General features: G+C 67.8%; 49 protein-coding genes and 2 tRNA genes (1 of these 51 running past the window's edge). 25 read left to right on the top strand and 26 right to left on the bottom strand.

Annotated elements, in window-relative coordinates:
• The 3 genes from Q0044_RS06680 to Q0044_RS06670 all read right to left on the bottom strand — a co-directional run.
• Window positions 1-1,200, bottom strand: partial view of an amidase gene (locus tag Q0044_RS06680; protein WP_298161012.1) — the 5' portion only. 153 nt of this gene lie to the left of the window's left edge; 1,200 of the gene's 1,353 nt are visible here — the first part of the coding sequence; its start codon is at window positions 1,198-1,200; its stop codon lies off the left edge, out of view.
• Window positions 1,201-1,457: 257 nt separating this feature from the next.
• On the bottom strand, window positions 1,458-2,933 hold the full coding sequence (locus Q0044_RS06675) for an amidase (RefSeq protein ID WP_298160948.1): 1,476 nt from the start codon (window positions 2,931-2,933) through the stop codon (window positions 1,458-1,460).
• A 47-nt stretch (window positions 2,934-2,980) separates the two neighbouring features.
• The gene (locus Q0044_RS06670; RefSeq protein WP_298160947.1) at window positions 2,981-5,221 is read right to left on the bottom strand and encodes a S9 family peptidase; all 2,241 of its coding nucleotides are present in this window, start codon (window positions 5,219-5,221) and stop codon (window positions 2,981-2,983) included.
• Window positions 5,222-5,472: 251 nt separating this feature from the next.
• Between Q0044_RS06670 and Q0044_RS06665 the strand changes: the two genes are divergently transcribed.
• From Q0044_RS06665 to Q0044_RS06655, 3 genes are read left to right on the top strand one after another with little or no spacing between them, the layout of a single operon-like run.
• The gene (locus tag Q0044_RS06665; RefSeq protein ID WP_298160945.1) at window positions 5,473-6,288 is read left to right on the top strand and encodes a ferredoxin--NADP reductase; all 816 of its coding nucleotides are present in this window, start codon (window positions 5,473-5,475) and stop codon (window positions 6,286-6,288) included.
• Entirely contained in the window at window positions 6,260-6,619 is a 360-nt protein-coding gene (locus Q0044_RS06660) for a chorismate mutase (RefSeq protein ID WP_298160944.1), read from the top strand. Before Q0044_RS06665 ends, Q0044_RS06660 begins: the two co-directional genes overlap by 29 nt.
• A 14-nt stretch (window positions 6,620-6,633) precedes the next feature.
• The gene (locus Q0044_RS06655; protein WP_298160943.1) at window positions 6,634-6,933 is read left to right on the top strand and encodes a DUF1330 domain-containing protein; all 300 of its coding nucleotides are present in this window, start codon (window positions 6,634-6,636) and stop codon (window positions 6,931-6,933) included.
• Here Q0044_RS06655 and Q0044_RS06650 read toward each other — a convergent pair.
• Both Q0044_RS06650 and Q0044_RS06645 read right to left on the bottom strand, forming a co-directional pair.
• Window positions 6,930-7,283: an Hpt domain-containing protein gene (locus Q0044_RS06650; RefSeq protein ID WP_298160941.1), complete on the bottom strand. Its 354-nt coding sequence runs from the start codon at window positions 7,281-7,283 to the stop codon at window positions 6,930-6,932. The two genes, Q0044_RS06655 and Q0044_RS06650, sit on opposite strands and share 4 nt — an antisense overlap.
• Window positions 7,283-8,734: an amino acid permease gene (locus Q0044_RS06645; protein WP_298160939.1), complete on the bottom strand. Its 1,452-nt coding sequence runs from the start codon at window positions 8,732-8,734 to the stop codon at window positions 7,283-7,285. The genes Q0044_RS06650 and Q0044_RS06645 overlap by 1 nt, the downstream gene beginning before the upstream one ends.
• 166 nt (window positions 8,735-8,900) lie before the next feature.
• Between Q0044_RS06645 and Q0044_RS06640 the strand changes: the two genes are divergently transcribed.
• Window positions 8,901-8,976, top strand: a tRNA-Lys gene (locus Q0044_RS06640).
• Between the two features lie 62 nt (window positions 8,977-9,038).
• Complete coding sequence (locus tag Q0044_RS06635; protein WP_298160938.1) at window positions 9,039-9,173, top strand: hypothetical protein; 135 nt, start codon at window positions 9,039-9,041, stop codon at window positions 9,171-9,173.
• A gap of 83 nt (window positions 9,174-9,256) precedes the next feature.
• Here Q0044_RS06635 and Q0044_RS06630 read toward each other — a convergent pair whose 3' ends face one another.
• A complete protein-coding gene (locus Q0044_RS06630; RefSeq protein ID WP_298160936.1) occupies window positions 9,257-12,556 on the bottom strand; it encodes an amidohydrolase family protein in 3,300 nt (1,099 codons plus the stop codon).
• A gap of 194 nt (window positions 12,557-12,750) precedes the next feature.
• Between Q0044_RS06630 and Q0044_RS06625 the strand changes: the two genes are divergently transcribed.
• Entirely contained in the window at window positions 12,751-14,481 is a 1,731-nt protein-coding gene (locus Q0044_RS06625) for a DUF1800 domain-containing protein (protein WP_298160934.1), read from the top strand.
• Window positions 14,478-16,031 (top strand): DUF1501 domain-containing protein, encoded by a 1,554-nt coding sequence (locus tag Q0044_RS06620; RefSeq protein WP_298160932.1) that lies wholly within the window; start codon window positions 14,478-14,480, stop codon window positions 16,029-16,031. The genes Q0044_RS06625 and Q0044_RS06620 overlap by 4 nt, the downstream gene beginning before the upstream one ends.
• On the opposite strand, the gene Q0044_RS06615 is transcribed toward Q0044_RS06620, so the two are convergent.
• The 6 genes from Q0044_RS06615 to Q0044_RS06590 form a co-directional block, all read right to left on the bottom strand.
• Entirely contained in the window at window positions 16,006-16,560 is a 555-nt protein-coding gene (locus Q0044_RS06615) for a hypothetical protein (protein WP_298160930.1), read from the bottom strand. The genes Q0044_RS06620 and Q0044_RS06615 overlap by 26 nt on opposite strands.
• Before the next feature lie 10 nt (window positions 16,561-16,570).
• A complete protein-coding gene (locus tag Q0044_RS06610) occupies window positions 16,571-17,974 on the bottom strand; it encodes an MBOAT family O-acyltransferase (RefSeq protein WP_298160929.1) in 1,404 nt (467 codons plus the stop codon).
• A complete protein-coding gene (locus Q0044_RS06605) occupies window positions 17,975-18,781 on the bottom strand; it encodes a GDSL-type esterase/lipase family protein (RefSeq protein WP_298160928.1) in 807 nt (268 codons plus the stop codon).
• Window positions 18,778-19,659 carry an SGNH/GDSL hydrolase family protein gene (locus Q0044_RS06600; protein WP_298160926.1) on the bottom strand — a complete coding sequence of 294 codons (882 nt, stop codon included), beginning with the start codon at window positions 19,657-19,659 and terminating at the stop codon, window positions 18,778-18,780. The genes Q0044_RS06605 and Q0044_RS06600 overlap by 4 nt, the downstream gene beginning before the upstream one ends.
• Before the next feature lie 94 nt (window positions 19,660-19,753).
• Window positions 19,754-20,686 (bottom strand): peptidase, encoded by a 933-nt coding sequence (locus Q0044_RS06595; RefSeq protein WP_298160924.1) that lies wholly within the window; start codon window positions 20,684-20,686, stop codon window positions 19,754-19,756.
• Window positions 20,687-20,862: 176 nt separating this feature from the next.
• Window positions 20,863-21,408, bottom strand: a complete 546-nt coding sequence (locus tag Q0044_RS06590; RefSeq protein WP_298160923.1) for a peptidase S1 — start codon at window positions 21,406-21,408, stop codon at window positions 20,863-20,865.
• A 226-nt stretch (window positions 21,409-21,634) separates the two neighbouring features.
• Here Q0044_RS06590 and Q0044_RS06585 point away from each other — a divergent pair, with 226 nt between their 5' ends.
• The 4 genes from Q0044_RS06585 to Q0044_RS06570 are packed head-to-tail and all read left to right on the top strand — an operon-like array spanning window position 21,635 to window position 24,677.
• Window positions 21,635-22,339, top strand: a complete 705-nt coding sequence (locus tag Q0044_RS06585; protein ID WP_298160922.1) for a CoA transferase subunit A — start codon at window positions 21,635-21,637, stop codon at window positions 22,337-22,339.
• Window positions 22,332-22,739 (top strand): carboxymuconolactone decarboxylase family protein, encoded by a 408-nt coding sequence (locus Q0044_RS06580; protein WP_298160921.1) that lies wholly within the window; start codon window positions 22,332-22,334, stop codon window positions 22,737-22,739. Before Q0044_RS06585 ends, Q0044_RS06580 begins: the two co-directional genes overlap by 8 nt.
• Window positions 22,739-23,398: a 3-oxoacid CoA-transferase subunit B gene (locus Q0044_RS06575; protein WP_298160919.1), complete on the top strand. Its 660-nt coding sequence runs from the start codon at window positions 22,739-22,741 to the stop codon at window positions 23,396-23,398. The genes Q0044_RS06580 and Q0044_RS06575 overlap by 1 nt, the downstream gene beginning before the upstream one ends.
• Before the next feature lie 43 nt (window positions 23,399-23,441).
• Window positions 23,442-24,677: a toxic anion resistance protein gene (locus Q0044_RS06570; RefSeq protein WP_298160918.1), complete on the top strand. Its 1,236-nt coding sequence runs from the start codon at window positions 23,442-23,444 to the stop codon at window positions 24,675-24,677.
• A gap of 90 nt (window positions 24,678-24,767) precedes the next feature.
• Here Q0044_RS06570 and Q0044_RS06565 read toward each other — a convergent pair whose 3' ends face one another.
• From Q0044_RS06565 to flgK, 8 genes are all read right to left on the bottom strand, one after another.
• Window positions 24,768-25,373, bottom strand: coding sequence for an ABC-type transport auxiliary lipoprotein family protein (locus Q0044_RS06565; protein WP_298160916.1), 606 nt, complete (start codon window positions 25,371-25,373; stop codon window positions 24,768-24,770).
• Window positions 25,370-26,308 (bottom strand): MlaD family protein, encoded by a 939-nt coding sequence (locus Q0044_RS06560; protein ID WP_298160914.1) that lies wholly within the window; start codon window positions 26,306-26,308, stop codon window positions 25,370-25,372. Before Q0044_RS06560 ends, Q0044_RS06565 begins: the two co-directional genes overlap by 4 nt.
• 9 nt (window positions 26,309-26,317) lie before the next feature.
• Entirely contained in the window at window positions 26,318-27,136 is an 819-nt protein-coding gene (locus Q0044_RS06555) for an ABC transporter ATP-binding protein (RefSeq protein WP_524536153.1), read from the bottom strand.
• Complete coding sequence (locus tag Q0044_RS06550; RefSeq protein ID WP_298160912.1) at window positions 27,133-28,251, bottom strand: MlaE family ABC transporter permease; 1,119 nt, start codon at window positions 28,249-28,251, stop codon at window positions 27,133-27,135. The genes Q0044_RS06555 and Q0044_RS06550 overlap by 4 nt, the downstream gene beginning before the upstream one ends.
• Window positions 28,252-28,357: 106 nt before the next feature.
• Window positions 28,358-29,911, bottom strand: a complete 1,554-nt coding sequence (locus tag Q0044_RS06545) for a UdgX family uracil-DNA binding protein (RefSeq protein WP_298160911.1) — start codon at window positions 29,909-29,911, stop codon at window positions 28,358-28,360.
• A complete protein-coding gene (locus tag Q0044_RS06540; RefSeq protein WP_298160909.1) occupies window positions 29,911-31,152 on the bottom strand; it encodes a putative DNA modification/repair radical SAM protein in 1,242 nt (413 codons plus the stop codon). Before Q0044_RS06540 ends, Q0044_RS06545 begins: the two co-directional genes overlap by 1 nt.
• Before the next feature lie 66 nt (window positions 31,153-31,218).
• Window positions 31,219-32,175 (bottom strand): flagellin, encoded by a 957-nt coding sequence (locus tag Q0044_RS06535; protein WP_298160907.1) that lies wholly within the window; start codon window positions 32,173-32,175, stop codon window positions 31,219-31,221.
• Complete coding sequence (gene flgK / locus Q0044_RS06530; protein WP_298160905.1) at window positions 32,175-34,295, bottom strand: flagellar hook-associated protein FlgK; 2,121 nt, start codon at window positions 34,293-34,295, stop codon at window positions 32,175-32,177. Before flgK ends, Q0044_RS06535 begins: the two co-directional genes overlap by 1 nt.
• A 395-nt stretch (window positions 34,296-34,690) precedes the next feature.
• Between flgK and Q0044_RS06525 the strand changes: the two genes are divergently transcribed.
• The 6 genes from Q0044_RS06525 to Q0044_RS06500 all read left to right on the top strand — a co-directional run bounded on the left by Q0044_RS06525 (window position 34,691) and on the right by Q0044_RS06500 (window position 40,939).
• Complete coding sequence (locus tag Q0044_RS06525; protein ID WP_298160904.1) at window positions 34,691-36,376, top strand: flagellar hook-length control protein FliK; 1,686 nt, start codon at window positions 34,691-34,693, stop codon at window positions 36,374-36,376.
• 4 nt (window positions 36,377-36,380) lie between these two features.
• Window positions 36,381-37,058, top strand: a complete 678-nt coding sequence (locus tag Q0044_RS06520) for a flagellar hook assembly protein FlgD (RefSeq protein WP_298160902.1) — start codon at window positions 36,381-36,383, stop codon at window positions 37,056-37,058.
• 86 nt (window positions 37,059-37,144) lie between these two features.
• Window positions 37,145-38,584: a flagellar hook protein FlgE gene (locus tag Q0044_RS06515; protein WP_298160900.1), complete on the top strand. Its 1,440-nt coding sequence runs from the start codon at window positions 37,145-37,147 to the stop codon at window positions 38,582-38,584.
• 173 nt (window positions 38,585-38,757) lie between these two features.
• Window positions 38,758-39,042 (top strand): CtrA inhibitor SciP, encoded by a 285-nt coding sequence (sciP, locus tag Q0044_RS06510; RefSeq protein WP_271085516.1) that lies wholly within the window; start codon window positions 38,758-38,760, stop codon window positions 39,040-39,042.
• Between the two features lie 99 nt (window positions 39,043-39,141).
• Window positions 39,142-40,380: a tRNA 2-thiouridine(34) synthase MnmA gene (mnmA, locus tag Q0044_RS06505; protein WP_298160895.1), complete on the top strand. Its 1,239-nt coding sequence runs from the start codon at window positions 39,142-39,144 to the stop codon at window positions 40,378-40,380.
• On the top strand, window positions 40,373-40,939 hold the full coding sequence (locus Q0044_RS06500; protein WP_298160893.1) for a hemerythrin domain-containing protein: 567 nt from the start codon (window positions 40,373-40,375) through the stop codon (window positions 40,937-40,939). The genes mnmA and Q0044_RS06500 overlap by 8 nt, the downstream gene beginning before the upstream one ends.
• Here the strand turns inward: Q0044_RS06500 and Q0044_RS06495 are convergent.
• A complete protein-coding gene (locus Q0044_RS06495; RefSeq protein ID WP_298160892.1) occupies window positions 40,936-41,694 on the bottom strand; it encodes a glutathione S-transferase family protein in 759 nt (252 codons plus the stop codon). The genes Q0044_RS06500 and Q0044_RS06495 overlap by 4 nt on opposite strands.
• The gene (locus tag Q0044_RS06490) at window positions 41,691-42,194 is read right to left on the bottom strand and encodes a winged helix-turn-helix transcriptional regulator (RefSeq protein WP_298160891.1); all 504 of its coding nucleotides are present in this window, start codon (window positions 42,192-42,194) and stop codon (window positions 41,691-41,693) included. The genes Q0044_RS06495 and Q0044_RS06490 overlap by 4 nt, the downstream gene beginning before the upstream one ends.
• 230 nt (window positions 42,195-42,424) lie before the next feature.
• Here Q0044_RS06490 and Q0044_RS06485 point away from each other — a divergent pair, with 230 nt between their 5' ends.
• The 3 genes from Q0044_RS06485 to Q0044_RS06475 all read left to right on the top strand — a co-directional run bounded on the left by Q0044_RS06485 (window position 42,425) and on the right by Q0044_RS06475 (window position 45,173).
• Window positions 42,425-43,288 carry an acyl-CoA thioesterase gene (locus Q0044_RS06485; protein ID WP_298160889.1) on the top strand — a complete coding sequence of 288 codons (864 nt, stop codon included), beginning with the start codon at window positions 42,425-42,427 and terminating at the stop codon, window positions 43,286-43,288.
• Between the two features lie 479 nt (window positions 43,289-43,767).
• Window positions 43,768-44,877, top strand: a complete 1,110-nt coding sequence (gene tgt / locus Q0044_RS06480; RefSeq protein WP_298160887.1) for a tRNA guanosine(34) transglycosylase Tgt — start codon at window positions 43,768-43,770, stop codon at window positions 44,875-44,877.
• Between the two features lie 2 nt (window positions 44,878-44,879).
• On the top strand, window positions 44,880-45,173 hold the full coding sequence (locus tag Q0044_RS06475; RefSeq protein WP_298160885.1) for a hypothetical protein: 294 nt from the start codon (window positions 44,880-44,882) through the stop codon (window positions 45,171-45,173).
• On the opposite strand, the gene Q0044_RS06470 is transcribed toward Q0044_RS06475, so the two are convergent.
• Together Q0044_RS06470 and Q0044_RS06465 are read right to left on the bottom strand one after the other, a co-directional pair.
• Window positions 45,174-45,707 (bottom strand): hypothetical protein, encoded by a 534-nt coding sequence (locus tag Q0044_RS06470; protein WP_298160883.1) that lies wholly within the window; start codon window positions 45,705-45,707, stop codon window positions 45,174-45,176.
• Between the two features lie 12 nt (window positions 45,708-45,719).
• Window positions 45,720-46,382 (bottom strand): hypothetical protein, encoded by a 663-nt coding sequence (locus Q0044_RS06465; protein ID WP_298160881.1) that lies wholly within the window; start codon window positions 46,380-46,382, stop codon window positions 45,720-45,722.
• A 169-nt stretch (window positions 46,383-46,551) separates the two neighbouring features.
• Here Q0044_RS06465 and Q0044_RS06460 point away from each other — a divergent pair.
• A tRNA-Lys gene (locus tag Q0044_RS06460) sits at window positions 46,552-46,628 on the top strand.
• A gap of 91 nt (window positions 46,629-46,719) precedes the next feature.
• Entirely contained in the window at window positions 46,720-47,787 is a 1,068-nt protein-coding gene (locus Q0044_RS06455; protein WP_298160880.1) for a CaiB/BaiF CoA transferase family protein, read from the top strand.
• On the opposite strand, the gene Q0044_RS06450 is transcribed toward Q0044_RS06455, so the two are convergent.
• Entirely contained in the window at window positions 47,784-49,523 is a 1,740-nt protein-coding gene (locus Q0044_RS06450) for an ATP-binding protein (RefSeq protein ID WP_298160878.1), read from the bottom strand. The genes Q0044_RS06455 and Q0044_RS06450 overlap by 4 nt on opposite strands.
• A gap of 157 nt (window positions 49,524-49,680) precedes the next feature.
• On the opposite strand from Q0044_RS06450, the gene Q0044_RS06445 reads away from it, so the two are divergent.
• The 3 genes from Q0044_RS06445 (at window position 49,681) to Q0044_RS06435 (ending at window position 56,142) form a co-directional block, all read left to right on the top strand.
• Window positions 49,681-49,938, top strand: coding sequence for a hypothetical protein (locus Q0044_RS06445; RefSeq protein ID WP_298160877.1), 258 nt, complete (start codon window positions 49,681-49,683; stop codon window positions 49,936-49,938).
• Window positions 49,939-50,092: 154 nt separating this feature from the next.
• Window positions 50,093-51,847, top strand: coding sequence for an autotransporter assembly complex protein TamA (locus Q0044_RS06440; protein ID WP_298160876.1), 1,755 nt, complete (start codon window positions 50,093-50,095; stop codon window positions 51,845-51,847).
• Entirely contained in the window at window positions 51,844-56,142 is a 4,299-nt protein-coding gene (locus Q0044_RS06435; RefSeq protein ID WP_298160874.1) for a translocation/assembly module TamB domain-containing protein, read from the top strand. Before Q0044_RS06440 ends, Q0044_RS06435 begins: the two co-directional genes overlap by 4 nt.
• Here Q0044_RS06435 and Q0044_RS06430 read toward each other — a convergent pair.
• Complete coding sequence (locus Q0044_RS06430; RefSeq protein ID WP_298160872.1) at window positions 56,139-56,657, bottom strand: hypothetical protein; 519 nt, start codon at window positions 56,655-56,657, stop codon at window positions 56,139-56,141. The genes Q0044_RS06435 and Q0044_RS06430 overlap by 4 nt on opposite strands.
• Window positions 56,658-56,972: the final 315 nt, after the last annotated feature.

Genomic DNA, 56,972 nt, shown 5'->3' with positions numbered 1-56,972 from the left:
GAAGCTCAGCCCCACCGGCAGCCCCTGCACGAAGCCCATCGGCACGGTCAGATGCGGATAGCCCGCCACGGCCGGGAGCGTCGACGCCGCCCCCAGATAGTGGTCGCCGTTGACGATATCGATCGACCAGGCCGGCCCCACCGTCGGCGCGATCAGGGCGACGACGTCGTTCCGGCTGAGCATCCGGTCGATCCCCTCGACCCCGGCCAGCCTCAGCGAGGTCGCGCGTGCCGCGATGTATTCCGAATCGTCCAGCCCCCGCGTCGCCTCGGCCTTGATGAAGGTTTCCTGCCCGAACAGGGCCATTTCGCGCGGCGTCGCGATGTTGAAGGCGATGACGTCGGCCAGGGTCCGGGTGCGCACCTGCCTCGGGTCGGTCGAGGCCAGATAGGCGTTCAGATCCGCCTTCAGTTCATGGTGCAGCACCGTGGTCTCGGCCTCGCCGATGGCCTCCATATCGGGCCCCTCGGTGATCTCGACCAGGACGGCTCCGGCGTCACGCAGGGCCTGAAGCGTCTGTTCGAACACGGCGTCCGTGTCGGCCGAATAGCCGGTCAGGAACCGCGCCACCCCGATCCGGGTCCCGCGCAGGGAGCCGACGTCGAGGGCGGCCCGGAAGTCCGTCTTCCGCGCATCCGCCTCGGCCGTCGCCGGGTCGGCGGGATCGGTCCCGGCGATGACCGACAACAGGATGGCCGCATCTTCAACGGTGCGGGTCATCGGTCCCGCCGTATCCTGCGAATGGCTGATTGGCACGATATGGGTGCGCGACACCATGCCGACGGTCGGCTTGAAACCGACGATGCCGTTGATCGCGGCCGGGCAGACGATCGACCCGTCCGTCTCCGTCCCGATCGCCGCCGGGGCCAGTCCCGCAGCCACCGCCGCGCCCGATCCCGAAGAAGAGCCGCAGGCGTTGCGATCCAGCGCATGCGCGTTGCGGGTCAGTCCGCCCACCGCGCTCCACCCCGACACAGAGGCCGATGAGCGGATGTTGGCCCACTCCGACAGGTTGGTCTTGCCGAGAATGACCGCGCCCGCCGCTCTCAGCCGCGCCACCAGCGGCGCGTCCCGCCCCGGCGCATTGTCCAGCAGCGCCATCGACCCGGCGGTCGTCGGCATGTCGGCCGTCTCGATATTGTCCTTGAGCAGGATCGGCACGCCGGACAGGGGGCCCGGCGCGAACACGCCCGGCTCCATCCCTTCAAGATCGCTGACCGCGATCACCGCATTCAGGGGCTGGTCCGACCCGACCCCGGTGGAGGCGATCAGCGCCATCGATGCGCTCAGGGCCCCCGGGGCCAGCGTCGGGTCCGCAATCAGGGCGGCGACGGTCGGCGGCTGGTATCGGGGAGCGTCTTCGCCCAGGTCCCAGCTGCCGTCGCCGTTGGGCGTGGCGCACCCCGCCAGCGTCAGGGCGGTCAGGGTCAGACCGAGAAGCGTTCCGCGCCGGATCATCACTGCATTCCCTCAACGGAACCGGCCCGCTCGCCCGGCGCCACCCGCGCCTGCGTCTTCTGTTCGAACGCATAGCCCAGCGACAGCACGGTGGCGTCCTGCCACTGGCCGGCCATGAAGCTGATCCCGACGGGCATGCCGCGATCCATCCCCATCGGAACGGTCAGGTGCGGATAGCCCGCGACGGCTGCGAGCGTGCTGGCCGACCCCTGCCCGTTGTCCTCGTCATCCCGGTCGTTGGTCCAGGCGCGCGACGTGGTCGGCGACACAAGGGCGACGACGCGGTTCTCCGCCATCATCCGGTCGATCCCCTCGACGCCCGACAGCCTCAGCGAGGTCTCGCGCGCCGTGACATAGGCCGGATCCTCCAGCCCCCCGGTCGCCTCGGCCCGTTCGAACAGTTCCTGGCCGAACAGCACCGTCTCGCGCGGCTCGGCGGCGTTGAAGGCGATCACGTCCGCCAAGGTCCGGGTCGGGACCTGTTCCGGGTCGGTCGAGGCCAGATAGGCGGTCAGGTCGACCTTCAGCTCGGTCAGCAGCACCGTCAGCTGCGCCCCGCCGATGGCCCGCATGTCCGGCCCCTCGGTGATCTCGACCAGTTCGGCGCCCGCGTCGCGCATGGCCTGCAGCGACCGTTCGAACGCCGCCTTCGTATCGTCGGAGAAGTTATTCGTCATGAACCGCAGCACCCCGATCCGCGCGCCGCGCAGGGAGTCCGCGTCGAGCTCGGCGACATAGTCGACCTTCTTCGCATCGGCCTCGGCCGTCGCCGCGTCCAGCGGGTCCGAACCGGCGATGGCGTTCATGACGAGGGCCGCGTCGTGCACCGTCGTGGCGATCGGTCCGGCAGTGTCCTGCGAATGGCTGATCGGCACGATATGGGTCCGGCTGACCAGACCCACCGTCGGCTTGAACCCGACCACGCCGTTGACCGAGGCCGGGCAGACGATGGAGCCGTTCGTCTCCGTCCCGATGGCCACGGGCGCCAGTCCAACCGCCACGGCGACCGCGCTGCCCGACGACGACCCGCAGGCCGTCCGCGTCAAATCATAGGGGTTCGGCGTCAGCCCGCCGACGGCGCTCCAGCCGCTGATCGACCGGGTCGAGCGGATGTTGGCCCACTCTGACAGATTGGCCTTGCCCATGATGAAAAAGCCCGCATCCCGCAGCCGCGTGACCAGCGGCGCGTCCCGACCCGGTGCGTTGTTCGCGAGCGCCAGCGACCCCGCTGTCGTCGGCATGTCGGCCGTCTCGATATTGTCCTTCAGCAGGATGGACAGGCCGTCGCCTCCGCGCGCCTCGAACGCCGCGACGTCCGGCAGCGAAGTCCAACGGATGACCGCGTGGAAGTTGGCCGCGTCGGAGTAGCATTTGGCGAGTTGGACCACCGCGGCGGATTGGACAGGACCCGCGCCCCGCGTCGCCGCGAGCGCGCCGCACTCCACGTCCGACGCCGCCGCTTGCGCCGCCAGCATCGGCCCAAGATCCTGACTGAACGCCGGCGCCGCCAGCGCCGAAAGGATCAGTCCGCCGACGGCGCCCGCGATCCGATCGTGCGATCGAGGAAGTCGAGATACATGCGCCATTGTTGCAGCTGCCTGTCGTTGCCCCGCACGCCGTGCCGCTGCCCGGGATAGAGCATCAGTTCGAACGGGATGGATCTGGACTGAAGCGCGTCGATGACCCGCGTCGAGTTTTCGAGAATGACGTTGTCGTCGGCCATGCCGTGCATCAGCAGAAGCCGGCCCGTCAGGTTCTCGAGGCGCGGAATGGCGTCCGAGGCGGCATAGCCTTCCGCGTTGGCTTCCGGCGTCGACATGAACCGCTCGGTGTAGTGGGTGTCGTACAGGCTCCACTCCGTCGGCGGCGCCCCGACGGCTGCGGCCGCCAGCCCCATCTTCGGCTCGGTCAGCGCCATCAGGCTCATGAACCCGCCATAGGACCAGCCCATCATGGCGATCCGGGCGTCGTCGACATAGGGCAGCGACCTCAGATAGTCGGCGCCGAGAACCTGATCCTCGATCTCCGGCTGGCCCATCTTCAGATACAGGGCCTCCTTGAAGGCCGCCGACCGGTCGCCCTCGCCGCGGTTGTCCAGCCGGAAGACGATATAGCCGGCCTCGGTCAGCAACTGGGTGGTCGCCGGCAGCCAGCCGCGCCTGACCCCGCCGCCGCTGGGCCCGCCATAGACCTGCATCACCACCGGATACGTCCGCGACGGATCGAAATCGACCGGCTTCGACATCTGCCAGACCAGGGTCTCGCCGTGGCTCTCCAGCGTACCGAACTCGGTCACCGGACGGCGCGATACATAGGGGGCGAACGGGTGATCCGCGTCCAGCGCGTTCTCCTCGATCCAGCGCACGAAGGTGCCGTCCGCCTGGTACAGGCCCGACCGCATGGGCGTGGTAAGGTCGGTGTAGTTGCCGACATAGGCCGTGCCGGTCCGGTTCATGCTGGCCGACCACCACCCGCCCCGGGGCGTCACCGCCACCGGTTCGACGGTGGAGTTCAGGCTGGCGCGGAACAGCTGCTGCTCGATCGGATATTCCTCGCCGTCGCGCATCGAGGCGGTGAAATAGACGTCGCCCGTCTCGGCGTTGACCCCGCTCAGCCCCTTGATCGCATAGCCGCCGCGCGTGATCGGGCGGATCTGGCGACCGTCGGCCCCGTACAGATACAGATGCCGCCAGCCGCTCTCCTGCGACGACCAGATGAAGGTGCCGTCCTTCAGGGCCTTGAAGTCGTTGTTCAGCGAAACCCAGGCGTCCGACCTCTGGGTCGAGATGACGCGCGACGCCCCGGTCGCCGGATCGACGGCCAGCAGGTCGAGCGTCTTCTGGTCCCGCGACTGGCGCTGGACATACAGGGTCCCGCCGTCGGCCGACCAGTTCACGCGCGCCAGATAGATGTCGGTGTTCGCACCTAGGTCGACCTTGACCCGGCGGTTCGCCGCCACGTCCTGCACATACAGTTCGACCACGGCGTTCGGCCGTCCGGCGCGCGGATAGCGCTGCTCGACCACGCTGGCGCCGCCGCCGGTGATGTCCAGCCGGGGGACGACGTCGACGGTCGACTCGTCGGTCCGCTGCAGGGCGATGAATTTCTCGTCCGGGCTCCACCAGTAGCCGGTGTCGCGGTCCATCTCCTCCTGGGCGATGAACTCGGCCGTGGCCCAGGTGATCAGCCCCTCGCCGTCCGTCGTCACCTCGGTCTCGGCCCCGGACGCGAGGTTCAGCACCACCAGGTCCTGGTCGCGCACGAAGGAGACAAAATTGCCCTCGGGCGACACCTTGGCGTCGATCTCGTCGGCCTCGGTCTCGGTCAGACGACGGATGTCTCCGCCCTCCCGGCTGGCCAGGAAGATGTCCCCTTCCAGCGGCGCCAGGATGTAGCGACCCTGCTCGTCCCAGGAGTATTCGACGACGCCGCGCTGCGAGATCCGCATCCGCTCGCGCCGCGCCTTCTCGGCCTCGGACAATTCGCCGGCGTCGGGGACCAGGGCCCGGGCGTCGATCAGCTTGAACGGTTCGCCCGCTCCGGTCGGCGCTGCCCACAGGTCGAGCACCGAGACGTCGTCCTCGCGCGCCCGCAGGAAGGCGACCAGTTCGCCGTCGGGCGACAGGCTGACCCCCTGGGCGACCGGGCCGTTCAGGCTGGGGTTGGCGAACACCCGCTCCGGCGTCAGCACGGCGGGGTTAGCCTGGGCGAAGGCCGAACCGGCCGTCAGGGCGAAGACGGAAGCAAGAAGAACTGTGCGCATGGGGACGGACGCTAGTCGCAGAAATCGACCGCGTCATCCCCCCCGTCTTCCCTCTCCCGGGGGGAGAGGGCTTGAGCCTCCGGGAGCGAAGCGATCGGCAAGGCGAAAGGGTGAGGGCCGTGCCTCACCGGCGATATCCGACCCTCATCCGTCTCGCTACGCGAGCCACCTTCTCCCACCGGGAGAAGGAAGATGAAGCGCGACACCCGCGACCTTTCGCGCATCCCTCCAACCGCCTAATACACCCCGCAATGACCGACGCCGCCCTCTCCCCGCCGCCGCCCAAGCCCTCGGCCTTCCACGAACTTGAGGTCGTCTGGGTCCATCACTGGACGGACCAGCTGTTCAGCTTCCGCGTCGCCCGGCCCGAGGATTTCCGCTTCCGCTCCGGCGAGTTCGTGATGATCGGCCTGCCGGGCGAGGATGGAGCCAAGCCGACCCTGCGCGCCTACTCCATCGCCAGCCCTTCCTGGGACGAGGAGCTGGAGTTCCTGTCCATCGCGGTGCCCGACGGCCCCCTGACCTCGCGACTGGTCAAGATCCAGCCCGGCGACACCGTCCTGATGGGCAAGAAGCCGACCGGGACCCTGGTGCTGGACGCCCTGACCGGTGGCCAGACTCTGTGGCTGATCGGGACGGGCACGGGCCTGGCCCCCTGGCTCAGCGTCGCCCGCGATCCCGACACCTACAGCCGCTTCGGCCGCGTCATCGTCTGCCACACGGTCCGCAACGTCGCCGACCTCTCCTACCGCGACTTCCTGACCACGGGCATCCACGAGGATCCCCTGATCGGCGACGAGGCAAAGGCCCAGCTGACCTACTACCCGACCGTGACCCGGGAAACGTTCGACACCCCCGGCCGGATCACCGACCGCATCTCATCGGGCGCGATCTTCCGCGACCTCGGCCTGCCGGAGGGTTTCTCGCCCGACCGCGACCGGGTGATGCTGTGCGGCTCCATGGCCATGATCAAGGAGACCGCCGCTCTCCTCGACGGGTTCGGCATGAAGGAGGGCTCCAACGCAGAGCCCGGCGACTATGTTCTGGAGCGCGCCTTTGTCGGCTGAACACCACCCGCAGATCGTGGCCGTGGATGCGCGAGTGGATCCCGCAGCCTGCCAGACAATGACCGAGGTCCGTCAGGGCGTCGACGCGCTCGACCGCGCCCTTGTCGCCCTGCTCGCCGAGCGCCAACGCTACATGGACGCCGCCGCCCGCATCAAGCCGGACCGCGATGCCGTCCACGACGACGCCCGCATCGAGGACGTCGTCGCCAAGGTCCTGGTCAGCGCCGAGGCCCACCACCTGTCGCGAGACATCGCCGAGCCGGTCTGGCGGCTGTTGATCGACCGCTGCATCGCCCACGAGTTCTCGACCTACGACCGCACACGCAGCTGATCCCGGAGCCCGCCATGACGTCCAAGGCCTATGAAATCCACGAAATCGTGGTCTCGGACGCGGAGGCCTACGCCGAATACGCCAGGCTCGCCGCCCCCACCGTCGCGGCCCACGGCGGCCGCTATATCGTGCGTGGCGGCACGGGCGCGGCCATCACCGGCGAGGCCCCGGCGGCCCGGGTCGTCATTCTGGAATTCCCTGACCGCGACACCGCCATCGCCTGGCGCGCCTCGCCCGAATACCAGGCTGCGCTGAAGATCCGCGAGGCCGCCTCGACCTCGCGCGTCTACATCGTCGACGGCGTCGCGCCCTAGGCCTTCAACGACCGCAGCATCAACTCATGCCGCCACGCGGCGACGTCGGCCAGGGCCTGCCCCAGGGCGTCCCTGACGTGGTCCAGCTTCGCCGGCGCGACCTCCTTGCCCGAGGCTTCCGCATCGGCGCAGACCTCCGCCAGGGCGCCAGCCCCGATGCCCGCCGCCGCGCCCCGGATCGTGTGCACGGCGTCGCGCCAGCCTTCGCTGCGCGCGTCCAGCATCGGCGACCACATCCCGGCCTGCTGCACGAACAGGCCCAGGATCTCCTCCGCGACCCCGTCGTCGCCGCCCGTCGTCCGGTCCAGGACCGAGAAGTCGACGGCGCCCGACAGGTCGCGGCGCGACATCAGGCGGCCTGGTCGGGGTTCTTGGCCAGACGCGCGTTGCGCATCGACCAGCCCAGATAGACCACCAGCCCGCCGAGGTTCCAGTACAGGAAGTACAGCTGGGTCCTCGCCTGGAGGCTGAAGAAGAACAGGACGCAGCCCACGATCGTGATCGTCCCGACCAGCCACCAGAGCGGCGCCTTGAACATCCGCACCCGGTTCGGATCGCGCAGGCGCAGCACGATCAGGCTGACGCCCACCGCCGCGAACGCCGCCAGCGTGCCCGCATTGGCCAGTGACGCCAGTTCGTCCAGCCGCATCACGCCCGCCAGAGCGGCCACCACGATGGCGGTGAACACCGTCACCACCGCCGGCACGCCGCGTGACGAAATCTTCGCCAGCGAGGTCGGCAGCAGCCCGTCGCGCGCCATGCCCAGGAAGATGCGGCTCTGGCCAAACAGGAAGGCCAGCAGCACGGTCGGCAGGGCGATGACGGCGCTCGCCGCGATCCACTGCGCCGCCGTCCCCTGTCCCATCTCGCGCAGGATCAGGGCCAGAGGCTCGGGGCTGGCCGCGAAGCTCGCCACCGGCCGCGCGCCGATCGCCGCGGCGGCCACCACCAGATACAGGGCCGTGCAGATCAGCATCGATCCGACGATGCCGATGGCCAGATCGCGCTCGGGCTTTTTGGTCTCTTCCGCCGCCGTCGAGATGGCGTCGAAGCCGTAGAAGGCGAAGAAGATGATCGCCGCCGCCGCCATGACGCCCGTCTGCACCACCGGCTGTCCGGTGATCAGCTCCGCGAACGGAAGGGCCGGCGCCCCAAAGCCGTTAGGCATGAAGGGGGTGAAGTTGGCTGCGTCAAAGGCCGGCAGGGCGATGGCCACGAAGGCGATCAGGGCGGCGACCTTGATGACCACCAGGATGGCGTTGAGCGTCGCGCTCTCCCGTGTGCCCAACAGCAGCAGCCCGGTCACGACGGCGATGATCGCCACGGCCGGCAGGTTGATCAGCCCGCCCTCGACGTGCGGCCCGACGGTCAGGGCGGTCGGCAGATCGATCCCCAGCCCGGTCAGGAAGCCGACGGCATACCCCGACCAGCCCACGGCCACGGCCGAGACGACCAGCGAATACTCGAGAATGAGGCTCCACCCCACGATCCAGGCGATCAGCTCGCCCAGCACCGCATAGGAATAGGCGTAGGCGCTGCCCGCCTGCGGCATCATGGTCGACAGCTCGGCATAGGCCAGGGCCGCACAGGCGCAGACCAGTCCCGCCAGGCCGAAGCTGATCATCACCGCCGGTCCCGCCAGTCCGGCGCCGACGCCGATCAGTGTCAGGATCCCCGTCCCCACGATGGCGCCGACGCCCAGCGCCAGCAGGTGCGGCCAGCTCAGGGTCGCCTTCAGCCTGGGTCCATCCGACGCCTGGTGCATCGCATCGATCGACTTGCGCCGGTTCCAGAAGGCCATTCGCTCAAACTCCCCCGATGGTCCTTTCCGGACCGATTCCGCCGGGATGCTAGACTGCCCTGCGACGAACCGAAACACCGTGTGGAAAACCCTTGCATCCCACAACCGATGTCTCTATTTCCGCCCCCTTCGCCGGACGTCCGTGACGACCGCGCGACGATGGAACGGGTGATTAGCTCAGTTGGTAGAGCAGCTGACTCTTAATCAGCGGGTCGTAGGTTCGAACCCTACATCACCCACCATCGTCCTCTTCCCGACTAAACGACAGACCGGCGGCCTTCAGCGCCGAACGCGCGAGATGTGGTTGCTGACGGGCACCCTGATGGGCCGGGACGACCTTCTGAAATCCTTCGTGGCCGTGACGGTCGTTGCGGCCGCCGTCTATACGGCGCTGGGCGTTTTCGGGACTGTCGCCTTCATGTGGGGCCCCTACCTCTAGACGACGGCAGCCGTCCGGGGCCTCGGCACGCCGTCCACACGCGCGCCGACCTCAACGGTCCCCCGGCATGAGCCGGTTACGGCTCAGTCTCCGCCGTGACCGTGGCCTTCGGCGTCGGTCGCCCCGACCGCGAAGCCCTGGTCGCTCTCGTTCTCGAACCAGAAGGGCGCCCGCGCCCGCGTCCGCAGCCCGACCTCGTTCATATGGTCATCGTAGAGCCGGCCGTTGGCCAGGGTGTAGCGGATCGAGGTGGTGTTGCGGATGTTGTCCAGCGGATTGGCGTCCAGCACCACCAGATCGGCCAGCTTGCCCGCCTCCAGAGAGCCGATGTCGCGATCCAGACCCAGGGCCAGTGCGCCGTTGAGGGTGCCCGCCCGCAACGCCTCCATGGGCGTGAAACCGCCCTGGGCCAGCATCCACATCTCCCAGTGGGCGCCCAGACCCTCGCGCTGGCCGTGGGCGCCGATCTCGACGACGACGCCGAGGTCGTTCAGCGCCTTGGCCTGTTCGGCGATCTGGATGTGGTTCCACTCGTTGGCGGGCTGGGTCACCGGACGACGGGCGCGGGCGTCCAGCAGACGGCGCGGCACGTACTGGGTCAGGATCGGGTGGTTCCAGACCTCGCTCTCCTGGTACCAGTAGTTCTCGCCGGAGGAGCCGCCGTAGGCGACGACCAGGGTCGGATTGTAGGCCGTGTCCGACTGCCGCCACAGGTCGTGGACGTCGTCGTACATCCGGGCGACCGGGATCGAGTGCTCGATCGTGGTGTGGCCGTCCACGATCATCGTCATGTTGTGCTGATAGAGGGACCCGCCTTCAGGCACGACGTTCATGCCCAGCTGGCGCGCGGCCTCGATGATCTGCTGGCGCTGGTCGCGGCGCGGCTGGTTGTAGCTCTTGACGCTCCAGGCCCCGACGGCCTGCATCCGCCGCAGGGTCGACAGGGCGTCGTCCAGATTGTTGATCACCGCTGTGAAGTTGGTGTTCGCGCCATACAGGATCGTCCCTGTCGAGAAGATCCGCGGCCCGACCACCCGACCGGCGCGGGCCAACTCGGAGTGGGCGAAGATCTCCGAAGTGTCGTTCGACGGGTCGTGGATCGTGGTCACCCCGAAGGCGAGCGCCGCATAGTTCACCCAGCTCTGCTGCGGAATGATCTCGTCGGACCCCATGGAGCCGTGCCAGTGGGCGTCGACGATGCCGGGGATGATGGTCTTGCCGGTCACGTCCACGACGACGGCTCCGGCCGGAACCGTGACCTCGCCGCGCGGACCTATGGCCTCGATCCTGTTGCCGTTGGTGACGATGACCCCGTCTTCGATGACGCGGTCGCCGTTCATGGTGACAATCCGGGCCCCGGTCAGGGCCAGACGGCCCTCCGGGCGGTCGGCGGCCTGGCTGAAGCCGAGGTTGATGCCGGTCTCCGGCGGTTTGGGCAGTTCGGCCGGCGCGCCCTCGACGAAGGCGAAGCCCTGGTTCAGATCGCGGCTGAACAGCTGCGGTCCGAGCGACCAGCTCAGACGGCTCGAGTCGCCGGACCAGGTCAGCCAGTCGCCGGCGTCGCGCGTGAACCGCGTCTGCGGCAGGGCCTTGCCGTCGGCCGACAGGGTCACCGGCCGGCCCGTCCGGGCGAACGGGGCGACGAAGGCGTTGAACCGCTCGGTCCAGGCGATCCACCGCTCGTCCGGCGACAGCACATAGTCCGCCGCCCATTCCGAGGTCAGGTGAACCCGCTCGTCATGGCCGTTCAGGTCGACCGACTTCAGCGCGGAGTTCCGCTCGACCTGCCCCGTGAAATAGATGCGGTCGTTCGAGGCTCCGAACTGGGGCGCCGAGCCGTCGTCCGTGACGAAGGTGGCCTCGCCGCCCGCCGTCGGAACGCGGTAGATGCCCGGCTCGCGGCTCCAGAGACCCGAGGTCAGGGTCCCGTCCGCCACCTTGCGATAGACGATGGTGCGCCCATCCGGGGAGAAGGTCGGCTCGATATAGTGGCCCGGGCTGGAGGTCACGACCCGTCCCTCGCCGCCGGCCGCCGGGATCACCCGGACGGTCCCCAGGTCCTCGTCGTCCCAGGTCGCGTAGACGATCGACCGGCCGTCCCGCGACCAGTTGGGATAGAGCTCGAAATGGTCGGACTGACGCGTCAGGCGACGCGGCGCGCCGTTGGGCAGGTCCCTGATCCACAGATTGCCGAGCGCCTCGTAGACCACCCGCGAACCGTCCGGCGACGTCCGCGCCCAGCGGATCATCTTCACATCGAACGCATCCGGCGCGACGTCGACCGGGAAGCGCACGGCCTCCTCGACGCGGCGGGTGTCGGCGACATGGAACGGGATGTCCGCGACCTCGCGCGAGGCGACGTCGATGCGACGAATCTGGCCGCCGGCCCAGAAGACGATGGCCGAATTGTCCGGGGTCCAGCTAATGGCCGGATAGACGCCGTGGACCGCCCAGGTCTCCTGCATGTCGCGGTCGAGACCGGAGTAGATCGCCGTCTCGCGGCCGCTCTCGATATCCATGACGAACAGGGTCGACTGGTATCGAACGCGCCGGATGAAGGCCAGGGACTTGCCGTCCGGCGACGGCGTCGGCCGGATCGACCCGCCGGGTCCGCCGAGGAACTCCTCGACCTCCCCCGTCTCGCGATCCAGCCGCTGGATGACGTAGATCTCGGTGTTGACGTCCTTGGAGTACTGGAAGGTCTCTCCGGGCGTGTTGTCATCCGAGAAATACAGATAACGGCCGTCCGGAGAGAAAGCCGGCTCGCCCGAATCCTTCTGCTGCGTCCGGCGCGTGGTCAGTTGAACCCCGCCCCCGCCCGAGCGGTGATAAAGCCACATCTCGCCGGCCCCGAGCGACCGGGACGAGGTGAAATGCTTGCGCGCCACGATGAACTCGCCGTCCGGCGACCAGTCGGGCGAGTTCAGAAGGCGGAAGCTCTCGTCCGACACCTGGGTCGGGTTCGAGCCGTCGCGGTTCATGACCCAGATGTTGTCGCCCCCGTCGCGGTCGGAGGTGAAGGCGATCTTCGTCCCGTCCGGCGAGTATTTCGGCTGCATGTCCCAGGCGACGCCCGAGGCGATGGCCCGGGCCTCGCCGCCGCCGATCGGCATCACATAGATGTCGCCCAGCAGGTCGAAGACGATCTCCCGGCCGTCGGGGCTGACGTCCAGCGCCATCCAGGTGCCTTCGGTGACGTCGATGGCGGCGTCATGCGCCGGTCCGGGCGGGTTCTGCACGTCCCACTTCGGAGTCTCGGCCTCGGCTTCTGCCACCGGCGGCCCGGCCGGTGCGATCACGGGCGACGGCTGCGCCGTCTGGGCCCATCCCGTATTGGCCACAGACAAAGCCACAACGGCGCTCAGCACGACACGCATCAGCATATGAAGGTTCCCCAAACGCTTGTTCCGGCATCTGTAGGACAGGCTGTCGCCCTTTGGCGATAGGCCCCGTCACCGGGAAAGCTGTGCACGAAGACGTGAAGGGGTTATACGGAAACAATTCACCGTGCTGGTGTAATGCCAGCAGGCGTCGTTCATCTGCTTGAAGTATTGCAAAGCTGGTCGGGGGACCGTTCTTGCCACATCAGATACTGAAGAGCCTGCGCGCCTGCGCATTGTCAGCCCTGCTGGTTGTTGGACTGGCCTCCTGTGGCGACGGCCGCACGTTCGCCATATTCGCCGATGGCCGCCAGGGCACGACTCCCGTCGAGAGCAACCCGCAGGATGCCGCAGCAGCGGCGCGTTTCCTGACCCAGGCGACGTTCGGACCAACCGACAACGACATCAAGACGGTCATGGCCAAGGGCTACGACGCCTGGCTGGAGGGCGAGTTCAACGCGGTGTCGTCGTCGCATCTGGCCTATGTCGACAACCGCCTGGCCCAGATGCTGCTGACCAACCCCTCGGCGAGCCTGAGCGCGAACCAGTTCTACGAAAGCTACTGGCTCTACGCCTCCACCAGCCGGGCCCAGCTGCGCGAGCGGATGAAACTGGCCCTGTCGGAGATCTTCGTCATCTCCCTGGTGGATGCCGCGGTCGATACACGCGGCGCGGCATCCTACTACGATATGCTGGGGGCCAACGCCTTCGGCAACTATCGCACCCTGCTGCAGCAGGTCGCCCTTCATCCGATGATGGGGCGCTACCTGACCCATCTGGCGAACCAGAGGGAAGACACGGCCTCCGGGCGCAAACCCGACGAGAATTTCGCCCGCGAAGTCCTGCAGCTGATGTCGATCGGCACCTACGAGCTGGAGCCCGACGGGACCCTCAGCCGCGACGGGACCGGGGCGACGATCCCGACCTACACGGCCGAAGATGTGTCCAACCTGGCCAAGGTCTTCACCGGCTACAGCTGGTACCATCCGTCCCCGACCAACAGCACCTTTTTCGGTGGTTCGCGCAACGTCGACGCTTCGGTCCGGCCGATGATCTACTATGCGAATTACCACTCGATCACGGCCAAGACCTTTCTGGACGTGACCCTGCCCGGCGGCGCGGCGAACGGGCCTAACGAACTCGGCCTCGCACTCGACGCCATCTTCAATCATCCGAACGTGCCGCCGTTCATGTGCCAGCGCCTGATCCAGAGGCTGGTCACCTCCAATCCGACGCCGTCCTACGTCGGGCGCTGCTCGGCCGTGTTCAGGAACAACGGCGCGGGCGTGCGCGGCGACCTGCGGGCCGTGGTCAAGTCGATCCTGATGGACCCCGAGGCGCGGAACGCCTCGCTCGCCTCGACACCGGGCTACGGCAAGGTGCGCGAGCCGATCATCCGCCTGACAAACTGGATCCGGGCCTTCGGAGCGACCTCGATCAGCGGCGGCTACCTGATCACCTCCACCAGCGCCAACACCTCCCTCGGACAATCGCCGCTCACCTCGCCCTCGGTCTTCAACTTCTACCGGCCGGGCTATGTCCCGCCCAACACCCGTCTGGGTGCCCAGGGCCTGACCGCGCCCGAGTTCCAGATCGTCGACGAGGTCACGGTGGCCGGCTACGCTAACACCATGCAGACGGCCATCGGCACGGGGATCGGCTCCGGATCTGATGTTCGGTCGGCCTATGTGAACGAGATCGCCATCGCAGCCGACGCCAACACCCTGGTCGACCGCATGGATCGGATGCTGCTCTACGGCCAGATGAGCCCTACCCTGCGCGCGCGACTGATCGAGAGCGTGAACAGCGTCGCGATCCCGGCGCCCACAGCGAACAATGCTGCGACCATCGCCACCGCCAAGCTCAACCGGGCCAAGCTCGCGATCTATATGACGATGGTTTCGCCCGAATATCTGGTGCAGCGATGAGCCACGGAATCCACACCCGCCGTCAGCTGCTGCGCGTCGGCGGCGGCCTGTCCATTCTGGGCGCTGCGGCGCCCTTCGCGGCCCAGCTCGCCGCGGCAGGGGCCGCCGTCAGCCAGAGCGCGCCCGACTACAAGGCCCTGGTCTGTGTCTTCCTGTTCGGCGGAAACGACGCGAACAACATGGTCCTGGCGACCGACCAGGACTCCTGGGGTCGCTATTTCGCAACCCGCAACACCGGGGCCGATCCGATCGCCCTGATGCCGGCGGGCATGGCCCCGACCCCGATCGGCGCGACCAACACCCTGACCGGCCGGGTCTCCGCCGCTGCGAGGCCCGAGGCCTGGGGCGGCGTCCTGCCCATCGTTCCGCGCACGATCCAGGCGATCCCGGCCGGGACCAACGCCTCGACCCGGACCTTCGGCCTGCATCCGTTCATGGGCCCGGTGAAGACCCTGTTCGACGCCGGTCGCCTGGCGGTCGTCGCCAACATCGGCACCCTGGTCCGCCCGGTCACCCGGGCCCAGTACGAGGCGCGCAGCGTCACCCTGCCGACCAACCTCTTCTCGCACAACGATCAGCAGTCCACCTGGCAGGCCGGCCGCACCGAAGGCGCCCAGCTGGGCTGGGGCGGCGCCTTCAGTGACCTGCTCACGGGCACGAACGGAACGAACGCCGTCTTCACCGCCGTTTCCACGGCCGGCAACGCCGTCTTCCTGTCGGGCAACGACGTCGTCCAGTACCAGATGAGCACGGGGGCCCAGCCGGCCATCGTGATCAACGGCCAGTCCGGAACAAGCCTGTTCGGATCCAGTGTCGCGCCCGGTCGCGTGCGCGAGATGATCCGGGACACCTCGGCGGCCAGCCTGTTCGCCGCCGACTACGCCACCACCACCGACCGCTCCATCGGCGCGGCGACGTCCCTGAACTCCACCTTCACCACCCCTGCCGTCACCGGGGTTCTGGCGGCGCCCGCCTATCGCAACCCGATCAGCGGAGCGACCGAGACCAACTCCCTGGCGGTCCAGCTCCAGACCGTCGCGCGTATGATCGCGGCCGCCCCCACCCTGGGGGTCAAGCGTCAGGTCTTCTTCGTCAGCCTCGGCGGCTGGGACAGCCACGACGTCCAGAACACAGCCCAGCCGAACAACCTGTCGAAGGTCGCCTCCGCCCTCTCCTATTTCGATGAGGCCCTCGGCAACATCGGCGGCGTCAACATGCGCGAGTCGGTCACGACCTTCACGGCATCGGACTTCTCGCGGACCTTCACCACCAACGGCGACGGCACTGACCACGCCTGGGGCGGCCACCATCTGGTGATGGGCGGCGCGGTCAGGGGGGGCGACATCTATGGCCAGTTCCCGACCGTCGGCATGGACCAGGGAACGGCCTTCCGTAACCCGGACATGACCTCATCCTACCTGATCCCGACCACCTCGGTGGATCAGTATGCCGCCACCTTCGGCCGCTGGATGGGTGTGTCGGAAACCAACCTCGACCTGATCTTCCCGAACCTCAGGAACATGGTCACCCGGGGCCTGGGCTTCCTCTAGCGTCGGGGTTTCCCGCCCACTCCGCGTCCCGCGCCGCCTCGTAGCTGTCACGGACGGCCTGTCTCGGCTGATCGGTGCCCAGCTGGGCGATCTGTTCGGCCCAGACATCGGCCAGCCGCCGCACGGTCGTCGTGACCCAGCCCGGCGCCTGCTGGCGCGACCAGTTCTGGATCGACACGGAGTTGAAGATCAGCAGAAAGACGGTCGCCAGTAGAAGGATCCGGCTGGTCCAGCGACGGTCGCGCGCGGCGACGCCTTCCTCGTCCGGCGGCTCTCCCGGCGGAAAGGCGAAACGCCCCAGGGCCAGCAGCCGGTTCACGGGCTCCGGCGCGGTCGGCCGGTCAGACGCGTCCGCGGCTTCGATCCGGTCGCCCCTTGCATCCGGGACGGGCGAATCCTGCCCGACGTCCTCGACCGGGTCATCGAGCCAGGGCTCGACTTCCCCCTCCAGCGGCGGAAAGGGATTGGCCGGGATGGCCGTCGGGAAGGGCGCCAGCGGGATTTCCGGATCGTCGGGATGGTCGCTCATATCGCCTCCCTCAGAACTGGAAATAGATGAAGGGCGCCACGCCGTCCGGTCGCACGGCCTCGACCAGCAGGATGGCCGCGCCGACCAGCAGACCTATCGTCACGGACGGGGCCGGTTTCATCCAGGTCGCGAGGCCCTCGGCAGCACGTGGCGGCAGCCAGTGCATGGCCAGGCCGCCGACGATCAACGTCAGCAAAAAGGGCGTCACCAGGGTCGCCGCCTGGAACCGGCCCAGACCCGTCAGCACCTCCATCGCCATCGGGAAGGTCTCGGCCCGGAACAGGATCCACCCGAGGCAAACGATGTGGAAGGTGACCAGCACGCCGAGCCAGGCCGGCGGCCCCCTGCCCTCGCCAAGCACCGATCGACCCAGCCGCTCCACCACCTGCACCCCGCCGTGCAGCGCGCCCCAGGCCACGAAGGTCCAGGCCGCCCCGTGCCAGAGCCCGCCCAGCAGCATGGTGATGAAGACGTTCAGGCACGACCGGACCAGCCCCTTCCTGCCGCCCCCCAGCGGCACATAGAGGTAGTCGCGCAGCCAGCTCGACAGGCTGATATGCCACCGCCGCCAGAAGTCCTGCATCGAGCTGGCGCGATACGGCTGGTCGAAATTGCGCGGGAAGGAATAGCCGAGCAGGGCCGCGATCCCGATCGCCATGTCTGAGTAAGCCGAAAAGTCGCAATAGATCTGGACCGCATAGCCATAGACCGCCGCCAGCAGGTCCAGCGTCCCGTAGGCGGTCGGGTCGAAGAAGACCGGATCGACCAGCCGGACCGACAGCTCGGACGCGATCACCGTCTTCTTGAACAGGCCCCAGCAGATCAGCAACAGGCCGTGCGTCGCCATCTCCCGCGTCAGCCGCGGGGCGCGGTCGAACTGCGGCAGCAGGTCCGATGCCCGCACGATCGGCCCGGCCACCAGATGCGGGAAGAAACTCATCAGCAGCATGACGTCCAGCAGGGACTTCGCCACCGGCGTCTTCCCGCGATGCACGTCGACGACGTAGCTGATGCCCTGGAAGGTGAAGAAGCTGATCCCGACGGGCAGGACGATCTGCAGCAGCGGCAGGTCCCGCTCCCAACCGAACCGGTTGAGCAGGTCGCCCGCCTGCTCGACGAAGAAGCCGTAGTATTTGAAAAAGCCGAGGATCAGCAGGTTGCAGGCGACACCGAGGCCGACCAGCCATTTGCGCCGCTCCTGCTCCTCGGACCGCGCGATCAGCACCGCGACGCCCCAGTTCAGGACAGCGGAGGCGATCAGCAGGGCGACGAACCGCCAGTCCCACTGGGCGTAGAAGAACCAGCTGGCCAGCAGCAGGAACAGCTTGCGCCGCCCATTGTCGCGATCCAGCGACCAGGCGGTGAAATAGACGAACAGGAAGAACACGCCGAACGCCAGCGTCGGAAAGAGCACCTACCGCCCCCCTGCGCGCCGGTCGTATGCCGCCAGGATATCAGCGGCCAGCAGGGATCCGATCCAGTCGCCGCCCGGGCCGGTGAAATGAACATGGTCGCCGCGCATGAGCGGGGCCTCTCCCCGGGTCAGGGCGAAGGCTGAACAGTCTCCTCCCATGCGGCCCCTCCAGTCCCAGAACGCGACGCCCGTCGACGCCGCAACCCGATGCTGCAGGTCCCGCACCACGGAGAGCATCTCCGGCGCCTTCCAGCGATGATCCGTATCGCCGGGACAGCGCCCGCCTCCGTCCCCGCGCATCGCCTCGGGCGCGCCCAGGATCAGGATGGCCGTTCCCGGCGATGTCTCCCGCACCCTTTCGATCTGGCTCCGCAACAGCCGCTCATAGGTGCCCGGATCGAGCAGATCGTCGAACCCCTCGTTGGTGCCGTAGGCGATAATGACCAGGTCCGGTCGCGCCTCGCCGTCGTCGAACAGCTCTTCCCGCCCGGCCATCCCGTTCAGCGTCGCCCCGACCACGCCATGGGCCTGAAGCCGGATCGGCACGCCCTGGAACCGGCTTTGCAACCGCCAGAGCAGCGACCGGGTGATATCCCCCCCTGCCGTGTGGCTGTCGCCGAACTGGACGATGGTCACAGGTCGACGTTGCCCGATGGCGCCGAAGAACGCGAGCAGACCCTCCGGCTGACACAGCCCGCCGGGGCAGGTCGCACTGACCGGCGAAGGCAGGGCGGTATAGGGACGTTCCTGCGCGACCGCAGAGTCCGCCAGCGCCAGGCCGAAAACGAGAGCGGTTGCCCGGATCACGTCGCCGGGTCTGCGACCGGGCTGGCCAGTCCCGCATCCCGCTTCAGCCGCGCGGCGACCGGCTCGGTGATCCGCTGATAGCCGGCCGTCGACATGTGGATCCCGTCATTGGCCCGCATCAGCCGCCGGCGTCCTGTGCCAGTCTCTGGCAGGTAGGCGTCGTATTCGCCCTCGGCGTTCTGGGTGAGGCTCTCGGTCTCGAGCCAGGGGACGCCGAGGGCCTGCATCCGCGCAGACACGACCTCGTTGATCAGCATCATCTTCGCGTCGAAGCCGGCGCGTTTCATCGCCGGCAAGCCGACCCAGTAGACGGCGATGTTGCGGCCCCGCAGCAGCGCCACCAGGTCGTCGACCCGCCTGGCATAGGCGGCCTTCCAGCCGTCGGTGCCGAAGTCGTGGATCTCGCCGTCGATGCTGATGCCCTGGGCGTCGTTGGTGCCGAACAGGATCACCGCCGCATCGACCGGCTGTTCGGCGATCTGGCGCGCTGTCTTGGCCTGGATGTCGACGTAGTCGTAGCGGCTGAGCCCTGTGGAAACCTCGCTGAACCGGGTCACCGTCACACCCGGCTGGTCGCGCATCTCGCGATAGAGGCTCGTCCACAGGCCGTCGGCCATGGAATCTCCGAACACCCCGATCCTCAGATGTCCGCTGGCGGCCATCGCGGCGAGGGGTGTCAGGATCGGCGCCGCAGCCGCCGTTACCGGCAGGGCCGCGGGTGAAACCGACGTCGTAGGGGGGCCGGCGGAGGCATTGGCCGCTCCACCCAGCATCAGGGTCGGGCGGCGCAGCCAGCTGCGACCGTCCGGCGTAAGCGCCAGACCGATCAGGACCCCGATGACGAGGGCCGCCGTCACTGCATTGATGCCCGCGCGCAAACGTTCCACCCTGACCGGGAAAACTCAGGCCTTCCTATAGCCCGGCTGCCGTCGACGCCGCCATGCCGCACCCGTCACACACGAGGAATAAGGGCTAGTTGGAATAGAGCTCACTGATATCCAGCCGCGCCGGCTGGCTCATGCCCGAGCTGTAGGTGCCGACCCAGATGTCGTAGGTGCCGCTCGCCGGATTTTCGATGCGCAGCGACGGATTGGATCCGCTGTTGCCGCTGTCATCGTCGCAGTACCAGAGACCATCGGGCGAGTTGACGACCAGGGTCGTGTCGCTGGTGCTCTCCACGCTGAGGATCAGAGGCAGACTGCCGGCGCTGTAGCTCAGCTCGACGTCCGGCGCGCGCGTGACGAAGCCCCGGCAGTGCGAAGCGATGTTCTGGGCGTCGATGCTGCCGCCGGCGCGCATGGAGATTCTTTGCGGGTCGGGCGTGAAGCCGGCGCTCAGCGTCACCGTGCCATAGTTGGCCGCCTCGAAAGGGTCGACCGCGCCGGCATAATTGCTCCGATCACCGCCGCCACCGCCGGCGTTGCCGCTCAGCTCGGTGATGTACAGCTGCGCCGACCCGCCGTTGCCGCCAAAGGCGCCGACGAACACGTCGTACACGCCCGATTGCGGATCGGGGATCGACATCAGCGGGTTGGTGCCGTCGCCGCTGTCGTCGTCGCAATACCACCGCCCGTTCGGGCCGTTGATGACCAGGGTCGTGTCATTGTCGCTGGTGACGCCGAAGATCAGCGGCAGGCTGCCCGCGCTATAGGACAGTTCGAAGTCCGGAGCGGCGGCGACCATGCCGACGCAGCCGTTGGCCACCGTCGTGGCGTCGACGGGACCACCGGAATAGATGTCGACGCGGTAAGGATCGGGCGTGAAACCGGAACTCAGCCTGGCCGAGCCGAAGGTGGGGTTCTGGCTGATGTCGACCGACGGAGTCTGGCCCTTCTGACCCTTTTGTCCGCTCTGCGGCGCCGCGACAGATGCGCCCGCCGACAGCGCCAGAGCGGCGCCGATCATCAAGGCAAACCGAAAGCCCGTCTTCATAACCTGTCTCCCCTGGGCGACGCCCGTCGCCCGTACTCGCCATAATGTCATCCCGCCCGTGCGGGACGTCTTCGTCAAAATGAATGAGGCGCGCGATCCGCCACGGTGGCGGATCAGATATCATCCCCTGGTCAAAGACAACTGCCGGATCACTGAAGCTCGGTGATGAACAGTTCCGCGTCTCCGCCGTCGCCGTCGAACGCGCCGACCCAGACATCATACACGCCCGATTGCGGCCGGTAGAAGCTGACCTCCGGATCCGTCCCGCCGCCCGAATCGTCGTCGCAGTACCAGCTGCCGTCCGGACCGTTGATGACCAGGGTCGCGTCCTGGTAGCTCGACACCCCGAACGTCAGAGGCAGGCTGCCGGCGTCATAGGTCAGCTGGAAGTCCGGTGCCCGCGAGATCATGCCCACGCACTCTCCGCCGAGGCTCGACGCATCGATATCGCCGCCGGACGTCACCTGGACGGTATAGGGATCGTCGTCGAACCCGGATTCCAGATACTCCTCGCCATAGTTGGCCCGGGCGCTCGGGTCAGGCGCGCCATTGCCGCCGCCGTAGTTTCCGCTGCCGTAGCCTCCACCGCCATAGGCCGGGCCCGGCCCATAGCCGCCGCCATAGCCATAGGGATCCTCGACGCAGCCAGACAGGCCGATGATCGCCAGTGCGCCCAGCGCCAGAATGATCCGCATCACATCTTCCCCCCGGGACCCCTCGCCCCCAGGGCATCAAAGATCATTGATGCCCTGACCACAACCGTGGACCCGACGCGCGTCGGAAATCGTCAGGCAGCCCGTCTGCCCGGTTAACGTTGGCGCTCCGCGCGTCACCTCGCTACCTTGCCCCCGCGCCCCGACCGCCGTAAGGAGCGTCAAAGCCACCGATATTCATCTGTCGGTGAAATAAAACGAGGAAGCGATGCGCAAGATCTTCACCGACGCCGCTGCGGCGCTCGAGGGCCTGACGTTCGACGGCATGACCGTCATGTCCGGCGGCTTCGGCCTGTGCGGCATCCCGGAGAACCTGATCGCCGGTCTGAAGGCCTCGGGCGTGAAGGGTCTGACCGTCATCTCCAATAACGCGGGCGTGGACGGCTTCGGCCTCGGCCAGCTTCTGGAGACGCGCCAGATCGCGAAAATGATCTCGTCCTATGTCGGCGAGAACAAGGAGTTCGAACGCCAGTACCTGGCCGGCGAGCTGCAACTCGAGTTCAACCCGCAGGGCACCCTGGCCGAGCGGATCCGCGCGGGCGGTGCCGGCATCCCGGCCTTCTTCACCGCCACCGGCGTCGGCACCCTGGTCGCCGAGGGCAAGGAGGTTCGCAATTTCGACGGCCGGGACTACGTCATGGAGACCGGCCTCGTCGCCGACCTGGCCATCGTCAAGGCCTGGAAGGCCGACGAGCGCGGCAACCTCGTCTTCCGCAAGACCGCGCGCAACTTCAACCCGATGATGGCCACGGCCGGCAAGGTCACCGTGGTCGAGGTGGAGGAGATCGTCCCCGTCGGTTCCCTCGACCCGGACAACATCCACACCCCGGGCGTCTACGTCGATCGCATCATCAAGGGTACGTTCGAGAAGCGGATCGAACAGCGCACCATCCGCCAGCACGCCGATGCCTGACGCCGAACGCGCCGAACGGGGCGCGGCCTATATGGCGACCCTGGATCCGGGGCTCGAAGCGGCCCTGCGCAAGGGCATGGCGCCCATCGCCCCCGACTTCGCCGACATGATGGTGGAGTTCGGCTACGGCGAGATGATGAGCCGGCCGGGCCTCGATCCGAAAAGCCGCCAGTTCGTCACCCTCGGCATCCTCGCCGGCCTCGGCCATCCGGTCGACCAGTTGAAGGGCCACATCAACGGCGCCCTCTCGGTCGGGATCACCCCGCGCGAGATCGTCGAGGCCCTGATGCAGGTCGCCATCTACGCGGGCTTCCCCGCCGCCACCAATGCCCTGCGCGTCGCCAAACGCGTCTTCGCCGACCGGGGCGTCAGCCCCCTGCCCTCTTCCGGAGAACTCTGATGCCCCGCACCCGCGAACAGCTCGCCGAACGCGCCGCCCAGGAACTGCAGGACGGCTTCTATGTGAACCTCGGCATCGGCATCCCGACTTTGGTCGCCAACTACATTCCGGCCGGGATGGAGGTCACCCTCCAGTCCGAGAACGGCATGCTCGGCATGGGCCCCTTCCCCTATGACGAGGACGTCGACGCCGACCTGATCAACGCCGGCAAGCAGACGATCACGGAGATCCCCGAGAGCAGCTATTTCTCCTCGGCCGACAGCTTCGCCATGATCCGGGGCGGCCACATCAACCTGTCGATCCTCGGCGCCATGGAAGTGGCCGAGAACGGCGACATCGCCAACTGGATGATCCCGGGCAAGCTGGTGAAGGGCATGGGCGGCGCCATGGACCTGGTCGCGGGCGTCAAGCGCGTCGTCGTGGTCATGGAACACGCCAACAAGCACGGCCAGTCCAAGGTGCTCAAGGCATGCAGCCTGCCCCTGACCGGCACGGGCGTGGTCAGCCGCATCATCACCGACCTCGCCGTCTTCGACGTCAAGCCGGACGGCGCGGGCCTTGAACTGATCGAGCTGGCGGACGGCGTGACGCTCGAGGAAGTCGCCGCAAAGACCGAAGCGACCTACACGGTTTCCCAATCCCTCAAAGCTGCGGCATAGTTAATCCGGGGCGCGTCCATCGGGACGCGAGACGGAGGGTGACATGGGTGTTGCGGGGTCGATCAGTCCGCCGGGCGGTGCGCCGAAGCCGGATCCTGCGCGCGTGGCGGCGATCCGATACACAATCGTCGACGAGCCCGAGACCTGCGCTGCATTCGGCGAGACCGCCCGCGCCGCCCTCGCCGCCCTGAACGACCGCGCCCTGGCCGAGACTCGCTCCGGCGACCTCGGTGAATGCCGCCTGCTGCTGGATCACATCCGCGACCGTGTCGCCGGCCTCGACCCCGCCCGCCTGACGCCGCGCGGAGGCCTTGCCGGCCTGTTCGACAGCCGGACCCGGAGGCTGAAGGCCTTCCGCACGGGCTACGCCGCCGCCGCCGCCGCCGTAAGCCAGTCCGCCGGCGAAATCGGAGACCGCGCCGCCGCCCTCGCCCGCAAGGAAACGGCTCTGGAAAGCCTCTGGTCCGAGACCCGCGACGCCATAGCGGAACTGGACGCACATATCGCAGCCGCCCGCGGCTGGCTGGCCAACGAAGCCCCCGCATCGGTCGCCGAAGCCGGCGCACCGGTTGAGGCGGTCGTCGCCCCCGCCCCTGTCGAGGCGGCTCACGAAGCGATCGAGGCCCAGGCCGACGCCGAAGCCCTGCATGCCCTTGAAGAAAACAGCGTCGGCGAGCCGCTGGACACTGCGACCCTCTCCGATGCCCAGTCCGAAGCCGAAACCGTCCCGCCCGCGGTGGTCCAGTCCGAGGCGGTCGAAGCAGCCGGCGTCGCTGTTCCGACGGAGGCCTCCGAACCCGACGAAGTCGTGGCGATCGCAACCGAAGCCGCGGACGGGCCGGAACGCGAAATCGCCCCCCCGGCCGAGACCGGACTTCAGAGCGAGCCTGAACCCGTCCCTTCGCTCGCCCCCGTCACCTCCCTGCCCCATCCGCTGGAGACGCGACTGGCCGCGCTCGAGACCCTGCGCGCCACCGCCATCGGCCGCCTGCCCCTGATGCGGGCGGCCCAGAACGCCGACTGCCGAACGCCTGCGGCGCTCAAGGCGGTCTGCGACGGGGTGGAAGCCTGGCGCGCGGACTGGCAGGACGCCCTCGGCCTGTCGGGCAAGAAGGCGAAAAAGGTCAGGCCGGACCGCGTCCGTCTGTCGAACGCCACATCCGCCCTGGCAGATCGTGTTGAGGTCGCCGGTCGCGAAGTGTCCGCCGCTCTGAGCCGTCGCGCCGAACTCGAGGCCCGCTCGACGCCGCGTATGGCGGCTCCAGCCATGGCCGCCTAGCCTGCGATCGTTTGGGCCGGAACCGCTGCATGGTTCTGACGACGACGTCGCTCACGCGCCCGCCCGACCCGGAGCCTGCCCCCGATGGCGTCAGTTGGTCGCCGCGTTGGCGTCGGTCCAGGCGACGATCTGCGCATTGACGTCCCGCGTCGCCACGTCATAGGCCTCGACGATCGCGGACACCCGGTTCTGGCCCGCCGGCTGGCTGACCGTGAAGGTCTGCTCCGACACGACCGTCCGTTCGGGGAAGCGCAGAAGCCGCGCCCGCGCCGTGATCATCACCGTGGGCGTCCCCTCCGCATAGGCGTAGCGCGTCTCGAACACCCGGACGTCGATATCCAGCAGCCGCGTCGTCGGCGTCAGCTCACGTCGGCCGATGAGCCTCACTGCCCGCGCCTGCGAGGCGAACGACGCCTCCAGCGCATCGCTGTAGAGCATGAGCGCCGGCGACACCCAGCGGGCTCCGCCGATGTAGGCGGCCTGCGACCCGGTCACTCCCAGCAGACGGTCGCCCTGGGCCGCCTGGGGCATTTCGAGGGCCCGCAGCTTGACCTGAACGAGCGCGGCGACGGACGTCGTCAAGGCGCCCCCGGCGTCACCGAAGCGATAGAGCTGCACCGGGTCCGGCGACGACAGCAGGGCGCATCCGGACAGGGACAGGGCGGCGACGGCTGCGAGAGCGAGGGAGCGGATCACGGCTGGACCTCCAGTTCCTGGGACGGCGGGCGGGAGATGAAGTCACGGGGACTGGACCGGACGTCGTCCACCAGCCCCTGCAGGGATTCCGTCGCGTCCTGCAGGCCCTGGATCGCTTCCAGCAACTGCGGCACGCCCGTTGTGGCGAGTTCCCCTGCCGGTCCCTCGATGGCGCCGGCCGTGCGGTTGATCGAGGCGATCGCCGAGCGCGCATCCGCCGTGGCCTGGTTGATGTTCCGGACCGCTTCTGCACCGTCCTCGTTGACGAGGCGGCGCGCATCGACGCCGAGGGCGCGGTATTCGGCGATGGCGCCGTTGGCGTTCTCCAGCGCCTGCTCCAGGTCCTCGAACATGCCCTTGCGGGCCTCCAGCTCGGTCGACAAAGCCTCAACGTTCCGCACGCTGGTCGAGAAGCTGCGGATATTGTCGTCGCTGAGCACCCGGTTGATCCGGTTCAGGGCGTCCACGGTCTGGGCCAGCACCGTGCCGGAGCCAGACAGCAGCTCGGCGATCGGCGACGGCTGCGACTGGATCACCGGCACCACATTGTCCGGATACTGGGTCTTCAGCAGGGCGCTGCCGTCGGTGCCGGCCGTGATCTGGATGTAGTTCAGGCCCGTGATGCCCTGCGGCTCCAGCTGGGCGCGCGACGTGACCCGCACCGGCGTGGTGGCGTCCAGCCTGACCCGCGCGATGACCTGGTCGCCCTTTTCAGGATCCAGGTTCAGGTCGGTGACCTCGCCGACGCGGATGCCGTTGAAATGGACCTCGCCGCCTTCCGACAGGCCGCGAACCGGTCCGTAGAAGACGATGTCGTAGATGTCGTAGTCGTCGTTGAACTGCAGCCGGGCCAACCAGATGGCGAACACCGCCAGCGCCGCCAGCAGGGCGACGGTGGCTATGCCCACGGCGGCGTAATGTGCGTCTCTTTCCATCGTCGTTCCCTACGCCGCCCTGGTCGCCGCGCGTCCGCGCGGCCCCAGGAAGTATTCCTTGATCCACGGGTGGTCGGATTTCTCCAGCTCCTGCACCGTGGCCTTTTCGATCACACGCTTGTCCGCCAGCACCGCCACCTTGTCGCAGATGGCGTACAGGCTATCGAGATCGTGGGTGATCATGAAGACGGTCAGCCCCAGGTCATCGGACAGCTTGCGGATCAGATCATCGAACGCCGCTGCCCCGATCGGGTCCAGGCCGGCCGTCGGCTCGTCCAGGAAGATCAGCTCGGGATCCAGCGACAGGGCGCGAGCCAGGCCGACGCGCTTCTTCATCCCGCCTGAAAGCTCGGCCGGCTTCTGGTGATGGCTCTCGGGCTTGAGGCCGACCATGGCGATCTTCATCTCGGCCAGTTCGCGGATCGTGTCCTTGGGCAGTTTCGTATGCTCGACCATCGGAGACGCGACATTCTCGAGGACGGTCAGGGATGAGAACAGCGCCCCCTGCTGGAACAGCACGCCCGTGCGCCGCTCGATGTCGGCGCTCTGGGCCGATGTCAGATCGCCGGTATCGTGGCCGAAGATGCGGATGGTCCCGCCCTCGGGCTCCTTGAGGCCGATGATGGAGTTCAGCAGCACCGTCTTGCCGGTGCCGGACCCGCCGACCACGCCCAGGACCTCGCCCCGCACGACGTCCAGATCGAGATTGCGATGGATCACCTGATCGCCGAACTGGCTCAGCAGGCCGCGAACCTCGATGAGGTTCTCCGGCTTCCTGGCGACCGCGGCGTCATTGGCCTCGGTTCCTGTGGTCCCGGACGCCTTCACAGGTTCAGCTCCAGGAAGATCAGGGCAAACACGGCGTCGAGGGCGATGATCGCGAAGATCGCCTGCACCACGGCCGCCGTCACCCGCCGGCCCAGGCTCTCCACGTCACCGGCCACCGCCATGCCCTGTCGGCAACCGATGGCGGCGATCACCACGGCGAATACGGGCGCCTTGACCAGGCCGACCATCAAGTGGGTGCCCATGTTCGGGTCTTCGCTGACGCGCTGGAAGAAGAAGGCCGGGCCGTAGTCGAGCTGGCTCCAGACCACCAGAAGACCGCCGAGGAAGCCCGAGACCATGCCGATGAAGGTCAGCAGCGGCATCATCGCCAGCATCGCCGCCAGCCTCGGGATGACGAGGGCCTGGAACGGATTGACGCCCATGACCTGCATGGCGTCGACTTCCTGGTTCATCCGCATCGAGCCGATCTCGGCGGCGAACGACGAGGCGGATCGGCCGGCCAGAAGGATGGCGGTGATCAGGACCGCCAGTTCGCGCAGCACGGCCACGGCGACCAGTTGCACCGTGAAGACCCCGGCCCCGAACTGGGTCAGCAGATTGGCGCCCAGGAAGGCGATGACGGCGCCGATGAAGAAGTTGGTCACCGCGATGATCGGTAGGGCGTCGAGACCCGACCGCTCCGCCTGGCTGACCCAGGCCGGCCAGCGGATGGCGCCGGGGTGCCGGACGGCGGAACCCGTCGCTCCCATCAACCGCCCGAGGAAGGCCATCGAAAGAAGCATTTCCGCAGCCGCGTCGTGCACGCCGTGACCGATCTTGGAGAAGATCCGCACGAGGGACGCCTGGCGTTTCGGCGGCGCGGCGCTCTGGCGTTCCAGCGTCTCGACCATCGCATAGACACGCCCGGCCTCGGGCCGCGTATCGAAGGCGTCGGCGGGCATGGCGAAGTTCGACGCCTGCACCAGGGCCAGGGCCCCGGCCGTATCGAACCGGCCCAGTTCGCTCAGATCGACCCGTTCGATGCTGACGCCGACAAGGGTGTCGCCCAGCCGGATGGCGGCCTGGTTGATTCCCATGGTCGTCCAGTCGCCCGTGAGCTTGAGCACGGTCGCGCCGCCCTTGGCGTCCTCGATGTGGAAATCGGCCGTCCTCATTCGCCCACCTTTAGATGAGCACGGGCGAATCGCCCATGCCCGAAAGACGTGTCGGAACCGCATGAAGGACGGGGCGTCGTCCTTCGGCAACAGACGTTATGCAAGGTCAGAGCAGGTCCCGGACGGCCTTCAGATCACGAATGAACGCCGCATGCTCGCGCAGTCTGGCGTCCGGGTCGGGAATGCGCAGCAGATAGGAAGGATGCACGGTGATCATCGCCAGGGATCCGTCCGCGAGCGGCAATCGCCGTCCCCGCTCCTGGGTCACCGCGATCTTGCGGTTCAGCACGCCCAGCGCCGCCGTGCCGCCCAGCGCCAGGGTCACCCCGGGACGCACCAGCCGCCGCTCCTGATCCAGCCACCAGCGGCAGGCCGAAACCTCGCCGGTCGCCGGCGTTCTGTGCAGCCTCCGTTTGCCCCGTGGCTCGTGCTTGAAGTGCTTCACCGCATTGGTGACGTAGAGCCCGGCGCGGTCGATCCCGGCCTCCTCCAGCGCCGCGTCCAGCACCTGGCCCGCAGGTCCGACGAACGGCCGCCCGGCCAGATCCTCCTGGTCTCCCGGCTGTTCACCGACGATCATCAGCCGGGCCGTCTTCGACCCTTCGCCGCAGACCGCCTGTGTCGCGTCGCGATAGAGCGGGCATCGGCGACACGCCTGCGCCCCATGACCCAGCTCCTCCAGACTGGTGGCGACGAACCCTTCCTCATACGACCCGTCCCGGACGCTCCGGGCGATAGCCTTCGCCAGGCGAGCGTTGGGTTCGGAGGGCTGGCTGGAGACCATCCCATCGGCACGGCCGTGCGCCCCGGCGACCAGGTCCTGGATCAGCGAAGCCTCCGGAAGGTTCTTCCAGTATCGCCGGGGCATCTCGCCCTGCATCGTCCGGACCTTCAGCCGGGCCGGGTTGAAGGTGGAGGCGTAGTAGGTCTTCCAGAATTCCTCGATCTCGTCCTCCCGTGGCGCATCGACGGCGCTGGCCGGCGGGCCGAAGTCGAGGGTTTCGCCGTCCCAAAGGCAGGAACCGTCGGGCGTCAGGATCGACCACCGCATGGTCGTGAACCGCCGCACGAAAAAGCCCGCGGTCTTCTCCAGCACCCGGTGCGCCGGCTCGAACCAGGCCACGAAGGCCTCGCCCCCCTCGTCCTGAACCGCCCGGAACCGGACAAAGGCCTTCATCTTGTGGGAGGCCCGACTGACGTTCTTCGCCCGTTCCATCGCGTCGGCGACATCACGATCCGACACGACCTTGATCAGGTCCGGCTCATCCCTGAGCCGCCACAGCAGCCGATACATCAGGTCGAACCGGTCCGCCGAGCGATGCAGGATCACCTCCTGCGCCAGGTCGACAAAGGCCTTGGGAACCGGGAACTGCTGCTCCTTCTCTTTCCGCTCATCCCCGCGAAAGCGGGGACCCAGTTCTGTGGGCGCACTGCCGTCAGGCGATATGCCGCCGTCCTCAATCCCAGAGACCTTGCCTCGCGAAAGCACTGGGTCCCCGCTTTCGCGGGGATGAGCGGTATCAAACAGCGAACCCGTCCTCGCCGCCCCCTCCACCCCGAACCGCGCCGCCGCCGGCTCCACCCCGGCCAGCCGAAACGCCCGCGCGGCCTTCCGCCAGCCGTCGAAATCGGTCTCGTGCGCCAGCTCCGCCTTCGCCATCAGAAAAGGCTCAGCTGCTCGGCCCGGGGTTGGCCCACCAGCCGCTCCCGCAGATCGGCCGCGTCGGTCAGCCCGCCCGGCGTCCAGTCTAGGGCGGTGATGAAGGGCCGCACCTTGTCGATGCCGCGACACAGGCGCGCGACGTCCTCCAGCCTCAGGGTCCGGTAGCGCCGCACCGAGATCATCCGGTCGACCGACTTCACCCCCAGCCCCGGAACGCGCAACAGCATCTCGCGCGGCGCCGTGTTCACATCGACGGGAAACTGCGCCCTCTGGTTCAATGCCCAGGCCAGCTTCGGATCGATGGCCAGGTCCAGCATCCCGCCGGTCGACGCTTCACCGATCTCTGGCGCGGAGAAGCCGTAAAACCGCATCAGCCAGTCCGCCTGATAGAGCCGGTGTTCCCGCATCAAGGGCGGCTTCGACAGCGGCAGGGCCGAGCTGGAATCCGGAATGGGGCTGAACGCCGAATAGTAGACCCGCTTCAGACCATAGCCGCCATAGAGCGAGGCCGACCGGTCGAGGATTTCCGTATCCGGCGCGCCGTCCGCCCCCACGATCAACTGGGTCGACTGGCCCGCCGGCGCGAACTTCGGCGGCTTCACCCGATCCTTCTTCTGGGGCCTGGCTGCGTCGACCTTGAGCCGGACGGCGGCCATGGCCTTCTTGATGACGCCGACATCCTTTTGCGGCGCGAGCCGCCCCATCGCCTCGTCGCGCGGCAGCTCGATATTGGCCGACAGCCGGTCGGCGTAAAGTCCCGCCTCCTCGACCAGCCTCGGGTCCGCGTCCGGAATCAGCTTCAGATGGATGTAGCCCCGGAAGTCGTGGACCTCGCGCAGCGTCTTCGCCACCAGCACCAGCTGTTCCATCGTGTAGTCGCCGGACCGGATGATCCCAGACGACAGGAACAGACCCTCGATATAGTTCCGGCGGTAGAAGTTGAGCGTCAGCTCCACCACCTCGTCCACGCTGAACCGGGCCCGCTGCACGTTCGAGGACACCCGGTTGATGCAGTAGACGCAATCATAGATGCAGAAGTTGGTCAGCAGGATCTTCAGCAGGCTCACGCAGCGTCCATCCGGCGTATAGGCGTGACAGATCCCCATCCCCTCGGTCGAACCGATCCCCCGGCCACCCCGGCTGTCGCGTTTCGACGTGCCGGAGGATGAACACGATGCATCGTATTTCGCCGCGTCGGCCAGAACCGACAGCTTCTTCCTGAGATCCAGCTGCGCCATTGTTCGCGTTATGTTCCTTTTCAGGAACGGCGTCCAGCGGGACTGTACGAGAGTCGGATCCTGGTCTTATCGCAGGAAATTCAACAGGGAGACTTCGCTGAGCTGCGAGACCACCTGGGCCGACGCCTGGACCGCCACCTGCGACAGCTGCAGGTCCGTCACGGCCTTCAGCTGATCGACGTCCGTGCGGCTCGACACCAGCTGCTCAAGCGACAGCTGCTGCGCCTCATGGCTGGTCTTGATCTGATCCAGCCGATTGGCCAGCGATCCGTTCTTCGCCGCAGCGTCGATCGTCGCGGTCGAGGCGCTCTCCAGCCGCTTGAGCTGGGCGGTCAGGAAGGTCTTCTGCGCCTCGGTCGGCTTGCCGGTCAGCGGACCTGTCGCCGGGTTGTCGCTGTAGGCCTTGATGTCCCGGAAGATCTGGAAAATGTGGCTCTGGGTGACCCCGTCCGCCTCGGTGAAATTGAAGCCGTCTGCGAGGTAGCCGGTTTCCACCGAGGTGTTCTCGGCAATGCGCGACACCTGTTTGATCTGGTCGTTGCCGAGGGTGGAGGCCACGGTCGGCGCGGCGGCCAGTTCGCTCAGGGTCGACACCCCGACCGGCGCATTGGTCGTGTCGGCGCCTGCGAACAGATAGCCGCCCTGGTGTCGGAAGTTCAGGCCGTTGGACACCGACTGGAACTGACCTTCAAGGTCCAGCATCAGGGTCGACAGTGAATCCGACGACAGCACGCTGCCGATCGCCTCGCGCGCCGCGTTCAGCGCATCGGCCACCTGGTTTATGGCCAGGTCCTGGGCCTCCAGGCGCGCGGCCACGGCCTCGCCGGTATCGAGGAAGCCCTGCACCCGCGCCGCCGCCCCCTTCAGCGCCGTCAGGGTCTCGGACCCTCGGCCGAAGCCTTCCATGTCGGTGGCGTTCTTGCGCGTCTGGACCTTTTCGCCCGCCTCGTTCTGGGCCTGCTGGGCCTGCATCAGGTTCAGCAGCGCCGACTGATAGTTTCCGTTCGTCGAAACCCGGCTCATCAGATCATCCCCAGAAGCGTATCGTACATGTCCTTCGCGGCCTGGATCATCCGGGCCGACGCGTTGAAGGCCTGCTGATAGGTCGTCATCAGCACCAGCTCCTCGTCCAGGTTCACGCCCTCAAAGTTCTGCTGGCGGGCATCGGCCTCTGTCGACAGGGCCTGGGCGCTGGCCTGGCGCGACTTGGCCGCCTGGGCCTTGCCGCCGATTTCGCCGGACAGTTCGGACGCATAACGCGACACCGACAAAGTGCCCCCCGGACTGTCTCCGGCGGCCGAAAACTTCACGGTCTTCTGACCCGCATCGGCCAGGGTCAGGGCCCCGCGTCCGTCGCCCGAGCTCAGCGCAGATGTTCCTGCCGCAGCCGACAGATTGAGCTGGGCCAGCGCCAATTTCGAAGGGCTCTGCTGAATGTCGGTCCGCACCTTGAAGCCGTCCGCCCGCGACGACCGTACGCCGCCGCCCAGACCGAACAGCTCCGTGGCCGAAACGCCGGAGGGAATCTGGGTTGTCGTGTCTTCCAGCACGCTCATCCGCGGCGCCGGATCACCCAGCGGCGTAAACTTCATCTCGCCGGACGCATCCAGGGCGAAGCTGCCGTAGCGGCCCACGCCGGTCAGGGAGCTGTTCAGCGCGGTCAACAGGTCACCCACCGTTCCGCCGGCCGGTACCGCCACCTGGATGTCCCGGACCTTGGCCCCGCTCTCTGCCGTAAAGCGGAAACTGACCGTCTCGCCTGCGGTGAAGCCGTGGGCCGACGTCGTCGAGATCCCCATGTCGTAGAGCGCAGGCCGGTCGCTCGAGATCAGGTCGTTCATCCCGAAATAGTGGGAGAACCCCCGCCCCGCCTTGGCGCTCGGCGTCGTCGCGCTGTCGGCAATGGCGACTCCGTTCGAGCCGGCGGCAGCGATGCTCAGCCTGCCGTCGGTGAAGCTCGCCGTCGCCGTCCCGCCCAGCGCCGTATTGAGGCTGGTCAGGAAGCTGGCGATCGGCGTGGCCGCGCCGCCATTGATGGTGAAGGTCGAGCCCGAGAAGACGATGTCGGCCCGCGTGGCGATCACGCCCGTCGTCGGATTGACCACCGCGATGGTGGTCCCGCCCGTGAACCCCGTCAGGGCGGTCGTCAGGTCCTGCCCCACATTCTTGCCGGTCAATGTGCCGGGGGGCGGCACCGCCGAATTGGCGTTGTGGGCCCGGTTCAGTTCGTCGGCGACGTGGGTGATCAGTTCGGCCAGGCGTTCTGCGGTCGCCGGCGCGTCCACGTCGCGCAGTTCCAGCAGCCCCTTGATCTCGCCGCTCTTCAATCCTTCGGCGAAGGCGCGTTTGGCGCCCCCCGGTTCGGTGACCCAGATCTCGTTGAAGCTGGTTTCGGCGTTGACCGTGCCCGCCCGATTATACTCCAGCGTCGCTGCGCCCGCCCCGGCCAGCAGGATGCCGGCCCCGGTGCGGATCGACACACCGCCCACCGAGCGTTGCGACACCTGCACGTCCATCAGGCCGGAGAGTTCGTCGACCAGCCGGGCCTGCTGGGTCTGGGCGCCAGACGCGTCGCCATCCAGCACAGTGGCCCTGGCTATGTCGACGTTCAACGTCTCGATCTGCTTCAACAGGCCGTTGGCCTTCTCGATGGCGCTCTGGATCCGGCCGTCGGCGTCCTCGCGCACGGCCTGAATCTGGCCCGAGATTCGACCCGCCTCGTCGAAAATCGCCTGGGTCTTGAACAGGGCGTCCTGGCGGCGCGGCGCCGAAACCGCGTCCTCGGCCGCCACGGCGAAGGCCGAGAAAACTTCGTCGATCTGGGAGAAGAATCCGGTGTCGCCGCCCGGATCACCGAACAGCGACTGGATGCGGTCGAACAGTTCATAGCGCACGCCCTGGCGGCTGTTCTCTGCGCCGGCGTTGAGCGACGCAGCCTGAAGGAAGCGGTCGGTGGCGATGCGGACCCGGGCCACCTCCACGCCGGACCCGACACCCTGGGTCGTCAGCGACACCTGTTCCGCGATCTTGCGAACGTATCCGGGCGTGTTGACGTTGGAGACGTTGTCCGAGACCACGCGCAACTGCGTCTGGGCCGTCTGCAGGCCCGAGTTTGCGATGTTCAGGATGGTGCTCAGGCTCATCCGATTAACCCTCCGCCCGGCAAGCCCTGCCCGGCAGGCTGCGCGTCTTGCCCAGCCGCCCGCGTATGCGGCGCGGACAACGCCTTGATTCTCTTGAACATCACTGGACGCGACTGGCTCATGATGATTCAGGTCGCAAACGCCGGGCCAAAGCCGTGAACCGAAGGTCCGAACCCGGAAAGGTCCTGGAAAGGCGCCGGGCAAAAAGCGACTTTTGCGCGGCAAGAATGGTCGTCATCGACCAGTCGGCGCGAACCCCGGTCAGAGAAGTTGTCTATATATTACAGAGCACTGAGCCATTTCCCGTCGTATGGCCCGGCCCTTGCGACGGCCCATCCGAATGATCCGGCGCAGCAGGCGCCCCCGTCCTCCAGTCCTGAATTGCCTGCCGCCGCATGTCCGCGCCCAGCCTCGTCATTTCAGCCCTGCCCTCCGTGGGCCACGCCGCCGCTCCCGGGCGCGGCGCTGCGACGACCGACGCCGACTTCGCCGCCATTCTGGACGAGGCGACGCCCCCGGAGCGGCCCGCCAGGACCGCCGCACCCGCGAAGCCCGAAACGGAAACCGCCTCCGATACAGCGCCTGCCCCCGCAGACGACATCGCATCGGAAGCAGACACGGCCACTGCTCCGGTCGCGCCCGAAATCGCTCCTGCACCCCTCCCTCTGACTGTCCCGACGCCTCCGGCCGCCGCAGAGGTCACGACAGAGGCTGCCGCGGCCTCGCCAGTCGCGGGTGAAGCGACACCTGCCGTTCCGGTCCCGCCTGTCGTCCTCCCTGGCCCGGACGCCGTCGAGGGCGCCGCGCCGGAGGCCGTCGAGGGCGCCGCGCCGGAGACCATCGCGGGCGCCGTGCCGGACGCCTCCGTCTCCGCACCGGTCACGGATGCTTCGCCCGTTGAGTCCGACGACCGCCTCGCAGCCTCGCCCACACCGACCGCCGTGTCGGACGCGGAGCCTGGGCCGGCCCCGACCGGCTCGACGCCCGCCGCCCTCCTGGATCCTGCTCCTGCGCCGGCTCCGACGCCCGCCGCCATCAGGAATCCGGCTCCGGCGCCGGACTCTGCCCCGGCCTTGGCTCCCCTGTCCGTCGATCTGCAGGATCTCGCCGCCGTTCAGGCGGAACAGACGAAGGCCGCAACGCCGGCTCCGGCTCCGGTGACGACGCCCTCCGCAGCGCCCGCGCCTGTCGCCGCTGCCGTTACGCCGCCTGCACCTCGGCCTGCCAGGACCGCTCCGGACGCCTCGGCCGCCTCGGTCTCCGGCGAAGTCGTCGCAGCGGAAGACGCGCCGGTCGAGGCCGCCGATGCGCCACCCGAAGGTCGCGCCGCTGCCGTCGACACCCCGCGTGTCCGTGACGTAATCGACCGCGCCCAGCCTGTCCGCACCGAAGGCCAGGCCGGACCCGCTGCCGATCCCGACGCTACGCCTTCGCCGGACGCTGCCGAGGCGGCCCCCACCGCCGCAGTCCCGAACGTCCAGGCCCGCCCGGCTCCGGCCGCCGCGCCCGCTGCGGCTCCGATCCTCCTCGGCGCCGACACGACCGGGACCATGCCGGTCCCCACGGCTCCCCCGCCGACGGAAGCGCGTCCGGTCGAAACCGCTGCATTCCAGGTCCTCTCCACACTCTCTAAAGCCACGATCGAGACGACGGCGCAGATCGCCGCCCAGATCGTGCGCAAGCTGGAGGGCCGTTCGACCCGGTTCGAGATGGCCCTGACGCCCGAAGGCCTGGGTCAGGTCGACGTCAGCCTCGACATCGACGCCGACGGCAAACTGGCCGCCCGCATGGCCTTCGATAATCCGCTGGCCGCGACCGAGTTGCGCGGCCGGGTCGACGAACTGCGCCGCCAGCTTCAGGACGCAGGCTTCACCGTCGCCGACGACGCCCTGTCGTTTGCCGAGCGCGACGCTTCTGCCGGACAGCAGGGCGGCTCGGCCTTCGATCGCCAGCCCGACCCACGCAACGCCCGCGCCTTCGGCGCCGCCTCGCGGCTCCAGGCCGAAGCCGATCGCATGGCGACGCCCGCCGCCTGGATCCCCCTCACCCTGACGCCCGACCGCGTCGATATGAAGGTCTGACCCCATGGTCGACGCAATCACCGCCAACGAAGCCGCCAGTCGAACCGGAACCAGCCGCGCCAGCCTGGTCTCGAACTTCGAGACATTCCTGTCGCTGCTGACCGCACAGCTGAAGAACCAGGATCCGCTTTCGCCGCTCGATTCGAACGAATTCACGGCCCAGCTGACCCAGATGACGGGCGTCGAGCAGCAACTGCTGACCAACGACCTGCTGACCAGCCTCCTGGCGGCCCAGCAGGGCGGCGGTCTGGGCGGCGCATCCAACTACATCGGCAAGGACGCGACCGCGGCCTGGGCGGTCACCAAGCTCGACGAAGGCTCGGCCACCTGGTCCTATGAACTCGGGGCTGCGGCGTCCGAGGCGACCCTCCAGGTCCTCGACTCGACCGGCAAGGTCGTCTGGACCGGTCCCGCGCCGGACCGCACCACCGGAACCCACGACTTCGTCTGGAACGGCAAGACGACCGCCGGAGGACAGCTGCCGGACGGCGGCGTCTATTCGCTGAAGATCACCGCCAAGGCCGGCGCCAGCACCGTCGAGTCCCAGGTCCTGACCCGCGGCCGTGTCACGGGCGTCGAGATGTACGACGGCGTCCCCTACCTCACCATCGGCAACTCGATCGTGCCTGTCTCCAGCGTCTTCGGACTGCAGGATCACGTCGCCGCAGACACCGCCACCTAGGGCGACGACGACAGCGAGGCCAGCCTCGCCGCCCGGATCGCCTCCGCCCTGAACCCCTCAAGTTGCTTTCCTAAGGAGCCAACCTCGTGAGCATCAATTCCGCCCTTCTGGCCGGCGTGTCCGGTCTGACCGCAAACTCCGCAGCCCTGGCCGCGATTTCGCAGAACATCGCGAACGTGAACACCGTCGGCTACAAGCGCACCGCCATCGAGTTCTCGACCGTGGTCAACGCCCAGAACCAGGGCTCCGGCTACTCCGCCGGCGGCGTGTTCGGAGCGACCCGCAACTTCATCTCCCAGGCCGGCCAGCTTCAGCGCACGACCTCCTCGACAGACCTGGGCATCGCCGGTCAGGGCTTCTTCGTCGCGACCGAAAAGCCTGAAGGCCTGGACGCGGGCGACGCGCGCCAGTTCACCCGCGCCGGCGCCTTCCGGGTCGATGAGTTCGGCTATCTGAAGAACACCGCCAGCCTCTATCTGCAGGGCTGGCCCGTGGATTCCGAAGGAAACATCACCCGCGATCCTTCGGACCTCAACAAGCTGAAGTCGATCAACGTCGGCTCCGTCGGCGGCACGGCCGAGGCCACGACCCGGGCCCAGCTCAACGCCAACCTGCAATCCAGCCAGGTCGTCTCTCCGGACATCGCCACCTACAGCACCACGACCAACTCGATGTCGATGTACGACGCCGAGGCCGGCACCGGCTTCAAGCCCGACTTCCAGATCACCATCCCGGCGTCGGACTCCAAGGGCGGCCAGCGCACGATCGCCTATTCCTTCCTCAAGACCGCCAACCCGAACGAGTGGCGCGCCGAGGTCCACGTCATCCCGGCCAGCGACATCGAGAACGGCTCGACGCCGTCCAACGGCATCCTCAAGTCCGGCCTGGTCCTGTTCACCCAGGACGGCCGCCTCGACGTCGACGGCATGAAGGCGGCCGATGTCCTTGCTCCGGGCAGCATGCTGTTCGCCGATCCCTCCGCCGCTTCGATCACCCTCGGCGCATCGGACCCCGCCTCCGTCGGCACGGCCGCCGCCCCGCAATGGCGGGACTCGCTCGGCATCGACGACCAGACCATCACTTTTGACCTGTCGGCCTCGGCCGGCGGCCTGACCCAGTACGACTCGGACTCGGTCATCCAGGCGGTGACCACCAACGGCACGGCCTTCGGCAATCTGTCGAGCATCGAGATCGATGACGAGGGCTATGTCACCGCCAACTTCGACAACGGCGTCACCCGTCGCGTCGCCCAGGTCGCCCTGGCCACCTTCACCAGCCCCGACAGCCTTTCGGTCGTCAACGCCAACGCCTACCGGGTCAGCCAGGGGTCCGGCACGTTCAACCTGAAGGCCCCCGGCAGCGGCGGCGCGGGCCTGATCGGGGCCTCCCAGCTGGAGGCCTCCACGGTCGACCTGTCGCTGGAGTTCACAGGACTGATCACCACCCAGCGCGCCTACTCCGCCTCGTCCAAGATCATCACCACTGCGGATGAGATGTTGGCCGAGCTTATCAGCATCAAACGCTGATCTTCAGGTAACGCGGCGTTCAACTAGATGAAGACTTACTCAACATCGGGCCAAAACGGCGTTCCGGGACGGACTGGATTTTATCCATTCCTTCACCACGACGCTAAACCCGGCCTTAGCGGCGCCGCGCTACCTTCACGATCAATTGGTGGTGGTGAATGAGGCAAAAGCCCATGTTGCAAGAGCGTCGAGTGAACAAGCAGGGCGAACAGTATGTCGTCGGTCCGACGGGCACCCCCCTGACGATGCGCGACCTGCCGCCCGAGAATACCGATCGCTGGGTCATCCGCCGCAAGGCGGAGGTGGTCGCGGCCGTGCGCGGCGGACTGCTCAGCCTCGACGACGCCCTGCTTCGCTACCGGCTGACGGCCGAGGAGTTCCTCGCCTGGCAGAAGGCGATCGACAAATGGGGCATGCAGGGTCTGCGCACGACGCGGATCCAGAACTACCGCTCGTAGGATTTTCTCCCCCGAACGAAGCGACGGCCGCTCCCGGCGACGGGGGCGGCCGTCGTCGTTTGGGCCTTCGGCCTCGAAATCGTCCTCCAGTCTCTCTATATGCGCGCGATGACGCTCATCGAGCCTGTTTGCGCGATCCCCGACATCGCCCCCCTGTCGTCTCCGGCCGAGCTGGATGCGGCGGTCGAGAGCGCGCGCCTGGCGGTCGGCCTGCCGGTCGGCTCCCGCGTCGTCGCGGCCATGTCCGGCGGGGTGGACTCCACCGTCGTCGCGGCCCTTCTGCACAGGGCCGGCTATGATGTGGTCGGCGTCACCCTGCAGCTCTACGACCACGGCGCGGCCCTGAAGAAGAAGGGCGCCTGCTGCGCGGGCCAGGACATCCACGACGCCCGCCTCGCCGCCGAGATGTTGGGCATCCCCCACTATGTCCTCGACTACGAGAGCCGGTTCCGCGACGCGGTCATCGACCAGTTCGCCGACGACTATCTGCAGGGCCGGACCCCGGTCCCCTGCATCCGCTGCAATCAGACGGTCAAGTTCCGCGACCTGCTGGATGTCGCCCGCGATCTCGGCGCCGCCGCCATGGCCACCGGCCACTACGTCGGTCGGGCCTTGACCGCCGACGGCCGCACCCAGATGCGCAAGGCCATCGACCCCTCGCGCGACCAGTCCTACTTCCTGTTCGCCACCACGCGCGACCAGCTCGACTATCTGCGCTTCCCGCTCGCCGGTCTGGAAAAGCCCGCCGTGCGCGGCGTCGCCCAGTCCCTGGGCCTGAAGATCGCGTCCAAGCCCGACAGCCAGGACATCTGCTTCGTCCCGTCCGGCGACTACCGCACCCTGATCGACCGCCTCCGTCCGCAAGGCCGCGAGGCCGGGGAGATCGTCCACATGGACGGCCGCGTCCTGGGCAGTCACGCCGGCATCACCGACTACACCATCGGCCAGCGCCGGGGCCTGAACGTCGCCGTGGGCGAGCCCCTGTTCGTGACGAAGCTGGACCCCGACAACCGCCGCGTCATCGTCGGCCCGCGCGAGGCCCTGCTGACCGCCGCCCTGACGCTGGACGAGACCAACTGGCTCGGCGACGAAGCCTCGATCGAAGCGGCCGCCGAGGCCGGCGCCTCCGTCCTCGCCCGCGTCCGCTCGACCCGCCCGCCTTCGCCCGCCCGTCTGACGCTTCAGGACGGGGCGATCTCGATCGTCTTCGAGACCGGAGAAGAAGGCGTCGCCCCCGGCCAGGCCTGCGCCCTCTACGACCCCGCCGACCCCGACCGCCTGCTGGGCGGCGGCTTCATCGCCACGACGACGGCCTGTGTCGTTTCTGCCGTTGTCTGACGATCTCTCCACCCGTCAGGGCCTGCCCGAGGCGTACCGCTACCTGCTCGCCGACCTCCCCCGCGACCGCTGGCACGGCCACGAAGTCGCGGCCATGGCCCGCTTCTGGCTGCAGATGCACGCCGGCTTTCGCCGCGAGGTCGCCCAGATGGACGCCCTGACCACACAATGGCGCGCAGGAGCCCTCGCCCTGCCCGAACTGCACCGTCGCCTGATCCCCGTCCTGCAAGCGTTCCTCCAGCACCTGGACGGCCACCACAATATCGAGACCCACCACTATTTCCCGACCATGCGTCGGGTGGAGCCTCGCATCGGCGCCGGCATCGACCTGCTGGACCGCGACCACGACGCCATCCACGGCCAGCTGGAGACCCTGTTCCGGACCGGCCTCGACTTCCATCAGGGCGTCAGCGGCAATGCCCCGACGGCCGGCGACGCCGCCGCCCGCCTCGCCGACGCCCTCGATGCGGCCGGTCCGGCTCTGGCTCGCCATCTGGAGGACGAGGAGGACATCGTCGTCCCCCTGATCACCCGTCACGCCGATCACTTCAGAGGCTAGGTCGGCGACATGGGCCCGCGCATGGCCCGTCCGCCGTCGTGCGAGCGTTCGGCGATCACGTAGCCATGCTCGGCCATCACCGCCGGCTGATCGGCCAGCTTCGTGGACATGAGGGCCTGGGCGAGCGCATTCAGCCGCTTCATCGGCGTGTCCGCCTCGACCCGCCCCAGCCAGGCGGCGAGCTTCGGCCAGCGCCCGGCGTCGACCTCGGTCCCCACGACCCGCGCATTCAGGAAGGCCGGCGCCAGGCTGAAGTCGGCCAGCCCCGCGCTCTCCCCGAACAGGAACCCCGTCTCCGGCATCACGGTCTCGAGGTAGTCGAAGGTCTCCGGGATCTCGACCGCCCTCGCCGTCTCGACAAGGTTCCGGTCGATCTCTTCCTTCAGGATGCGGGGTTTGATGGCGATCTGGAAGAACAGCTTCCAGCCCAGGACGTCGAACAGCCGGGTATCGGCATATTCCTCGATCCAGCGCGCCCTGGCCCGATCTCTCGGATCGACCGGCAGCACCGAGGGCTCGGGTCGCGTGTCCTCGATATACTGGGCGATGATGGAGCTGTCGCACAGGGTGACGTCACCCTCGATCCAGACCGGAATCCGCCGCAGCGGACTCAGCTCGGAGAACCGTTCATCGCCCCGGAACGGCGTGATCGGATCGATCGCGACCTCGATCCCCTTCACCGCGCAGATCGCCAGGATCTTGCGCACATAGGGCGAGACCGGATTGCCGATCAGGGTGACCGGCGGTCGGCTCACGCCGCCTCTTCCGTCGCGGTGTCCTTGGGCATGATCTCGGCCACGGTCGGCCGGTTCGCATGGAAATGGATCCCGGTGTCGCGGCGCTTCACGATCTCGCCGCAGCAGGAACAGGCCACCCGCGGCTTGAGCTCTGCGCCGCAGGTCTTGTGGGTGAAGCTGACGCCGGAATCCGCCTCGCCATACAGATGCTGCGAGCCCCAGCCGTGCATGACGATCAGCACGTCCGACAGCGCCAGGCCCTTGGGCGTCAGGACATATTCATTGCGGGGCGGGCGTTCGGAATAGAGCTTCGGCTCCAGAACTCCGTGCTGCACCAGGGTTTTGAGCCGCGCGGCCAGGACGTTTCGGGCCACGCCCAGTCGCTCCTGCCACTGTTCGAACCGTTTCACGCCCTGGAAGGCGTCGCGAATGACCAGCAGCGTCCACGGATCGCCGATCACCTCCAGGGTCGCAGCGATCGAACAGCTTTGTTTGGAGTAGTCTGCAGTGCGTCCCATAGGCGTCGTCCGGCAAATTGTGGGCGGCTTTCCAACAAGGTGACGCCCGGCAAGAGATTGAAAGTGACCCTGCGTCAGCGGTTTGGCAAGAGGGTTGCCAAAAGGAACGCAGTAAGTCAGTCTTGTTTCGCTACGGACGAGGCGAGCACTCCTCGCAGCGTTCCTGCATTCCCGACTGGCGGGCGGAAGCCCCGCTTCCGCCCGTTCCTTTCCCGAGCTACGACCCGCGCATGCCTGAACAGACGATCGCGCAAGCCCTGACCCTGACCCCCGGCGATGACGGCGTACTCAGCGCCGACCTGCACGGCGACTTCTCCAACGGCCGGCTGAACGCCCCGCCCGAGACCGGCTTTCCGTTCGGCGGCCTGATCGCGGCCCTGTGCGCCGCCTCGATGCAACAGGGCCTCGCCATCGCCGCCCCGCTCCGCAGTCTGTCAGCCCAGTTCATGACCCCGGCCCGCTTCGGTCAGCCGATCCAGTTCACGCCGCGAATGCTGCGCGGCGGCCGCAGCGCATCCTTCGCCCAGGTCGACGTCACCCAGAAGGACCGGGAGGGCCAGAACCGCCTGACCAACCACGCCAGCGCCACCTTCGGCGACGACGTGCCCGGCCCGGCCATGACGCCGCTCGCCACGCCGCCCCCGCTCGGCGCGCTCCAGACCGGCCGGGGACTTGAAGGCCCGATGGCTCCGCGCTTCTCCCAGCACGTCGACTATCGCTTCGAGACCGGCCCCCACATCCTTCAGCCCGTCCCCGGTCGACCGGTCATCGAGCGCTGCTGGATGAAGATCCGCGACGGCGGGCCCCTGGACGCCATCGGGCTCTGCTACCTTCTGGACGCGCTGTATCCCCCTGTCTGGACGGCCCTGGACAGGCCTGTGGGCATGGCCACGGTGGACCTGCGCTACGACATCCTGACCGACCCGACGCCCGACCACTGCCCGGACGGCTGGGCCTTCTTCGAGTTCCGCATGCTCGATTTCGGCTCCGGCTGGACCGTCGACGACGCCACCGTCTGGGCCGCCGACGGCACGCCCCTGGCCCTGTCACGACAGCGCCGGAAACTGGCGCCGGTACGGCCGGCGCGGTCTTAACCCTCTCCCCCTGCGGGAGAGGGAGCTCGCGCACGACGGCTTGCCGTCGTCCTTGCGCGATCGGGTGAGGGGTCACACGGCTTTTGACGGCTGAGCCCCCCCCACGCCGGCGTGACCCCTCATCCGTCAGCCTTCGGCTGCCACCTTCTCCCGCAAGGGGAGAAGGACGCTTGTTGATCAACACATCCCCCGAATCCGCCTTTCAAAACAACGCTCGGCTCTATCCAGAGCCATTATCGCAGGCGCCCCGCAAAACCGTGCGACACTGGGCACGATCTTTGACAACCCGGCTCTCACGCCGCCCCGGATCTGGACTCAGTGGACTATCTGGACTCTGTGGACTCCGTCCCGGAGTCGCGCCGACCCGAACGCTTCGGACGCTTCGAACGCTTCGGACGGTGTTTTTGGGTCCGGCCCCTCCGCCTTCCCAAGGCCTTGCCCCCGCTCTAAGACGCGCCTCCCCTCATCGAGACCCGCCCTTGCCCTTCCCGTTCGACATCTCCGCCACCGAAGGCCGCGCCCGCACCGGCGTGTTGAAGACCCCGCGCGGCGACATCCGCACCCCCGCCTTCATGCCGGTCGGCACCGCCGCCACGGTCAAGGCGATGACCGTGGATCAGGTGAAGGCTACCGGCGCCGACATCATCCTGGGCAATACCTATCACCTGATGTTACGCCCCGGTCCCGAACGGATGGAGCGGCTCGGCGGGCTTCACAAATTCATGGGCTGGGACAGGCCGATCCTGACCGACAGCGGCGGCTTCCAGGTCATGTCCCTGGCCGGCATCTCGAAGGTGAAGGAGGACGCCGTCACCTTCTCCAGCCACATCGACGGCTCGAAACACGTTCTCTCGCCCGAGCGGTCGATCGAGATCCAGGCCGACCGCATCGGCGCCGACATCTCGATGCAGCTCGACCAGTGCGTGGCCTACCCGGCCGAAAAGCCCGCCGCGAAAGCCGCGATGGAACTCTCCGTCCGCTGGGGCGCCCGCTCTAAAGCCGCCTTCGGAACCCGCGAGACCCAGGCCCTGTTCGGCATCCAGCAGGGCTCGACCTTCGAGGATCTGCGCCGCCAGTCGTCGGAACAGCTTCAGGAGATCGGCTTCGACGGCTACGCCATCGGCGGCCTCGCTGTCGGCGAAGGCCATCAGGCCATGTGCGAGGTCCTCGACTACGCCCCCGACATGCTGCCCGCCGACCGTCCCCGCTATCTGATGGGCGTCGGCAAGCCGATCGACCTGGTCGAGGCGGTCTGGCGCGGCGTCGACATGTTCGACTGCGTCCTGCCCACCCGCGCCGGCCGCCACGGCCAGGCCTGGACCTGGGAGGGGCCGATCAACCTCAAGAACGCCCGCTTCGCCGAGGATCAGGACCCGCTCGACCCCACGATCGACGGACCGTCTTCGTCGTACTCAAAAGCCTATCTGCACCACCTGATCCGGGCCGACGAAATCCTCGGCAAGATCCTGCTCAGCTGGCATAACATCGCCTTCTTCCAGGCCCTGACCGCCGCCATGCGCGACGCCATCCAGCACGGCCGCTTCGAACAGTTCCGTCGCGACTTCCACGCCCGCCACACGTCGAACTGATCATGCGCATCGAGAAGTCCGGCTTCCACGCCTACAACACCTACCTTGAGGAACCGCCCCGCCCGGACGGCAACGAAACCGCACTGCATCGCCACGTCATCATCATCGGCGGCGACAAATACTCCTTCTTCGCCCACTGGTCGGGCAAGTTCGCGCACAAGGGCGAGCGCATCTCCTTCGACTGGGACTGGGACCGCACCGGCGAGTTCCGCAACATCGACAAACCGTCGTTCGAGGCCTTCGCAAAGGACGGCACGATCCACATCAGAGGAGACCGCAGCGAAAAGCGTCGCTAGCTAGCGCTGCGACCGTCCTGTCGGCCGGAACCAGGCGGGGGAAGCGGGCGGCGCACAGTTGGCCCGCATCCCCAGCCCCTTCAGGAAGGCCCGCCGCAGCCGCCCCGCCTCGACCGCATCCTGGACCGTCTTCGACCGCGCCTGGGCGCCGGTCAGTTGCCGGATCCAGCTGCGGTAGGGGATGAAGTCCGTCGCCGCGTTCCGGATCGCGTCCAGAGTTGCCTCGGCCAGGGCGTCCTGGGCCCGTTCGTTCAGGGTGGGCGCATCGGGCGCCGGCGGCTCGTCCCGGTCGGGCCCCAGGGCCTCGTCCAGCCGTGCCACCTCGGCGCCGATGGTCGTGCACTGGCTGAGATTGCGCCGGTCATAGGGATTGGCCTGGGCCTGCAGCAACACCGTCGGGATCTGGTCCCGACGTACGTTCAGATCGACCAGCGGCTGGGTCGCCGCATCGCCGAACCCCGCCCCCACCTGCCGCGCGGCCGAGCAGCCGCCCAGCAGGGCCAGAACCGGGATCACAAGGAGGACGCCACGCAACTGCACCAGAGCCTAGCCCGCGTTCAACGGCCGGATCGAGGCGGCCTCGAACGGCTGGATCTCGCTGCCGAAATTGACCCACAGCACCGTCGTCGGGTCACCGTCCAGCACATAGAAGACGTGATCGCCCACCATCTGCTCGCCCAGATCGCCGCACGGCGGTTCCATCGGTTCCGCGTCGCCCTCGCCGGAGGCGAAGGCCTCCCATTGCGCCTTGACCGGCGCCGGCGGAACGAGGTGGTAGATGCCCTCTGCCACACCGTCGTAGGTCGGCCGCGCGAGCACGCACTCGGCCGTATGTGGCCCCGGCGACTTCGTCCGGGCCTCGGCCAGAACGGATTCGATCGGCGCGTCGGCGGCCTTCTTGAACACGATAATGGCCGGGCTGCGCGACGTCTGGCCGTCGTAGGTCCCCTCCAGGGCGAAGCCCGGCAGGCTGGCGTCATAGACCATGTGGGTATTGCCGGCCTGCGGACAGGCATAGCTCCAGACCGACAGACCCGACCCCTGGGTCTCGCCCCAGATGCAGTCGACGAAGGTCTCTTGCATCACCTGACTGGGCTGCGGCGCGGCCTGGGCGACAGCCGGAGCGGCGACCGCCTTGCCCTCGGTCTGGTTGCACCCTGCAAGGCCGATGAGTGCGGCCGAAGCCGCCATAAATCCGAAACCGCGCATGCCCGTCCATCCCCTTATGTTCGCTCACAATAGCGGTCGCAGGACCGGAGTCACGACGCCAAACGACATCATCAGAAAAGGAAGGCGGCCCACAGCCCTTGACCCGACCCGCGCGATGAACCAGAAGGCGCAACCGCGAAACGGCCCGGCCGTTCTGCGACCACGATGTGCGTCCTTAGCTCAGTTGGTTAGAGCATCTGACTTTTAATCAGAGGGTCCTCGGTTCGAGCCCGAGAGGACGTACCATCGCTTCTCCGTCGTCACAGGCGTGAGAAAGGCCTCGGGCGCTTCCTTGCGTGACCTCGACCGGGCTCCCGGCTGCCGCTAGCAAGCGACCATGAAACCACTTTCCGGCGTCCGCATCATCGAATTCGACGGCCTGGGACCCGTGACCTTCGCGGGCATGGTCCTGGCAGACCTCGGGGCCGAGGTCCTGCGCCTCTGCCGTGCAGAAGCCGGCGCCTTCGGCAACGTCGGAAACGACGTCATGCACCGTGCCCGCGACGCCGTCGTGGTCGATCTGAAATCCCCCGCCGACCGCGAGCGCGTCCTCGACCTCATCGCCGGCGCCGACGCCGTGATCGAAGGCTTCCGCCCCGGCGTGCTGGAACGCCTCGGCCTCGGGCCCGAGGACTGCGCCGCGCGCAACCCGAAACTGGTCTACGGCCGCGTCACCGGCTGGGGTCAGACAGGGCCGCTGGCCCAGACCGTGGGACATGACATCAACTACATCGGCCTGACCGGCGCGCTCCACGCCATGGGCGAGGCCGGTTCCCCGCCCGTGCCGCCTCTGAACCTCGTCGGAGACTACGGCGGCGGCGCCATGCTGCTGATCACGGGAGTCCTGGCCGCCCTCATCGAGGCGCGGACCATCGGCAAGGGACGCGTCGTCGATGCCGCCATGACCGACGGAACGTCGCTCCTGTCTGCCCTCTTCTTCTCGTTGACGGCGAGCGGCCTGTGGTCAGGCGAGCGTGGCTCGAACCTGCTGGACGGAGGCGCACCCTTCTACCGCTGCTATGCCTGCGCCGACGGCAAGTTCGTCGCGGTCGGGGCGCTGGAACCCCGCTTCTACGCCGCCCTGCTCGCCGGTCTGAATCTCGATGCGGCGGATGCGCCCCAGATGCCTGTCAGTGAATGGCCCGCGCTCGAGACGACGTTCGGAGCCCTGTTCGCCACCCGGACCCGCGACGAATGGGCCGCGCATTTCGCTGGAACGGAAGCCTGCGTCACGCCGGTCCTGACATTTTCGGAGGCGGCCGATCATCCGCACAACCGGGCGCGGCAGACGCTCGCCGGGTCACCGCTCCAACCCTCACCAGCCCCTCGTTTCGATGGGCAGGTCGCGCAGATCGAGCCCGCAGGCGCGATCTCCCTGGCGGATGCCCTCGCCCGCTGGGGCTAGACCATCTGGGCTTCCTCTTCGTCGACGGCCTGGGCGCAGGCTTCCGCGAGAGTCGCGGCCAGCAGCGCAGGATCGATCGGCTTGGTCAGGAAGGCGTACACACCGGTCGCGTCCCAGGCGGCGCGGTGCACATCCATGGCGTTGGCGGTCAGGGCGATCAGCGGCGTGCGTCGGTTCAGGCCGCCGGCCCGGATCTGGGCAGAGGCTTCCAGCCCGTCCATCACCGGCATCTGCATGTCCATAAGGATGGCGTCGAACCGCTGGGTCCTTGCCGCCGCCACCGCCTCGGCACCGTTTTCGACCAACAGAATGGTGCAGCCGTGCGGTTCGAGCAGCAACGACAGGATACGGCGGTTCACCGCATGGTCGTCCGCGGCCAGAATCACCTTGCCCTGCAGCCCGGCCTGCGGCGCAGCCCGACGACGGGTCTCGGCCGCCGGCTTGGCCACCGGTTCCATCGGCAGGGTCAGCACGAAGGTCGAACCCTGATCCTCGACACTGTCTGCGGTCAGGCTACCGCCCATGATTTCCGCCAGACGCCGGCTGATCGCGAGCCCCAGGCCGGTGCCGCCGTACTTCCGGGTCGTGCCGGCATCGACCTGCTCGAAACTGTCGAAGATGCCCGCAAGGCGGTCCGCCGGAATGCCACAGCCGGTATCGACCACAGCGATGGTCAGGCGGCTGTCTTCGGCGCTCCAGTCCACCGACACAGCGATCGAACCTTCGTCCGTGAATTTCACGGCGTTGGACAGGAGATTGAACAGCATTTGCTGCAGGCGCAGTGGATCGGTGCGCACGCAGTCCGGTACGTCAGGCTCGATCTCGATCTTCAGCCGGACGCCTTTGGCTTCGGCCTTGGGTCCCCAGAGTCGGCCAAGCGAGCCCAGCTTCTCACGCAGGTCCATCACCGAGGATTCCAGCGTCATCTTGCCCGCCTCGATCTTCGACAGGTCGAGCACGTCGTTCAGCAGACCGACCAGCACATCGCCGCCGTCGAGCAACATCGACACATGCTCACGCTGCTCACGATCCAGCCGCGTTCGGCGCAGCAGGTTCGCCGCCGAGATCACAGCATTCATCGGAGTGCGGATTTCATGGCTGATGACGGCGAGAAACTCCGACTTGGCCGCACTGGCGACCTCGGCCTTCTGACGTTCGCGCCGGGCCTCGGCATTGGCGGTCTGCAATGCCGTCGTGGTCATCGAACTCTGCCGGACAGCCACGATCAGATGCATCATGTAGAGAAGTCCGCCCACCGCGATCAGCATTTCTTGCGGCTTGCCGTCGACGATCGCGCCGACCACCGGCATGCCGAGGAAATACAGGCTGTGGGGGATGACCGCCGCCAACAGCAGCGGCCGCACGTGGTGCATGTGCAGACTGACGTGCAGCAAGCCCCCCGCGACCTGGACGGTGGCGAACAGGCGTCCCGCATCCCCGCCGGCCGTCCACAGATAGGCGGCGATACCGGAATAGATGACTACGTTCACTGAGGCCGTGGCGCACAGGGCGATCTTGTAACCAAGCGACGGCTCAATGTCGGGCCGCTTGCGGAGCGGTCGAAAGACAATCCAGTCCAGCGCCTGCGTCGCCACGACAGCCCCGAACCAAACGGCCGACCACAAGGTGTGCGTCATGAACCACGCAGTCACGGCGATGAACGCCGCCAGGCCGATCCGCGTCTTCAGTTCGCGGAAACGCACCTGGGCGATCATGGCATAGCCGTTCGCCAGCATTCTTGAGCCCTCTCCCATCAACTGGAGTGTCGCACCAATAGACAAAGGATTGGTTGCCAGAACGCTGTTGATCCAGCGTGACCAGCAACGTGGGACAGGTTATGGAACGGGCCTGTTCACGGCGCGTATCTACGTTGCACTGCGGGGGAGATCTTGAATGAAGCGTTTGATGTTGTTGGCGGCTCTGGGCGCCGCGGGTCTGGTTGTAACCGGCTGCGAAGACCCGTCGGCCCGGCAGGCCGAGACCGCGCCACCACCGATCGAGGCGCCCGTCGCACCTGCTGCGACCGATCAGGCCGTTGCTGCCGCAGATGCGGCGGCTGCGACCGATGTTCCGCCGGCCTCCACCCTGCCGCCCGAACAGCGATCCTCTGAAGAGACGGTGAAGCCAGAGAGCGAAACCCTGTTCTATTGATCGGCCCTCAGGTGGTTCCGATTCGCTGATTGAGGGGGGCCTCTGGCGAACCTGGTCCGGTTCGGAACAGGTCGCCGATCAGGGTTGCATATTGACGTCGAGGTCTTCTTCCTTCCGCCACATCTCCGCCGCGCTCGTCGCGGTGGTTTTGGGCTTGGGCGCAACAGGTGTCGGCGACGCGGCTGCTGCTGATGCCCGCGCCCAGATTCGAGGCGATCTCGGCGCCGAACTCCGCGCAGCCCTGGTCCGCGCGATCGGCGAGACTGACGGGCCGCCGACCAATGGCTTCGACGCTCGCCGAAGGGCCAGGGCCGCCATGGCCTCGGCCGAGGCCCTTCTGCGGTCTGAAGGCTACTACCAGCCAATTCTGGCGGATATCGTCGAAGGCGAGGACAATCCGGTCGCAATCGTGGAGATTACGCCCGGTCCCCGGTTCGTGCTCGCAGATCCGGCGATCCGTTGGGTCGCACCGGAACCGGAGCCGGAGGTCATCCGCACAGCCTTGGCGGAAACCGGACTCGCACCCGGAAGTCCAGGTCGGGCCGCCGACGTCATCGCCGCTGAGGGCCGGGTCATCGCCCGCCTGGCGCGCGATGGATACCCGGACGCCGCGACAGAGCCGCGCCGTGTTGTCGTCGACCATGCTGCCCTGACCGTCGCCCCGACCTTCAACATAAACTCCGGCCCCCTGGTCCGTCTCGACGGCGTGCGGGTCGAGACGAGGGGCCCGACGAATCCGGAGTGGGTCATGGGCCTCGCGCCCTGGAACGAGGGTCAGCGCTACGATCCCGAACTGGTCGCCGAGCTTGAGCGAAGATTGCTGGAGACCGGCGTCTACGACGGTGTTGCGGTGGCCCTGACGGCTGCGGACCAGACGACGCCGGCAGGCAACCGACCGGTGGTGATCACCCTGACCGACCGGCCACGCCGCATACTGGAGGCGGGCGCCACCTTCTCGACCGCCGATGGCTCGGGCGTCGAAGGATTATGGACATGGTACAACCGCTTCGGCCGCGCAGACACCCTGCGCTTCCAGGCCAGGCTCGCGAATATCGACAGCCGCATCGGGGCCGACCTCAGCCTGCCGCACTGGCGGACGCCGGGCGAGACACTGGCCCTGTCCGCCGCCGTGGTAAACGAGGACACTGACGCCTATCGCCGGACCGCCGCCGTCCTGTCCGCCGACCTGCGTCAGCGACTTGGAAAGACCTCATACTACAGCTACGGCGTCGGTCTGGACGCTGGCCGGTATAGCGAGAACCGGTTCGATCCGGTCACCCAGGCGCCGATCAGCTTCGACCGCGATCTGGCCATCCTGACCGGCCGCGGAAGCGCCTATATCGACCAGTCGAACGATCCGTTGAACCCCACCACCGGTTGGCGGATGACGCTGAACGTTCAACCGACCGCGGTGACCGGCGAGGACACCATCCTGTTCCTGCGCACGGAGGCCCAGGGCACGGCCTATATGCCGGTTCAGGACAACGCCCGCACCGTAATCGCCGGCCGCATGCGGCTCGGATCGATCATCGGCGGCAGCGAGCTCAGCGTGCCGTCGGACCGTCTCTTCTATTCCGGCGGCGGCGGCTCTGTGCGCGGCTATGAATACCAGGGCGTCGGTCCGCGCCTGCCCGACAATACGCCGCGCGGCGGCATCTCCCTGTTCGAGGTCTCGGCTGAAGTCCGTCACGACGTGGGCAAGGGTTTCGGCGTCGTCGGCTTTGTGGACGCCGGCGCGATCGGTTTCGACGAGACGCCCGACTTCTCCAACCTGCGCTACGCCGTCGGCGTCGGCGCCCGCTACAACCTGTCCTTCGGCCCGATCCGCGCCGATATCGCCTTCCCGCTGGAAAAGCGTGAAGGCGACGCCAGCTTCCAGGTCTATGTCAGCATCGGCCAGGCGTTTTGACCGATCCGACCCCCAAGCCACCCCGTCGCCTGCCTACCCCGCGCAAGAAGCGCGCGGTCGAGGCGGTCCCGCCGGAAACAGCCGTCGAAACCCCCGCCAAGACCGAAAGGCGGCGACGCACCCGGCTGCAGGCCATCGGCTTCTTCGGCGGATTCGCCCTGATGGGCCTGATCGCCCTGACCCTGATCCTCGTCTTCGGCGGCCGGATCTATCTGGTGTCCGGACCGGGGCGGGAACTGGTCACCAGCTTCGTCGCCGGAAAGAAAATCTCCCGATATGGACGCATCAACGTGGAAGGTCTGCAAGGCGACCTGTTCGATGATTTCACCCTGTCCCGCGTCACCATCACCGATGAGAAGGGCGTCTGGCTGGAGGCCCGCGATGTCCGGGTGGACTGGAGCTACTGGCCACTGCTCGCCCGCCGTTTCCACGCCACGGATATCACGGCGAAATCGATCCGCCTGTTGCGTCGCCCGGAACTGGATCCGCCGGACGGCAAGCCTCCAAAGCCGATGCCGATCAGCGTCGATATCGATAAATTCGCGGCCGACATCGAACTGCTGGAAGGGTTCTCGCAGGAGTATGGTCGATGGCGACTGACCGGCGACGCTCTGGTCCCCCGCAGCGGAGACAAGGTCGCGAACGTCGCCGCCTACAGCCTGAACCGGCCGGGCGACTTCCTGCAGGCCGCCGCCACAATCGGCTCGAGGCCTGAGGACCTGCGTCTGAACCTGAGGGCCAGCGAGGCCCAGGGCGGGCCGCTGGCCGGATCCCTCGGCTATTCACCGGATCAACCCTTCTTCGCCTCGGCCCTGGTCAACGGCGACATCGTCAACGCCACGGTGCGGACCGGCGACTTCACGCCCCTGACGGTACGAGGCCGCTACGGGCCGGAAGGTTCGCGCATCTCCGGCTATTTCGACTTCAGCGGATCGGATCTGCTCGAGCCGTTCGTTCAGCGCATCGGACGCACGGCCCGCTTCGGCTTCGCCTCGGTGCCGGACGCGACCGATGCCGGGGTTCAGGGCATGGCCTGGCGGCTGACATCGGAGAACCTTCAATCGAGCGCCCGGGGCCTGATCCGTCTCAACGACCGAAGTGCGCCGGACGGCGTGGCGCTGACGGTCTCGACCGGATCGTTGACCCGGCTCGTCGGCGCGACGAGCGGTGGGGCAGCGACCTATACCGGCGTCTTCACAGGCGACGCGGCGCGCTGGAGTCTGGATGGAGATCTCCGCCTGGCGGACGCCGACCTCGCCAGCTACGCGGCCCGGACGATCACCGGACCGCTCGACATTTCCGCCGACAAAGGGCGGATCGGGCTGAAGGGAGATCTCGCCGTCGGGGGCGGCCACAGCCAGGGCGTCGTCGGTGCGCTCCTTGGTGCGACGCCTCGTCTGTCTTTTGAGGCGTCGCGGCTGACCGACGGGGCCATCCTGCTTCAGAAGGTCGACGTGCGAGGCCAGGCCCTCACCGTGACCGGATCGGGCGGGCGCGGACTGACGGGCGGGCTGGGCTTCCGCGGGCGGGCCGACATCACTGACGTCAGCCGCATCAGGAGCGGCGCCAGAGGAACATTCGGCGGGCCGATCCAGGCGTCCTCGGCCCGCGGCGGCGCGCCCTGGGTCCTGACCTTCGACGGCCGCGGCGGGCGCCTGACCACCGGGATGGACGAACTGGATCGCCTTCTGGGCCCGACGCCCCGGCTGCAACTGACCGGCAATCTCGACGGCAGCCGCATCGCCGTCGAACAGGGCGTCCTGACCGGGGCCGCAGGCACGGCCTCGGCACGCGGCCTGATCGAACCGCAAGGCCGGCTGCGTCTGGCTCTGGACTGGAACGCACAGGGTCCATTCGGCGTCGGGCCGGTCGCCATCGACGGGGCGATGACGGGCGACGGCGCCCTGACCGGCACCCTGGCCCAGCCGCGCGTCGACCTGACCGCCGCCTTCGGCAGAATCGCCGCCGGCCCCCTGACCCTGACAAACGCCGATCTGGTGCTGAGTTTCCGCAAGGGCCCGGACGCCTCCGACGGACGCATCGTCATGACCGCGGGATCGAACTACGGCCCGGCCCGCGCTGAGGGGAACTTCTTCCTCGGCGGCGACCGCATCCGCCTGACCGATGTCGATCTGAATGCCGGAGGCGTGACGGCCCAGGGAGCCGTCGCGCTTGCCAGCAACAGGCCGTCGAGCGCGGACCTGACCTTCACGGCCCGCCCCGGCGCCTTCCTCGCTTCCGGAACAGCGGACGGGCGTATCCGCCTGACCGAGGGAGCAGGGGACGAGACCGCCATCCTCGACGTCAGCGGCTCCAACGTTCGTCTCGCCGGTTCGACCTATCTGATCCGGTCGCTGGAGCTGGACGGACGCGGAACCCTGAACCGGCTGCCCTTCACCCTGAAGGCCGATGTCGGGGGCGGAACGCCCGTCTCCTTCGACGGATCGGGCGTCTATTCGCGCCAGGGCGAGGCGCAGAGCGTCACCCTCAACGGAGCCGGCAGGGTGCGCGACGTGGCCTTCACCACGCGCAATCCCGCTGTCGTCGCCCTGGCCGGAGACGGCCGCGTGGCCCGGGTCGACCTGTCGGTCGGCGGCGGAATCCTGCTGGGCGAACTGCGTCAGGACTCGGAGGCCGTCGTGGTCCAGGCCGACCTGACCAGCGTCGAACTGGGCTCCATTGCGCCCGATCTGCGGGGCCGGGTGACCGGTCGCATCTCCCTGCGCGGTTCCGGAGACGACCTGTCCGGGTCGGCCAATGTCAACCTGGTCCAGCTTCGCAGCGTGGATGCGCCCCGGGGCCTGTCGGTCGACGGAGCCGTCACCGCGACCCTGGTCAACGACACCCTCCGCATACAGGCCAATGCCGCCGGGACCGACGCGGTCCGTGCCACGGCCGACATCACCCTGCCGGTCGAGTCCTCGGCTGCGCCGCTGCGTCTGGCCATCGCCCGGACCCGACCGATGTCCGGCGAGGTCATGGTCCGGGGCCAGATCCAGCCGATCTGGGACGTCTTCTTCGGCGGTGAACGGACCCTGGCCGGTCAGGTGGATGGCCGCGCCCTGTTGAACGGCACGCTCGCAGCCCCGCTGATCACCGGCCGACTGAACCTGCAGAACGGCCGGTTCCGCGACAACGGCATCGGTCTGACGCTCGACGGCGTCACGCTGGCCAGCCGGTTCGACGACACGACCGCCCTGGTCCAGACCTTCACCGCCACCGACGGCGCCGGCGGGACGGTCTCCGGCGACGGCCGCATCGGCCTGAAGGAGGGCTCCGGGTCCAACTTCGAACTGAACCTGACCCGCTTCAAGATCATCGACAACGAGATCGCCGAGGGCCGGGCGTCGGGTCCGTTGACAGTCGTCCGGGCCGCAGACGGCAAGATTACCCTGGCGGGCGAGATCACCATCGACGAGGCCCGGATCGAGGCCAACCCGCCGGGTTCGAGCGGCATCGTCGGCATGGATGTGGTCGAGATCAACCGCCCCGGCGGCGATCCGGTCGAAGCCGACGACGGTCCCAGCCGTGGCCCCCAGGTCGGCATGGACATCCGCCTGCGCTCGCAGGGCGGCAATGTGCGGGTGGCGGGCCGGGGCCTGAACGTCCTGCTCAGCGTCAATGCCCGGGTGCGCGGCACAGTCTCCCAGCCGGTCCTGACCGGCGGCGCGGCCGTGGTGCGCGGCGACTATGAGTTCGCGGGCAAGCGGTTCGTCTTCGACGATCGCGGCTCGGTCTCCCTGTCCACAGATCCCTCGCGGATCCGGCTGAACCTGTCGGCGGTGCGCGAAGACCCGGCCCTGACCGCGACCATCCGGGTCACCGGGACGGCGGCGCGGCCGGAGATCCTGCTGACCTCGGCCCCCGCCCTGCCCCAGGACGAGATCCTGTCCCAGGTCCTGTTCGGCCGGTCGGCGTCGCAGCTGTCGCCGTTCGAGGCGGCCCAGCTGGCGGCGGGCGTCGCCTCCCTGGCGGGCGGCGGCGGGTTCGATGTGATCGGGAATCTGAGGGAACTGGCCGGTCTGGACCGGCTGTCGTTCGGCGGCGAGGCCTCGGCCCTGACGGTGGCGGGCGGCCGCTACATCACCGACGATGTCTATCTGGAGATCATCGGCGGCGGTGAAGGCGGGGCGGCGGTCAATGTCGAATGGCAGGTGCGCCGGAACCTGGCCATCAGCTCCGAGTTCGGCGGACAGGGCGACGCGACCCTGTCGATCCGCTGGCGCCGCCAGTCCCGCGTTCCGGGAACCGGAGCGCAGGACCGACGGCCCAACAGTTCAGAGGACGCGGACTAGCGCGACTGCTCCATCTGGATCCGGTCCAGCTGTTTGATGCCCTTCAGGCCGGTGACGTGCAGCACCAGCTGGATGATCATGATCACCACCGACAGGACGATCTGCCACATGGGCGTTACGGGCGCGTTCGGCATGGAGGCGGTCATCAGGGGCGAGGCGACGGACGTGGCGATGCCCAGGGCGATGAGGACGATGAACAGGATGGCGATAAACTTGCCCGGATTGCGCCACTGGACCACGCCGAGGATGAGCTGGATCAGCACCAGGAACCCGGCAGTATAGAGGGCGATCTGGCCGGCGGCGGCCATGCCGGCGGCAACCTCGGCGTCACCGCCAGCGGATTGCGCAAGGGCGTCCTGCATCGCGGCCGGATTGGCCATCGTCCAGGCCAGGCTGACCAGGCCGACCACGACGCCGATGAAGATCGAGATCGCGCTGGCCTTCGCCGCGCGTTCGGCCTCAGCCTCGGTCGTGATCGGGCTCGCGGGGTTCATCGCCTTCAACCATGTGCTCATTTATCGTCCTCCAAAATGACAAGCACGTTTTACATGACAGCCGCAGCGTGCGCAACATCGTTCGTCCGTCTCCCTCCCCTCCTCAGGAGACATGCGTCGTCGCTCTTCCGCTGTGAACGGGTCGGGGAAGTCGACGGAGCCCGGGCGGTCGCCCGGAACCGATGAGGCCCCCTGCTTTCGCGTTACGGGGACCGATTGAGAATTTTCGGCTCGCGCCGGGGCTCCGTCGCGACCGGTTCACGCGAGCGGCCGGTGACGGGCTTCGTGCAGCCTGTGAGGTCTGTGTCGTTTTCGACCCCCACGCTTTGCGCCGCT

The organism is Brevundimonas sp., assembly GCF_027484365.1.
Classification (GTDB): Bacteria; Pseudomonadota; Alphaproteobacteria; order Caulobacterales; family Caulobacteraceae; genus Brevundimonas.
The sequence above is the reverse complement of the archived record's forward strand: the minus strand, read 5'-3'. Positions and strand labels throughout refer to the sequence as shown.

Excerpts from the sequence above, each read along its gene's own strand:
- Q0044_RS06675 (WP_298160948.1), bottom strand. The coding sequence starts at position 2,933 with ATGCTGGCGGCGCAAGCGGCGGCGTCGGACGTGGAGTGCGGCGCGCTC.
- Q0044_RS06670 (WP_298160947.1), bottom strand. The coding sequence starts at position 5,221 with ATGCGCACAGTTCTTCTTGCTTCCGTCTTCGCCCTGACGGCCGGTTCG.
- Q0044_RS06665 (WP_298160945.1), top strand. The coding sequence starts at position 5,473 with ATGACCGACGCCGCCCTCTCCCCGCCGCCGCCCAAGCCCTCGGCCTTC.
- Q0044_RS06660 (WP_298160944.1), top strand. The coding sequence starts at position 6,260 with ATGTTCTGGAGCGCGCCTTTGTCGGCTGAACACCACCCGCAGATCGTG.
- Q0044_RS06655 (WP_298160943.1), top strand. The coding sequence starts at position 6,634 with ATGACGTCCAAGGCCTATGAAATCCACGAAATCGTGGTCTCGGACGCG.
- Q0044_RS06650 (WP_298160941.1), bottom strand. The coding sequence starts at position 7,283 with ATGTCGCGCCGCGACCTGTCGGGCGCCGTCGACTTCTCGGTCCTGGAC.
- Q0044_RS06645 (WP_298160939.1), bottom strand. The coding sequence starts at position 8,734 with ATGGCCTTCTGGAACCGGCGCAAGTCGATCGATGCGATGCACCAGGCG.
- Q0044_RS06630 (WP_298160936.1), bottom strand. The coding sequence starts at position 12,556 with ATGCTGATGCGTGTCGTGCTGAGCGCCGTTGTGGCTTTGTCTGTGGCC.
- Q0044_RS06620 (WP_298160932.1), top strand. The coding sequence starts at position 14,478 with ATGAGCCACGGAATCCACACCCGCCGTCAGCTGCTGCGCGTCGGCGGC.
- Q0044_RS06615 (WP_298160930.1), bottom strand. The coding sequence starts at position 16,560 with ATGAGCGACCATCCCGACGATCCGGAAATCCCGCTGGCGCCCTTCCCG.
- Q0044_RS06595 (WP_298160924.1), bottom strand. The coding sequence starts at position 20,686 with ATGATCGGCGCCGCTCTGGCGCTGTCGGCGGGCGCATCTGTCGCGGCG.
- Q0044_RS06590 (WP_298160923.1), bottom strand. The coding sequence starts at position 21,408 with ATGCGGATCATTCTGGCGCTGGGCGCACTGGCGATCATCGGCCTGTCT.
- Q0044_RS06585 (WP_298160922.1), top strand. The coding sequence starts at position 21,635 with ATGCGCAAGATCTTCACCGACGCCGCTGCGGCGCTCGAGGGCCTGACG.
- Q0044_RS06580 (WP_298160921.1), top strand. The coding sequence starts at position 22,332 with ATGCCTGACGCCGAACGCGCCGAACGGGGCGCGGCCTATATGGCGACC.
- Q0044_RS06575 (WP_298160919.1), top strand. The coding sequence starts at position 22,739 with ATGCCCCGCACCCGCGAACAGCTCGCCGAACGCGCCGCCCAGGAACTG.
- Q0044_RS06570 (WP_298160918.1), top strand. The coding sequence starts at position 23,442 with ATGGGTGTTGCGGGGTCGATCAGTCCGCCGGGCGGTGCGCCGAAGCCG.
- Q0044_RS06560 (WP_298160914.1), bottom strand. The coding sequence starts at position 26,308 with ATGGAAAGAGACGCACATTACGCCGCCGTGGGCATAGCCACCGTCGCC.
- Q0044_RS06550 (WP_298160912.1), bottom strand. The coding sequence starts at position 28,251 with ATGAGGACGGCCGATTTCCACATCGAGGACGCCAAGGGCGGCGCGACC.
- Q0044_RS06545 (WP_298160911.1), bottom strand. The coding sequence starts at position 29,911 with ATGGCGAAGGCGGAGCTGGCGCACGAGACCGATTTCGACGGCTGGCGG.
- Q0044_RS06540 (WP_298160909.1), bottom strand. The coding sequence starts at position 31,152 with ATGGCGCAGCTGGATCTCAGGAAGAAGCTGTCGGTTCTGGCCGACGCG.
- Q0044_RS06535 (WP_298160907.1), bottom strand. The coding sequence starts at position 32,175 with ATGAGCCGGGTTTCGACGAACGGAAACTATCAGTCGGCGCTGCTGAAC.
- flgK (WP_298160905.1), bottom strand. The coding sequence starts at position 34,295 with ATGAGCCTGAGCACCATCCTGAACATCGCAAACTCGGGCCTGCAGACG.
- Q0044_RS06525 (WP_298160904.1), top strand. The coding sequence starts at position 34,691 with ATGTCCGCGCCCAGCCTCGTCATTTCAGCCCTGCCCTCCGTGGGCCAC.
- Q0044_RS06520 (WP_298160902.1), top strand. The coding sequence starts at position 36,381 with ATGGTCGACGCAATCACCGCCAACGAAGCCGCCAGTCGAACCGGAACC.
- sciP (WP_271085516.1), top strand. The coding sequence starts at position 38,758 with ATGTTGCAAGAGCGTCGAGTGAACAAGCAGGGCGAACAGTATGTCGTC.
- mnmA (WP_298160895.1), top strand. The coding sequence starts at position 39,142 with ATGCGCGCGATGACGCTCATCGAGCCTGTTTGCGCGATCCCCGACATC.
- Q0044_RS06490 (WP_298160891.1), bottom strand. The coding sequence starts at position 42,194 with ATGGGACGCACTGCAGACTACTCCAAACAAAGCTGTTCGATCGCTGCG.
- Q0044_RS06485 (WP_298160889.1), top strand. The coding sequence starts at position 42,425 with ATGCCTGAACAGACGATCGCGCAAGCCCTGACCCTGACCCCCGGCGAT.
- Q0044_RS06475 (WP_298160885.1), top strand. The coding sequence starts at position 44,880 with ATGCGCATCGAGAAGTCCGGCTTCCACGCCTACAACACCTACCTTGAG.
- Q0044_RS06465 (WP_298160881.1), bottom strand. The coding sequence starts at position 46,382 with ATGCGCGGTTTCGGATTTATGGCGGCTTCGGCCGCACTCATCGGCCTT.
- Q0044_RS06455 (WP_298160880.1), top strand. The coding sequence starts at position 46,720 with ATGAAACCACTTTCCGGCGTCCGCATCATCGAATTCGACGGCCTGGGA.
- Q0044_RS06450 (WP_298160878.1), bottom strand. The coding sequence starts at position 49,523 with ATGCTGGCGAACGGCTATGCCATGATCGCCCAGGTGCGTTTCCGCGAA.
- Q0044_RS06445 (WP_298160877.1), top strand. The coding sequence starts at position 49,681 with ATGAAGCGTTTGATGTTGTTGGCGGCTCTGGGCGCCGCGGGTCTGGTT.
- Q0044_RS06430 (WP_298160872.1), bottom strand. The coding sequence starts at position 56,657 with ATGAGCACATGGTTGAAGGCGATGAACCCCGCGAGCCCGATCACGACC.